The sequence below is a fragment of the Parapedobacter composti genome, from assembly GCF_900112315.1.
Classification (GTDB): domain Bacteria; phylum Bacteroidota; class Bacteroidia; order Sphingobacteriales; family Sphingobacteriaceae; genus Parapedobacter; species Parapedobacter composti.
On sequence record NZ_FOLL01000023.1, the window covers coordinates 1 to 56,126 of the forward strand.

Sequence of the window (56,126 nt, forward strand, 5' to 3'; positions counted from 1 at the left end):
ATCCCCACGCAGGAGGAGGCAGTCAATTACTTCAAGGACATCCCGGGCGGCCGGACCGCCCAGCAGCAGGCACAGGCGTTCAACGCCTTCATCGAGGGCAACGGGTATCTGTCATCCCGTAGGGGCGGCTTTACCGAGCGCAACGCGGGACGTACGCCCTGGAACGTACAGGCCGACCTTCGTCTGGCGCACGACCTGCCGGTCACCGGAAGCGGGCAGTTCCTGACGCTATCGGCCGACATCGTGAACCTGACCAACCTGCTGCACCGGAAGTGGGGCGTTCAGTATTTCTCGCCGAACACGTTCAATTCGACCAGCTCGGTCGGGCTGACCCCGACACTGTTCCCGCCGCAGCAGAATGCGGGCAACTGGCCGGTGTTCACCTTCAGTGACCCGGGCAGGCCCTACAGCATCGATTACTTCAACTCCCGCGCACAGGTGCAGCTGGGGGTGAGGTATACGTTTTAAGACATATCACAAATAAAGTTCGCCGAATTCAGCAGCATCCGGCGATAGGTGGATTCCGGGCTCCGACAATCGCGGGGCCCGGATATTCATTGGTGTTACCCCAGAAAGACGACCGAAAAAGCCGTACAGGTATTACAAGTATAAACGGAAGTATGATTCTGAGCTAAGGGCTTTCATTCCGCTCGGGTGCTTTAATCGCAGCCCGTTGCGCAGGCGTAAGCTCCTTGAACTTCGCATAAGTATCCATAATGTAAAGCCGCAATTCAGATTCATCTGCCGATGCAAGGAACTCGGCCGTAGGGCGGTATTTAGTCATGTAAAGCTCCAGATCTTCACCTTTCAGAGGTGTCAGGGCCATAATGGCTTCTTGGGTAAATCGGGTATCAATTTTCCGGCGTTCCTGCTCAGCCAGCAGCAGTTTATAACGCTGGCGTGCCTGCCGGGCTTCCCTTCCAAACAGGCGGGAAGGGGAGATGCGCAAGCCCCCCCGATGTTGGGATGCCTCGGTTGTTTGGCCCTCCTGCCGGGCGCGGGCGATTTCTGCCGCCAGGCGGCTATCCGTCATTGCCTGTATCTGCACCTCGTCTAACTGAATAGCCGTGCCATCTGGTGTCAGGTATACGCGCTTGACGCCAAATTCCGTCACCACCAAGGTGTCCGTCCGGTATCCGGGGTATTCAAATTGTAGGCGTTCATTCTTCCGTACCGATACGCTGAACCTGCCATCTCCCCGGCTTTCCGCAGTCGCACCGGTATTCAGGTTGGTAATGCCAACATAAGGCAGAGGCTCCCCGCTTCCCAACTCCAGTACATAACCATTCAGCACGGTTTCCTGCGCTGCTGCGGAATACGCCGAAACAATGAAAAGCAAAAATACATGCAGTGCCTTGACAAAACGCACGGGGTTGTATGGTATCGGTTTTTGGCACTGCATGTTAAGTTGTTTTTTTTTAGTTGTGTTACTGTGCTTCCCATCGGTTATTGTCCGGGTTATGATCCGGGTAAACCCTGTCCGGATCCAGCTGCACCGCCACCACTTCTTCCGTAGACGGGAAGCTGAATGTCCATGATGTATTGCGTTCCCAAATCTCCACGGGCAGTTTCACCCGATGAGTTTCGCCACTCTTCGTGGTAATATCAACAACCACGGGCATGGGAAGTTTTTCCAAATTGTCAATGGTAATCAATACCCCCTTCTTAGGGTCATTATCAGCATAAACCACGTTGCGTATCCCTTGGTCAAAACGCCAGTTGTATTTAAACCACCCACGCCAGAACCAATTGAGATTTTCACCTGCTACATTTTCAATGGTACGGAAGAAATCGTCCGGTGTGGGATGTTTGTAAGCCCAGCGTTCAAGATACGCTTTGAACGCCCGGTCAAAGCGTTCCGGGCCTAAGATTTCGTTACGCAAGAGTGTTAAGCCAAATCCGGGTTTAAAGTAAGCAAGTATGCCAATGTTGCGTTCCTGCATGTTTTGTGGTGTACTCATCACGGGCTCAAGGTCAGGGCGGGTAAGCGCTTGGGCCAATCGGTTGGCGTCCCCCATGGGGCGGTAATATTCACCGCCGTTGAAGGCTGCGGTAGACAGGTCGTTGATAAAGGTATTGAACCCTTCATCCATCCAGGCATGCAGTCGTTCATTGCTGCCTACAATCATCGGAAACCAGATATGACCAAATTCATGGTCGGTTACCCCCCATAGTCCAGCAGCTTTGGATTTGTAGCTACAGAAAACTATGGCAGGATATTCCATGCCACCGATATCAGCGGCTACATTCACCGCTACCGGATAGGGGTATTCCATCAGCAGGTTGGAATAAAACTCAACAGATGCCTTAACGTATTCCGTAGAGCGCTCCCACGCATTGCCACCGTGGCTCTCAACCGGATATGCTGATAGTGCTAAGGCCGACTTCCCGCTGGGCAGGTCTATCTTGGCGCCGTCCAGTACAAATGCCGGCGAAGACGCCCAGGCCACATCATGGGCCTTTTCCAGGCGGAACTTCCAAGTTAACTCCTTTTTACCCTGCGGACGAGAATCCGGCAGCGTCACTTCCTGCGGAGAACGGATCATCACCGTTTCATCACTCTTCCGTGCCTGCTCAAGGCGTTTTACCTGTTCAGCGGTATAAACTTCATTCGGGTTGAGAAGCTCGCCACCCAGCACCACAATATGGTTGGCGGGAGCGGTGATGTCTACCTCGTAGTCGCCAAACTCCAGGTAAAACTCGCCGGGGCCGGTATAAGGCTGTACGTTCCATCCCAAGATGTCATCGTATACGGCTACGCGAGGAAACCACTGGGCAATGGCAAAGATTTTGCCATTCTGGGTTTCCAGTACACCAGTGCGGTCGGCACCATGGGTGGGTACAATGTACGAATAGTCGATGGTGATGGTGGTTTTGCCACCGTTGGGAGCCAGGGGCTCAGGTAAAAACACCTGCATGCGTGTATCGGTGATGAGGTGTTCGGCCTCTTTTCCCGTACCGAACTTCACAGACTTGATATCGTATCCACCATCAAAATCAGAACGTGCATCGCCGTACCGGCTTTTGGTGAGCGGCACAATCAGGCGGCCGCGCCCCTCCTTTGAAAACATGTTTTGGTCCAGTTGCAACCAAATAAAATCCAGTTGGTCCGGACTGTTATTCGTATACTCAAGGGTAACTGTGGCCGTGATTTCATTGGTTTGGTCGTTGAGCCGCGCAGAAATTTTGTAATCAACGGCGTTTTGCCAGTATTTCGGCCCCGGCATGCCGCTTGCCGTCCGGTATTCATTGCCATTTGTGGTATAGAAAAACGGATCAAAAGCCTCCTTATAATCGTATTTGCTCTCCTGCGCTTGCAGGAGCATTACGGATGGAGCTGCCAGGAGGAACAGTGCCATGCCGATGCAAGATAGTGTTTTATTCATGCTGCGTATGTTAGTTGGTTAACGAAGTCCTGTGCTGATTGTTTTTATTTCAGTTTCGCCTGATATTCCGCTTCGTCAAACCCCAGGATAATCCCTCTTGGACTTTCAATCACTGGCCGTTTGATGACACTCGTTTTGGCTTGCATCAGCCGGTTTGCGGAGGCCGCGTCCACAACGGCGGTCTGTTCTTCGGGCGACAGTTGGCGCCAGGTCGTGCCGCGTTTATTCACCAGCGGTTCCCACCCGGTATGCCGTTCCCATTCATTGAGCTTCGATTCAGAAACGCCCTCTTTTTTAAAATCGTGGAACGTGTAAGGAATATTGTTTTCCTCCAGCCAGTTGAGGGCTTTTTTTACCGTATTGCAATTTTTAATTCCGTATACGTGCATAATGGAGTTTTATGCAAGCAAACTTAAAATTTATATCCAGAATTACCGAAAAAAAACGCCTAATTTAATTTCTGTTTTCAGGCTGCAGGTAGCTTTTTGGGCATGCAGCAGCCAGAAGGAACGCCGAAAGGCGGATGAGCTAAGCACGGAAACTGATTTCGTATCGTGCGTTTTGGCAATAAATGTATGACGTTTGTTTCTGAAATCCCTATCTTCGTAGCGATGGACAATTTTATCGTTTCGGCCCGTAAATACCGTCCAGCCACATTTGATACCGTGGTTGGCCAACAGCATATTACCGTTACCCTCAAAAATGCCATTAAGAACAAGCAGCTTGCACAAGCGTTTCTGTTCTGCGGTCCGCGGGGAGTAGGTAAAACCACCTGTGCCCGTATCTTGGCAAAGACGATCAACTGTGAACAGCTACGGGAAGACATCGAGGCCTGCGGCCAGTGCGATAGCTGCAAATCATTCCTGAATGGCAATTCATTCAGCATACACGAGTTGGATGCTGCATCCAACAATTCCGTTGATGACATCCGTAACCTGATTGATCAAGTACGGATACCACCGCAGGCGGGCAAATATAAGATATACATCATCGATGAGGTGCACATGCTGTCACAGCAAGCATTCAATGCATTCCTCAAAACACTTGAAGAACCGCCATCCTATGCGATATTCATTTTAGCTACCACAGAAAAGCATAAAATTCTGCCCACTATCTTGTCGCGGTGCCAGATTTTTGATTTCAACCGCATCAAGGTAGCCGATATGGCCGCTCATCTGGCCTCCATTGCCGAAAGGGAAGGGGTGGGTTATGAAGCAGATGCCCTGCATATCATTGCCCTGAAAGCCGATGGTGGACTCCGCGATGCATTGTCGATGTTTGACCAGATCGTCAGCTTTTCAAATAAGCAGGTGACCTATCAAGCGGTTATCGACAACCTTAACATCCTAGATTACGATTATTATTTCCGGCTTACCGAAGCCATTATCAACGAAGATTCCCCTACGGCATTGCTTATTCTGGATGAAATTCTTGCGCATGGATTCGACGGCAGCCATTTCATCAACGGCCTATGTTCACATTTCCGAGATCTCCTTGTTGCGAAGGAGCCGACCACGCTGAAACTGTTGGATACCAGTGATACCATTCGCCAACGTTACCTGCAGCAATCCCAGCAGGCGTCATCTGGCCTGTTGCTTTCCGCGCTGAACATTGCAACCCAATGTGAAATCAACTACCGGACCAGCAAAAACCAGCGGTTGCAGGTAGAGCTGGCCCTGCTGAAGATGTGTCATATCGCAGCAGCCATCCAGCTGGCAAAAAACGGAGCAGCCCAGGAAGTAACCGGGGCAGCAGAAAAAAAAAAGTCTAATGATACCATAGCACCTTCGGCAACACCGCAGGTAACCCCTGCGCAACCCGAACGCGCAATCAACGGAAATCACCCATCCCCGATCCCCGATCCCCAATCCCCGATCACTGACCACCGATCCCCGATCACCGACCACCGATCCCCGATCACCGACCACCGACCACCGATCACCGATCACCGATCCCCAATCCCCGATCACCGATCACCGACCACCGACCACCGATCACCGATCACCGATCCCCAATCCCCCAAGAAAGCCGCCTGGGGCAACGTCAAGCTTAGCGCCCCCATCCCGGATTTAAATAAAATTTTTGACAACCAACAAGCCGATGAGGAGACAGAAGAACCCCAACTACTTACCGGCGATGAACGTGAGCCCTTCAGCCACGATGATTTATTGAAGCATTGGCATGCGTTTGCCGATCAGATTAAAGCCGCCAACAGGATCAATTTATTTACGTTAATGACAGCCAACCCGCCGCAACTGAAAGACAACTTCCAGATAGGCGTGGTGGTAGAGAATCCCATTCAGCAAGACCTGCTGAACGATTCCAAGATTGACATCCTCAATGATCTCCGGATGAAGCTCCGGAATTTTGCTATCGATCTGATACCCATAGCCGTTGCCAATGATGTGGTGCGAAAACCCTACACTTCCCAGGAAAAGTATCAAGCCATGGCAGCGAAGAATCCCGCGCTAGACATGTTGAGGAAGACCTTTAATCTGGGTTTGGAATAAGCGATCAGTGCCGTTCGGCCGACTTGCTGGTGCCGCATGGCATAATCCCGATCTTGTTTCCAATACGAGCACCCTCATGCCCGTTTAAGCTTGCGCTCGCCCAGCATCCATGTCGCTTTCCGGGGCGGTTCCAGCTTAATGCTCGGCGACCCCTCGGCGTGTTTCCGGATATGCGCCACCACCTCTTCCACTGAGTCGGTAAACAGCAGCAGATCCATGTCTTCCGGACTGATGGTTTCCTCTTCCATCATGCGCTGCACATGCGCAATAATTTCTTTATGGTAGCCCACTCCCATCACCACTATGGGGAACCGTTGGATTTTACCCGTTTGAATAAGCGTGAGCGTCTCAAAAAATTCATCCAACGTGCCGAAACCGCCCGGCAAAACCACAAAAGCGAAAGAATATTTGCGGAGCAGTTCCTTGCGGACAAAGAAATATTCCATTGTCACGAATCTGTCCAGGTAAGGGTTGTGCTGTTGTTCATGAGGCAGCACGATGTTGCACCCCACGGAAAGCGCCCCTGCTTCCTTGGCGCCCCGGTTCGCCGCTTCCATGATGCCGGGGCCGCCGCCGGTCATGATGGCGAAACCCAATTTGCCGATTTCCGCTGACACCGTACGGGCCAGTTCATAGTAGGGGTGGTCTTCCTTGAAACGGGCTGAGCCGAATACCGTGACGCAAGGACCGATGAAATGCAGTCCGCGGAATCCTTTGAGAAATTGCATCACCACACCGCCTACATATTTAAGTTCCTTCCAGCGGGCGCGGGCACCCTCCATAAATTTTTTTTCTTCCTTGACAAAAGCGTTACTCATGGTGTTATGTATTTTTATGGTTTACTAATTCTGTAGCTTCTTCGATGATTTTCCTTCTTTTTCGCGGACCGCATTTCAGCGTGTCAAGTTGCGCAGGGTCAGTTACGATGTCCTTTACCAATAAGCACCCCTGCCGCAGCAACACTTCCTTTTCGGCTTTTGCGATGGTTGTGAGGCACGTTACCGGATATAACCCTGCATTGTCTACACGACGCTTGATACTGCTATCTTCAGGATAATTCCAAGCTAGCAAGTTAATGCCGTAGTATTGTCCAAAGCGGATGGAATCCGTGGTGAGGTATGCGTTGGTTATCAGCCAGCCCGCGGTAAAGCCCATCGGCTTTCCGAAAAAATTAAATTTCCGGCCTTCCATGTCTTTAAACCGCGACAAAAAATACATAGGCGTGGTCACGGAAATCTTCGCATCCACCGTATTCCGGAACTTACACTCCACCAACAGCATGTCGCCGCCCTTCCGGGCCACCACGTCCACCTCGTGGGTCACGGCATTCCCCTCCAGCAGTTGGCCCGTCGCGGTCTGGTATTCCGCGTGCTGGAAAAGCCGGGCTACCCACTGCTCAAAGTAATAGCCCGCCGGCCCCAGTTCCTTGAGCGCACGCTTTAGGCTGTAACGAGCTGCAAAAGCGTGGGCCTTCCTTTTCAACAACCGGAAGGCCCTCCGGTAGAGGTCGCCGGTACTGATACCGTCGTAAACCATGGGTTCCATCGCTTCCCAGACCGCATCAACTACATCTGCTGAAGCACCTGATTTAAATAGCGATGCCTTTAGCCTGTTGAGGTCAAATTCCACCAATTCGCCGGAGTATTTCCTCACTTGCATAAGCCAGATATATTTTTTTGAAGCGGCAATATGCATATTTTTTTTTATCCGTTCAGTCCGTTTTGCGGTAATTCCATCCTCCGGTTTGAAAACTAAAAGCTTATCTTTACACCAAAGCGACAACCATGATTACAGACGCAGTCAATCGGCTCCGCCATCTATGCCACGTCCTTCCTGCGGCGTTACACCGTATCAGCGCACACGAGTACACGGCTAAGCCCGTGCCGGGCAAATGGAGCAAAAAAGAAATCCTGGGGCACCTCATTGATAGCGCAGCCAACAACCACCAGCGGTTTGTGCGTGTGCAATTTGAGGAAATGCCGGCTATCTGGTATGATCAAGACCAATGGGTGGTCTACAGCGCCCATCAGCATACCCCTGTTGAACAACTAATTGGCTTCTGGGAAAGTTACAACAGGTATCTGGCGTTCCTGCTGGAACAAATACCCGAAGAGCGGCTCGGACGCCTGTGCAGGATGAAAGACGGGCGTACGGTGACCCTCGGTTTTCTGATTGATGACTATGTAGCCCACCTTGAGCATCACCTACGGCAACTGACAGATTACTGAACGGAGCCTCAAAACGGCAGTCTATTTCGCTGGTTAAATTTCCGTACCTTTAAGGCAAAAAAATGAGTGTATTAGAACCTTTTGATATCGAAATTTTCAATCTCACCTATTCCGTTTTTCCCGAAGAGGAAGGTGTGTATACCATTTACAAAGAAGGGAAAGAATACCTGCAGATACAAAAAGACACCGAAAGCCAGTGGCTGAAACTCGACCCTGAGTCAGGCATCCCGCTTTTCGGGCTGGATGAAGAGGTCAACGCTATAGGACAAGCCATTGCTGCCCGCGAGAAGAACACATTGTGAAGTACCTGCGTTAAAATCTCGGAAGCCCCAGAAATTCTCCGTATTTTTGCAGGCGAATAACGTGTGAGGAAATAGCATGCCAGTAAAGATACCAAACAATCTCCCAGCAATAGCACTGCTTGAGAACGAGAATATATTCGTGATGAACGATTTGCGGGCCAATACACAGGATATCCGCCCCATGCGTATCATCATTCTGAACCTGATGCCGTTGAAAATCTCTACCGAGACCGACTTCATCCGGCTGCTGTCCAACACTCCGTTGCAGGTTGAGGTCGAATTTCTCCGTCTGGATACCCATACGCCGAAAAATACACCTGTGGAACACCTGGAAATGTTCTACAAAGGGTTCAAAGAAGTGGCAGAAAACTATTACGACGGCATGATCATAACCGGTGCCCCCGTGGAGATGCTGGATTTCGAGGAAGTTACCTACTGGGATGAAATCAAAACGATTTTTGATTGGGCCAAAACCCACGTTACATCGACGTTATATATCTGTTGGGCGTCGCAGGCAGCGCTGTACCATTTCTACGGAGTTGGTAAAGTACCATTGGATAAAAAGCTGTTCGGTGTTTTCAAGCACCATGCACTTGATAAAAGGCATCCTTTGTTCCGCGGCTTCGATGATGAGTTTTATATCCCGCATAGCCGGCATACCACCATTACCGAAACAGATTTAAAAGGAGTAGCCGGCCTTACCGTGCTGTCCAAATCGGAAGACGCCGGCGTGGCCATTCTGGCCTCACGGGGCGGGCGTGAGTTTTACCTGACAGGCCATTCCGAGTATGCGCCGTATACGCTTCACGAAGAGTATGTGCGAGATTTGGAAAAAGGGCTTCCCATCACCATCCCCCAGCATTACTATGCTGGCGACGACCCGGCAAACGCACCGGTCGTCCGTTGGACCGGCCATGCCAACCTCTTGTTCAACAACTGGCTGAACTATTTCGTGTATCAGGAAACCCCGTTTGACTTGCAACAAATAGCACAAATGGAAGAAATCAAGCAGCATAGTTAGATATTTTCATCGCCGCAGGTACAGGGTAGTGCATTGGGCCATGAGCTATTTTACTGGCTGTACATAAGCGGCCCCCATATAGAACAGCAAACATGATACACAACAAGCAGTTACTGATATTCCTGTTTTTGTCGGTTTCGGTACAGGCATACCCCCAGTCCTTGCAATCAATACGCCAGCATATTGCGCAGATCATCCATTCGAAAAATGCGGTGGTCGGCGTGGCCATCACCAGTGCAGACGGTCAGGATACGCTCAGCATAAATGGTGCGAAGCGTTTCCCCATGCAAAGCGTATTCAAATTTCCGATAGCTTTAGCCATGCTTTCTGAAATAGATAAAGGCAACTTTTCCCTAGATCAGAAAGTCGAGATAAAGAAAAGCGAGTTACTGCCCGGCATCTACAGTCCGATACGGGAAGCCTATCCCGAAGGCACTACGCTAACCATAGCCGAAATACTTCAGTATACCGTTTCGCTTAGCGACAATGTGGGGTGCGACGTGTTGTTGCGTCTTCTGGGCGAACCTGAGGCGGTTGAGCGGTATCTTAAAGCGCACAACATCAAGGATATTTCCATCAAGATTAACGAAGAAATTATGCAGAGCGATTGGGAGTCGCAGTTCCGTAACTGGACCACGCCGGTAGAGGCTAATCGTATCCTGCAGACCTACTATGAAAACCGCGGCAACCTGCTTTCGCCGGCAAGCCATCGTTTTATATGGGATTTAATGAAAGGCACTGAAACCGGAAGAAACCGGCTGAAGGGCCGATTGCCCGAGGGAACGGTAGTCGCCCACAAAACCGGCTGGTCCGGCCGTAACGAAGCCACCGGAATAACCGCCGCGGTAAACGATGTAGGGGTTGTATTTATGCCAGACGGTAACCATTTTTACATCAGTGTGTTTGTAACCGCCTCCAGCGAAGACATGGAGACCAATGAGCGCATCATAGCAGACATTACCAAAGCCGCGTGGGATTATTTTATGAGTAAACAGCGTTGATGGCGCAAAATTCAAGGCGCGTAAAGCACCTGGCAGTTGCTACAGAAGAAGCTCCGTCTGTCGGTTTTGCCAGTACGGGCCTTCGTAAACGGGATGGCGCACCGCGGGCATATTTTTTTGGTGTGCGCCAACCAATGCTTCTTTAGGGTAAACTCCTTTTTCCAGTGAAGAAACTCAAACGCGTAGTTTCTGACCTCCCGTACCATCTCATTTAATTTAGCATTTGGTAACGCCCCCAACGGAGACAGCGGATGCACCCTGATGCGGAACAGCACTTCATTCTTGATGATGTTGCCGCTTCCGGCAAATACATCTTGGTCCAGCAGCGCATCGCAGGAAAGCACCTGGGGCAGTGCTTTTAACTTTTTCAAGGCTTTTGCCGCACTCCATTCATCCGCCATGATATCGCCGGACCAATCGTAGATTTCATCTGCGGGTTTGTCCAGAAGTTTAATTGAGCAAGCATAGAAGTTCAGCTCGTCTGCCGCGAACTGCAAGCTCAATCTCACCGATGGCTTCCGTTCGTTGATGCGATAGGTGCCGAACAGCAGAAAGTGGATTCGGAGGGTAAAGGTTTCGAAACAAATCAGAAAATGCTTGCCCCAGGAGCGGAAGCTCAGTACGGTTTGCCCCAACAGCGCCTGTTGGTCAATTTTGCTGTTACCGGTTACGGCATGGATCTTTTGCCCCTCCAAGCGCAGGGCTGCCACGGCTTCTCTCAATATAACGATTGACGGTCCCTCTGGCATCAAATCTCAATTAAGGTGACGTTTGCCCGTATAACAATGCGTAGCAGCGAATGTTCGAAGAAGGATGCGCCGTGGAACAAAAAAACCTTCCGCAAAAAATTGAGGAAGGTCATGTTCAGTTATCCTGTGCCCGAAAGGGCTGTTATTAGCGGGCTGCGCTTGTGATCTGCGCCAGTTCCTTTTTAGTTTTGTTAAATTCCCTTTCTTCTTTTTTCAGCGCCGTCTCCAAGAGCTTTTGCAATTTAGCGATTTCCTTGGCTTCATAAGCATCACGCTCGGCATGCAGTTTAGCATAGCGTGAATTAATTTCAGCAATAGCCTTTTTGCTTTGCTCCACGCGGATACCATTGTCGATATCCTGCTGGTATAGGCTCACAAAGTATTTACGTTCGCGATCTAGCTCAGCATGATTACCCCGGCTCGTCTTAATCCGCTGTTCAGCAAGGTCGTATTGGCTGTACAGCACGCCGATGTTGTACTGGTGAAAGGCCAGTGCTTCTTTCAATGCCGTAACACTGCTTTTTTCTTTAGCGGGGTCGTTAGAGGAGCCTGCAAGGCTGCTTCCGAGGGTCGCTACGCTAATCAGGGCGCTTAATACAATTGTTTTCATGATGATGTCGTTTTTCTGGTTATTAAATTTCGTTACTGTTTACTGTTTTCTGTTAATAGGACGACAGCTATCGGAAAACGTTGCATCACTGCATACGGATTTAGACGAACAGGCGTTTTGGGTCGACCAACGTAATGTAATTTATGCCAAAAATCCGTATACTTGCATGACAACTGCAGTGCAATGTCATGAACATCCAGGCCCACAAAATAAACGGTAAAGAAATCGCAGAAGTAATTTCGGACCAAATCGTCATCCAGCATGCGGGTGATGCGTTGGATTTGATGGGTACCATCTACTATCAAGGCTACGACAGCGTCATTATCCACGAAAAGAATATTACCACGGATTTCTTTGAGCTAAAAAATAAGATGGCGGGCGAGGTGCTGCAAAAATTTTCGAATTACCGTATCCGTCTTGCAATAGTGGGCGATTTCTCCAAATTCACCAGCAACAGTCTAAAACATTTCATCTACGAGAGCAACCGCGGAAAACAGATTTATTTTGCTGCCACCCTTGATGAGGCATTGGCTGCGTTGACCGGGTAAACCAATTGCAGAGCATCATTAAAATGAAAAGCCCGGCATTTTGGGATAGCCGGACTTCTCTAATCAACCTAAACCTGACCGGTTATATTCAAAAGCTGTGCCAAAAAATCTGTATGCGTCAAACATTTTGAATGCCGGGCAACAGCGCCACCGAGTGTCTTGTTTAGTCGCTTACAGTTGTTTCGCTTTTCCCTTTTTCCGCTCGATCAACTTCTCTCGCTCGTCAAGCGCATCCATGTCCTGTGTGCACCGGTGACTGCAAACAGTTGAGATACCTCAATCTGGTTAACACAAAGGTAAGCGACGAGGGACTTAACGCTTTGACACGGCTACCATCCTTGCAGGTGCTGTATCTTTACCAAACGAAGGTAACCGCACAGGGTATCGCCTCCCTCGTCCAAGCCGTACCCCAACTGGAAATTGATACCGGCAATTACATGTTGCCCTCTTTGGCTACGGATACGGTGGTATACCGATAAGCCTAAAATACCCAGAGAGGAATTAACTAATAGCTGTTAGCCCTAACACAGGAATAGTTGGCCGAGTCCGCTTGATAATCATTTAGTTTCGGTATTTTTTCATGGCATACGACAAGTTTACGGCCAACGACTTTGCGTAGAACATGCTCATCTGCAGATAAGGTTCTTTCAGTTTGGTCGTATAGTTGGCGTGATGACGATACGCCCGTGGGGTAGGAAAGCTGTAGAACGTGTGCCTAAAGTATTTGCGTATGGTATCCCCATGCTGGTCTGGTACGAGCATGGGGGGATGCTATCTAGGTGCATTTCATTTAGCAAGTGTCTTATCGATTTCATTGTTCCCCAGCTTTGCCGCCAATCGGCTCGGGCGTTCCGGATTGTTATTGGCAATGGTGCCATCGCGGTTAATGAGCTTGTAATTCGGTATTGCCTGTACGTTGTAAGCCTGGCAGACGGGATGCCGGCTCCAGCCCTCGGCAATAAGGTTTATACCATGCAGATTGTACTTTTTTAGCGCGGCTTTCCACTCCGTTTCACCCACGTCCACACAAATGTTGATGAACACGACATCTTTATCCTTATAGAATTCATGTATCTTCGGCACATAATGTTGGATATCGTAGATGCAGGGACCGCAATATACCCCCCAGAAATCAATGTATACCACCTTGCCTTTGAAGTCGGCCAAGGATACCGCCCTTCCCTGCTCGTCTTTCAGTGTGAAATCAGGAGCGTCGTTACCGGCAGAAATACGCTGTGTACGAATTTGAAAAGCCTCTGTTGATGATTTAAAGAAAGGCGTTGTGCATTCTTCGATAAAGCGGTTATAAGCATCGCGTACGAATGAAAAATCGGTATGATTCAGGTCAGTTAGCAGCTGATTGGCCAGGAGCCAGTCCTGCATGAGGGTTGAGCCCTGCGATCCGCGCACGTGGTTGTAGAATGCCATTGGAAAATTGGTCTGTTCACGACCTCCATATACATCGATGGTACCGAAGTAAGGTTGGCTTTTTCGCGCCAATGCCTCATAAAAGTCCCGGTAGTCGGGCACGTGGATGAAATAGTTTTCAGTGTACCACGGAAAAGGATCATCCAGTTTGAAAACGGCATAGTTGGGGGTCGTATCAAGCACAGCCTTTAGCCGGTAGGTGGGGTAGAGCCCATGGTCGATCAACAAATTGGTCAGGTTGTAATACTGCGCCAGCAGTATCCGATCCACGTCGGCTTTCCCGCCGTCGGCATAAGCAAGTACGGTCTCCAGCACGGCGTTATACAGGCCGTTTATCCGTTCATATTTTTCCACGGGTGTGTAGGTGCTTTCGTTATTGTTAAGCTCCCTCCGCAGGTCGATCAAGGAGATGCGGTGCTTTTGGTGAATCGCCCATTGCACCTGGAGCTGTAGGTCGCGGGCGGTATCTGCGCTATGTATGCTTAGCGACTCCAACAGGGCATTCTGGTCCCAGTTCAACGCCAGCGTGTCGTTTTCCACAACAGATAGAATAATCGTTCGGCTACCGGGCAGGTATAAATAAATATCCTGCGTATTGCTCACCTCAAACCGCTCGTTGAACGTGCCATCGTACTTTACCGGCACCGCTTTCGTAACATTGCCGAGGTAGGTGGTCATACCGAACTCAAAGAAGTCCTCGTTCAAATTCTGCACTTTCCCGCTCAGCACGAAATGACCTGGTTGGCCAAAATGCGTGATAAATGAATCCCGTCGTGATTGCTTCGATTCAATTTGGTCTTGTGCTGAGCCAACGAGTGGGATAAGGACGGCCCATGACAACAGGCATGTTCCGAAAATTTGATTTACTAATGGTTTCATCATGCTGTTAGTTAACGTGCTTTATAAGACGGTGTATTACGCTTTCCTTTTTATTTCTGGAAATAGGTATTCTTGAATCATCCTCCAGCAACAAATAGCCGCCATCTTCCTTGAGTAGACTTTTGACGTACGCCCGATTAACCAAATGCGATTGATGGCACCGGATAAACCCGTAATCCGCCAATAATTCGGAATATTCAAAAATGGGGCGTGACACTACGATTGTTTCACCGGTTGCAAGGAAGAAGCTGGTATAAGCGTTGGACGATTCGCAGCGAATGATGTCCGCAGGTCGGACAAACCGGGTTTCTTTTACGCTGGATAAAGCGAGGCGATGCTCTTCCTGCACACCTTGGTGTTTGAGCATGTCCAGTAAATTTACTATCTGCGAATTGGGGCGGTTGCCGATTTTGGCTTCCACCTTAGCGACGGCTGTTTTCAATTCGTCGATATCTACTGGCTTCAACAGGTAGTCGATGGCAGAGAATTTGATTGCCTGTATCGCATATTGGTCAAAGGCCGTTACGAAGATGACCTCAAACGTAGGGTAGGGAAGTTCCTTCAGCACCTCAAAGCCATTCTTCCCCGGCATATGGATATCAAGCAGCAATAAGTCGGGCCTGAGCTCCCGTATCTTTTTGACCGCCTCATCTACCGCCATCGCTGTGGCTATTACTTGCACCGCGGGGCAATATTGCAGAAGCAAGCCCTCAAGGTTTTCGATGTTGTGTTGTTCGTCGTCTATAATCAGGGCGCGTATCATAATAACCAGTTTTCAAATCGGATGCTTACTGTGGTCAATCCGTCATTACGGCCGATTTCCAGCTCCATCCGCTGCCCGTCAAGCATCGAGTTGAGCAAGCGGATGCGTTCGCGGGTGAGTCTTAATCCAAATCCGGTCGCACCTTTCTGTCCTTCAAAGCCGCTGCCGTTATCTTGGATATCGATGAGGAAGTCATCGGCCTCGGTCCGTACGCGTATCCGCAATGCACCCGCTTTGTATAAAGGCGCCACGCCATGCTTGATGGCATTTTCGATTAAAGGCTGCAACAACAAGCCCGGCACTTCTATTGCATTGGTATCGATACCCGGATCGATGTCGATGCGGTAATCAAATCCAAAACGCAGTTGCTCTAGTTTGAGGTAATTATCCATCAACTTGATTTCCGTGGCGAGGTTAGCAAACTCCTCTTTCCCCCGAAGCAGGGATTCCCTCATTAATGTGCTAAAGGTACTTAAATACTGGTTGGCAGTTTTCGTGTCTCCTTTGGTCACCAACCCTTGGATGGAACTTAGTGCATTGAATACGAAATGAGGGTTGAATTGCGAGCGGATCGATTTCAATTCGGTTTGTGCCAGTTGCCGTTGCACCTGTTGTGCGGCAAGCAGCTTGCGCTGCCTGGCCGATCTCCAAAGCAGCGCGAACATACCCAGCGCCGAAAGTGACGCTAAAACCATTATCAGTTTAAACCACGCGGTCTGATACCATGCTGCCGCTATGGTAAACGGATAGGAGCAGATATTGTGTCGTTGTACACTGTATCGAATGTTAAGGGTGTAATTGCCCGGTGCCAAATCTTTAATCCAGATGAAGTTCAGGTCGAAGTCGTTGGCCCGCCATCCGCTGCTGTCTTTTCCATTGGTCACGTTGTATTCGATGATTTCCTTCGTCTCAACGATATCATCAAGGTAGAAGATCAGACTATTCTCACTTGGTCCGAAAGCATGTCTAGGCCGGAGTAAAACAGAATCGCTGGACCAGTCTTCCATGCGCACCATTAGTTCGTTGGGCTTCCATTGCTTCTTAAACATTTCCAGAAAATCGGAGAGTTCGGCAAATGTGAATGTGCCCAATACCGCGGGTGTACGCTGTATCCACAATGCCGACATCTTGACCTGGACTAGATCGGGTAGATCCACTCGTCTAACTTCAAATGTCAGGCTTTTCCCAAATGCCTGTTTGAAATGTCCCAGATAGGCGACCTCTTCATCTTCCTGGCCGGGGATTTCGATTCGCGTAAACATATAAGCCTTCGTAAACACCGAGGGCTTCGTCCAGGGGAGCACTTCGCGGGTCTGGTCTTCGAGCACGCGAAACTCATATTGATCCGCGTTTCGGCTGCTGATTCCATTTACCGTGATGATTATACCGGTTGAATCAAAAATCGGTATGGCGTATTTACCCGGATAGCTGTCAGCCCCAACAATGGAATAGTTGGCCGAGTCCGCTTGATAATCGTTTAGCTCCGGTATTTTTTTCATGGCATACGACAAGTTTACGGCCAACGACTTTGCGTAGAACATGCTCATCTGCAGATAAGGTTCTTTCAGTTTGGTCGTATAGTTGACGTGATGACGATACGCCCGTGGGGTAGGAAAGCTGTAGAACGTGTGCCTAAAGTATTTGCGTATGGTATCCCCATGCTGGTCTGGTACGAGCAGGGGGTGTATGCTATCCAGGTGCATTTCCAACTGTTGGCCCTGTGCGGAAGCGGCCATAGTAAGAAGAAAACAAATAATGGCGATTCGTTTCATTGTGTTGTAATCATCCACAAAGCAACGGTATTTGTGCCTAAAATAAAACGTTGGATTTGAATCAGGTCGTACTACTTTTGAATCCGTTCATAAGAAACCGCAACAGCCCCGAGGTATCGGAGAAGAATAGGTAGCTCGGTGTGACCTTGTTGTCGTTGTCGTTATAGCTGCAACCTTCGTAAGTGGTATAGATGTTATCTCAAGGATTAGTTTTGTTAGCTATGAAAAAATAAGGAAGTAGGACTAGATCATCAGGAATACGGATCAATGTTTGTGGAATCGCTCGGCGGCCATTTTCATGGTATGGCCTGCCAGCGGTAAGGCGCGTTGCACTGCGCAAATTTCTGCCTGGCCATGTCGATGGCCACGCTGTCTATTTAAATTAAGCGATATCTTGCCCCTATCTGAGCACGGAGAAAACCGCCGCATTACGGGAAACCATAAGGTCGGTGGTTCTGCGCCGACTACCGTTGTTTTGTGTAATTAGGATTTGCAAGTTTCAATGTCATCGCCTATCTTAGTTGGCACAATACTGTTGTAAGCGCCTGGCCTGAATATACCATTAACGAATTCAATGCAAAACTGATAATCAATCCCAACCGCCAATCATCACTAACCCTATTCGTATGAAAAAAACTTTCATCATCTGTTTATTTGCCATGCTATTGGCGCAAGCCTATTCGCAAGATCACCCCGAAGACTACAGGCTGCAGATCGATTCCATTGAGCGTTTGTTTACCTACCAGCGCGATACCATCCAACTTCGAAATGGTATCGGCAAGATAGTCATCCCGCCGGGATTCAAGTACCTCAATGCCGAACAGTCAGAAAGGGTGCTTGTAGACCTGTGGGGCAATCCGCAGGGCCCGGATATGACACTGGGTATGATTCTTCCAGAAAAGCAGGGTGTAATGAGCGACAGCGGCTATGTATTTAATATCCAGTATGATGAAATCGGCTATGTAAAAGATGGCGATGCAGATGAAATAAATTATGACGAGTTGTTGGCCGAGATGCAGCGCGATGCCGAAGAAGCGAACAAAGAGCGATCAAAGGCAGGTTATGAACCCATATCCATTGTGGGCTGGGCGGCACCGCCGTATTATGACAAGGAACGTAAAATCCTTCACTGGGCCAAAGAAATCCAGTTTGGGAACAGCCCGGAGCATACGCTTAATTACAACATCCGCGTACTGGGCCGCAAGGGCGTGTTAGTGCTCAATGCCATCAGCACAATGCCTCACTTTACCGCCGTACGGCAAGACCTTCCCGAAGTGCTGAACATTGTCCAGTTTAACGATGGCTACCGGTACAATGACTTCAATCCGTCCGTCGATGAGGTAGCCGGTTGGACGATAGGGGGCTTGGTAGCTGGCAAGGTGTTAGCCAAAGCTGGCTTCTTCGCGTTTCTCTTAAAGTTCTGGAAATTTATTGCCATTGGCGTGGTGGTTCTGGTGCGCGCGTTTTGGTCCAAAATTCGCGGCAAAAAAGCTGAGAGTGCCACGGGTGATGCGGCAATGCCTGACCAGGCGAGTTAGTGGTAAACCATGTGAAATTTATGCGTAGACTGGTGGGGCGGGATGCACGATCGGGATATTTAAGTCCGTACCACCCGAGCGTCTCACCGGCCAGAAGAATCCGGTCCATGTCGGTTTTTCCGCCCTCGGCATAAGCAAGGCCGGTTCCAAGCATGGCGTTATACAGACGTTTATCCAGTCGTATTTTTCTGTATTCGGACGATACGTTTCTGTAGTCAAAAACCGTGAAGTGGTCAAGGCCGACCATGTGGTTACCTTTGACTGCTGCCACGTCGTGCTGGTTTCCGGTGAACGGGAGCTGGTAGTGAGGCGTAGCTTTAGCCATTGGATAGCAGCCCGCTTAGGTAGCTATGGAGTGAAGTTGGAAGCGTTATCGTATCGTCCGGTCGTTCAGGAACCGTCAGTTTATCGACTACGGCTTGTGTCATATCCGCCAGATTGGTTGCCGTATTTTCGGAAAAACCGGCAGCAATTAACGTTTCGTGCCATTTTTCCCGCGGTATGGATTGCGGGACTACCGGCTTGTTCAGCAACGTAGCAAATGCATTGGCAACATCACGCGACGTGTAGGGCTGTGGCCCCGTCAGTTCAACGGTAGTCTTGCTTTTGGGAGCCTGCTTGTCTGTCATTACTTTGGCTATGTATTTGGCCACGTCAAGCGGCGAGTTCATTTCAATCGGTAGATCTTCCGAAAAAAACGTTGGCAGGATGCCATGCTGCGCTGTGGTTTCCAGATAACTTAGCCAATTGCTGAAGTAATAGGAAGGCCGGACGAATACCGTCGTCGCCTCTAAGTCGCCAAGCCCCTGTTCCAGTATCCGGGACATGAGCAAATTCCCCGTGTTGCCGTCTACATGCGCGCCCATACTGGAAAGTGCAATGACTCTTTTTATGCCTGCATGCTCAATGGCGCTGCGGTAATTCGCAATAATCTGTTTGGTATCTTCGATGATGTCGTTTGACGTTTGATTCTCAGGAGTCAAAATAAAAACCGTTGTGCCGCCCTCAAAAGCTTTGGCAAGCTGCGGGCCGTCAAATAAATCTGCTTTTCGAGCTTCGAGGTTCTTGTCTGCCAGTTTCTCGGGATTCCGTACAACTGCACGGACGGGAAAGCCGCTTTTTTGGAGTTCGGTGACCAGGTGTGAGCCGATTTGTCCGGTTGCGCCTACAATGATGTTCATACCTTAAGCTATTTTGTTTTCGATTTTACAAAGATCGGTGACATACTGACAACAGTATGTCAGTGGTATGGTTTTTTTCATAAATCCGAATTGGGGGTGTTGGCTTTCTTTACCGGATGCCGGACGATGTATGAATTACCTGCGTGTGCTGGTCTTGATGATATTCCGCTATTCCGGCTGGCCGGGTTGCGGGATAATCCGGTATTCCTGCCGGAGGCGATAAATCAAGCTGTCCGGTAGTATAGGTGACCTGGCGACGAAATCGATGTCCACCAGCGCGTTATCTGCGTAGTAGGCGCCCGGCGTTCCGATCGAGTCGAGTACGGTTTGTAAATCCGTTTGCCGTACAATGACCGTATCAATACCGTCATCTTTCCGATTGATCCGTATGCGGCTGGGCCGCTCTAAATAAGCATACTCCTTGACAAGCATGGTATAATCGGACGATGCATAGTTGATGACGGTTTTCCCGTGCAACAACAATACCGATGGAATAGTAATCAGTGTATTGAATGCGGCATGTGCCAGAATGGACCACGGCAAGCCATGTTTTAAGCGGAGGTAAGCCAACAAGAACCCGCCAAGGAGCTGCGAGCCGACAATAATCGGCGAGAATGCAAAGAACAATACTTCCCGGTTTGTATAATTAACCAAATGGAACAGCCCGAAAGCCACACTGGAAATGTAGACAGCCAGCTTCAACATTCGGTTCCGGGCGAATTTCAGCGGATAGCGGAAAATTAGTTCTTCTGCCACGGGCGCAATACCGGCGACGATCAATACCATGAGCCCTAAGGTCATCGGTTTGCTGATTTCCGGAATCGGCCGTAAATGCAGCACGTACTCGTCAATGAGATAAATGATTGGGATAAAATTTTCTTTCATCCGCTCCGGTGATCGGGAGCTGATGTTCACCTGTTAAGTGCGACTCTGAGTTGATCCGTCCACTGTGCAATCGTTGCTGTTGTCGCCCAATCAGCTTTGTCAAAGAAAAAATGGTGTTTGATATCAAAACCGCAATACGTAAAAATGCCCCCATCGGAAGTGAGCGAAAGTGCCCGGTCCATACCGATGGCGCGGTATTCTTCATGTGATTTGCCATGAGTGTTGATGATGATGGCTTGCTTCCCCGAGAGCATGCCTTTTTGTATGCCGTGCTCATAACGATATGCAAAGCCGTAACTGAATACGCGATCAATATAGCCCTTCATCATAGCCGGTAATCCCGTCCACCAGATGGGGTATATGAAAGTGATGCAATCAGCCCAGGAAATATATCCCTGTTCGGTGCGCACGTCTTCGGAAACCTGACCGTTGCGTTGGCCGGCCATGTCTGCTGACGAAAGCACGGGATTGAACCGGAGTTCATACAGGTCTCTGACGATCACTTCGCTTTCGCCTTGCCGAAGAAGGGCCGTAACGGCTTGCTTGAGTTGTCCATTCAGGCTTTTTGGATTGGGGTGTGCATAGATAATTAAATGTTTCATTGCGTTGTTATATTGATTTTTACAACGCAAACATACTGCGTGGTCATTCGCTGAAATTGTAAGAAAACGAAATCAGCCAGCTGGATTGCAGATGTCTGCCTGAAACTTCAGGTACATGGTAGGCGAAAGGTTAAGGTAGTGCTGAAAATCATGAATAAGCTGACTTTGATCATAATAGCCGCACGCATTGATAATCTCGAACCAGTTTACCTTGGTGTTATGGGAGGCAATTTGCTGGATGAGCGCGACGGCTTTTATAAACCGCTGGTAGCGATGTATTTCTTTGGCAGAATATCCCAAGTGCTTCTTATGGTTGAGTTGGACGTTCCGCTCGGACTGGTTGTGCTTATTGGCGAGGGCCTTGATGGGGCTCAAGGTCCGGTCACCGAAATTTACCAGCGCTTCTGCAAGATGGCTGCGCGGCGAAAGATGGGGCTTACAAAATTCAAGCAGGTAATCTACCCGTGTGGTTGGGTCGTCTGTTTTGTTCAATACGCTCCATAGCGTTGTAAAGCAGTTGTCGGCCAAAAGTCCATCGGGATTTATGGGTACATTTGCGGGAACAGATGTATGGCCGAAGAAGCGGTAAAACGCGTCAGCGATAAGATTTACAACCAATATCTGGGATAGCGGCGGAAGCGAATAGTCGATGGCCTTCTTTATCGGCCCCAGAACAATGCACCGGTCAATTTCTATCGTCGTATTTTGATGGGTGTGCAGCGCTGCTTTTGCTCCAAAATTGAACACCAGAATCGTTTGATAAGACGGCAACAGCGTTTTGCGTACGGTCACATCCGACCTATTCCGTGCAAAATAAAAATGAGAGAACACTTCCGCGAATTCCTGAGGAACCGCGATTCGCTGACTCACGTATCGGTGTGTTCTTTGGGGTGCTGTTTTCTTCATGAGGTTACTACTTAGAAGCGTGACCACGCTTGAAGTTACGGGAATTATTGCAATTATCCGGCACCGGTTTTCAACTCACCGTAGTTACCGGCAAAGAAGTCCCGGTAGGCGGCGGCCATTTCATCGCGGGTGTTCATCACGAAAGGCCCTTCGGCAACGATGGGTTCTGTATACGGCGACCCTCCGAAAAGGAATACATCGGCAACAGTGATGCCGGGGTTATACAGATCGATGTTAGACTGGTCGATGGCAAAGCCAAGTAGATGGCTGTTGCCGATGGACTTGCCGTTGACCCGGATTTCATCGTCGGGTGCGAAAACAGCATATTCAAGCTCCCGGCGGGTTGGACAGGTAAATGCAGATTTCGGATTGAGCTTGATGTGGAATATGAACTCGTTGAAGAAGGTGCGGAATGGTGCGTGCACTTCGCCGCAGCTTCCCAATAAGGCGCGGATCACCCCCGCGTGATGGGGCAGGGGAGATTCCGGAATATCGGGGCTCTGCAAAGCCCTGTGCGCCGGTGTTTCTTGTTTTGCTGCATAGGGAAGCATGATCCAAAACTGCAGGCCATGGAACAGGCCGCCCTCGTGTTGCGGCCCCGGCGCAGGGCGCTGTTCACGCAGGATACCACTGCCGGCATTCATCCAGTGCAGTCCACCGGCAGCAACCGTGCAGCGGTGGCCGCGGCTGTCTGCATGCCGCAGCGCGCCACTAAGCACATAACTTACGGTGACCACACCGCGGTGGGGAACGGCGTACGTACCGGAGGCTGCCGGGGCGTGTTGGTGCGGGGGCACGGGATATACGTGCTCCAGGAATACGACCGGCCCGATGTTAGGCAGCTGCTGCCCGGGAATCAGTTGGTTGACCAGCCATTCTGCCATCCGTTTGTTCTGGCCGCCGGTGCTTGTGGTGATTAGTTTGTTCATAGCATTAACGTCTTTGAACAAAGGTGCACGGATCATACTGGCTCGGAAATGACAAAGGCTAACAAATGGTCTTGACTTATGTCAAGGCAATGTAATGGTGCGGACACAGCAGGGGGCTACCGGCGCTTGGCATGGTTGCGGATTCGGCTAAGCGTTTCAGGCGAAATGCCGAGGTAAGATGCGATCATGTTTTGCGGAAAGCGCTGGATGAATTGCGGATAGGTTTTGACCAGGTCATGGTAGCGTTCTTCCGCCGTCATGCTGATGGCGGCATGGATGCGCTTTTGTGTAGCGGCAGAAGTATATTTGTTCTGCATTTTGACGGTCAGGTCAAAGGCCGGACTTTTATCCAGCAGTTCTTGCATATCTTGGTTGGTGATGAGCAGCAAATCGGTGTCTTCCATCATTTCAATGTGGTACCGTGTTGGCGTGAGGTGATAGAAACTCTCCAGGTCGCTTATCCACCAATTCTCCAAGGCAAAGCGGACAACGTGTTCGTTGCCCTTTTCGTCTACGGAAAACATCCGCGCGGCACCTTTGACGATAAACCCGGTATAACGGGCCACGTCGCCTTCCTGTAGCATATATTGCCGCCTGCGGAAGTGCTTGTGCTTGAACTTGGAAGCAATAAGTGCTTTTTCTTCGGCATCAAGGCTTAAGCCGGACTTTTCTTCCAAGTAGTTGAAAAGCGCTTCGTACATCATGGATTATTGACAATAACAGATGCAAATTACCAAATCTCTGTTAAAATAAAAAGGGGTGTATCAAATGTTGGATACACCCGCTGCTGGATCGGGTCCTCAATTATGGAAAGTTCCTCAACTTACGGATGCCGGTTGCAGCGCTATGCTGTCAATCGCCTTCTCAAGGGCGTTTTGCTGCAGGTGCGGAATAGCAAACCCTTCGCCGCGGACCACGGTTATGTCGGTCATGCCCATGAACGACAGGACGTGTTTCAGGTATGGCGTAAGAAAGTCGTAGGCCAATCCGGGTGCTTCGCTGTAAATCCCGCCGGTGGTAATCGCCAGGTAGATTTTCTTGCCTGTAACCAGGCCTTCGGGGCCGTCTGCCGTATACCGGAAGGTAACGCCCGCGCGGCTGATCTGATCGAGCCAGGCCTTCAGCGTGCTGGTTGGGGCGAAATTATACATGGGAGCGGCGATAACGATGACGTCTGCCGCCATCAACTCGGCGATGGCTTCATCGGAGTACCGGATGCTCGCCTTCAGGGTATCGGTGTGCTGCTCAACCGGGGTGAAGAAAGCGCCGAGGTGCGTACTGCTTAAGTGCGGAAGGTGATCCCGCGCCAGGTCACGCTGTTTTACCGATGCGCCCGGATAAATGTTGCACAACTGTGCGACAATAGCGTTCGCTAACTTGGTGCTGTTTGAGTCGCCGCCCCGAGGGCTCGAAATGACATTCAGGATTCGTGTCATGATAATTACTGTTTAATGTGAACCATACAATAGCGAGGTAAAATTAGATCCGTTCTGTAACCTACGGATTGACATGGAGCAAGAAAAAGGCTTGACATAAATCAAGTGTATGGCAAAACGGACCTAATTGTACCGGGGTAGTTTTGTGTTTACCGGCTTAAAGACTAAACGCGTAAGCGATGCGTAGACCCAGGAAATGGTTGGCCGTGCCGTTTTCGCTGAATTTGGTGTTGCCTTCCCATTTGATGCCGGCATCCAGAACGTTGTTGCCGCCGAGGTTAAACCGGTAGCCTACCTGGGGGGAATATGTGAAAGTAGCTTCCTTGTCATATCCGCCGTCTGACTTATTCAATAAAAAGGAAGTGCCCGCTTCGCCCTGAATGAATAATCCGCCCACAGGGAAATACTTCAGTCCAAGCTTTACGGGCAGCACCTGAAGGTCTTCGCGGTAACGGCTGCCGCCGAGTGTGTAGCCATGGTTTGGCGCGAACAGGTTGTAGAAGCCGCCGCTTAGCGTGAGCGCCAGCTGATTGCGGTACAGCGGGAATTCGGCCTGGATGGATCCGCCCAGACTCCAGTCATACCGGTCACTTAGGTCGCCCATGGGTACACTTGTTTCCGGACCTACCGAAAGCTTCACGCGCGGTTTGTCTGCGGTTTGTGCCTGAACAGGAACGAGCGCAATAGCTGCAAAAAGGAAGGTTGTGATGCTGATTTTTATTAGCGTTTTCATGATGTTAAACTTTTGATGTTGTTAATGAATAAATGTAATGTGATCACATAGCAAAGGTATTTCAGTGTATCGGTGTGGCATTTGACCTAAGGCAAGAAATGATGTTGATATAAGTCAAACCCAGCATGGCGGCGGTATCGTTGCGGAACTGTGGCACGAAAGTGCCGAATCATGGGAATGTCATACTTCCTTGGTGTATTGGCATATCGGAAAAAACCGATATATCTTTGTGTTATGAACGAACTGGAAGTTTTCAAAGCCTTATCAAACCAAACACGTTTGCAGATACTGCGCTGGCTGCGGGACCCAGACAAGCACTTCACGCCGCAGGGGCATTCGTTTACCGAAGTGGGGGGTTGCGTGGGGCAAATCCAGCAAAAATGCGGGCTGACGCAGTCTACGGTATCCGAATACCTGGCATTGCTGCAGCGGGCGGGGTTGGTAACGGCTACCCGCAGGGGGCAATGGACGTATTACAAACGCAATGACGAAGCATTTGAACAATTGGGAAAGTTCGTGCAATCAACACTGTAAGTCTCATTCAACGTATTAACGCTATGGACACGGCAACGCTTTTTAAGCCTTTTCAACTGAAGTCCCTGAACCTGAGAAACCGTGTGGTAATGGCGCCGATGACGCGTTCATTTTCGCCCAATGGGATACCTACTGCTGATGTAGCGCGTTACTATGCTAAGCGTGCTGCCGGAGAAGTGGGCCTGATTTTGTCAGAAGGAACGGTCATTGGCCGGGCTTCTTCCTCGGCCGACCCGAACATTCCGCATTTTTATGGCCAGCGAGCGCTTGCTGGCTGGCAGCGCGTCATCGAGGAGGTGCACGCCGCCGGTGGAAGCATGGCGCCGCAGATATGGCATCAGGGTATTATGGAAAACCACCATTCAGGCTGGCTGCCGCCCGTGCCATTTGAAGGGCCTTCTGAATTTGCTAGGCCGGGATTTGCCAATGGCGTGGCCATGAGTGAGCTGGATATCGAAGCAACTATTCTTGCGTTTGGCCGTGCTGCCGCCGATGCTAAACGGCTGGGCTTTGATGGTGTGGAAATCCATGGCGCACATGGGTACCTCATTGACCAGTTTTTCTGGGAAGCCACTAATACGCGGACCGATGGCTACGGCGGTAAGACCTTGGCCGATCGAAGCCGATTTGCCGTAGAAGTGGTAAAAGAGGTGCGTAGGCAGGTGGGCAGCGATTTTGCCGTCATCCTGCGTTTATCGCAATGGAAACCCGCGGATTACGCGAACAAACTGGCCAAGACCCCGCAGGAGATGGAGACGTGGCTGCAGCCACTGGCCGATGCGGGTGTGGATATTTTCCATTGCTCGCAGCGCCGTTTCTGGGAAGCTGAATTCGAAGGTGCGGATCTTAACTTTGCCGGATGGGCCAAGAAACTGACGGGAAAAGCAACGATTACGGTTGGGTCGGTGGGCCTTTCGGGGGAGTTCCTCGCTGCCTTCCGCGGAGAAAGTTCCGTACCAAGTGGATTGGATGAACTGCTGCGCCGGTTTGACCGGGGCGATTTTGACCTGGTGGGTGTGGGCCGGGCCTTGCTGGCCGATCCAGACTGGTTGCTTAAAATCAAATTGGGCCGTGCGGATGAGCTAAGAGGCTTTACGAAAGAAGCGCTCACCGAATTGGTGTAATCATAACGTTATTTTCCGCGTTGCGCGTTTGATGATCCATTGCGTATGAGGATTGGTAGATGCTGCCCATTGCCTTATCAAAGCGGTGGCTGCACCGTTATTGACTTTCAGCCAGTCGGTCAGGTGATTCGCTACGGATTTCTTTACAAACGTGACGTTGTCTTCTTTTAACATTTCAAGCACTTCAAACACCGGCTGGGGATGGTGGTTGAACGTGTCGAGCTTCGGGGCCCAGGGCAGTTTCGGCCGCAGACCTTCACTTGCGAGCCGTCTCAGGTGAAAGTCGCCTGATGATGCCCACCGCCGGATGATGGCCAGTGACGCTTCGGGGTACTTCCTGATGTAGGGGCGCACCGCGTACTCGCCCGTGTTGCGCCTGGTAATTTCCGCAATGGCATCCATCGATAGTTGGAAGTGGTCCAAGCCGTATTTTTCAACGAATTTGCCTATGGGAAGTATCCAGTAGTAATGTGTGAACATGCCGGTTTCATTGGGATTGGGCGGCCCCAGAATTTTCATGAACACCGTCAATGCCGTTTGGTACGTGCCGGGAAAATGCTCGTGGAGCTTATCTGCGATGAGGGCTACGCGTTGTGTATAGGTTTTTTCTATAATCGACCCTGCAACGTCGCGGACGAACCGCTCGCTGGGAAATTGCGGTGCTATAGTTGCTATTTTATCGGCCAGCAATATGGCCAGCGCTTTCCCGAACTGTGCTGTAATACTGTAGTTGGTTCCCATGGGGTGTAAAGCTGGTTTATGGACAAAATTGGCAAAGATCGTCCACTTGCTATTGTATAAAACGGACAAATTTGCTTGGTTCGCAGCGCTGAAGCTTGGTCCGCCTTGGGGGATAACCGAAGAAGCAAACCCGGGAATCATCGCCGGGTTTGCTTATTGGTTCATCAGTGGGTCTGTCCGTAATCGATGTACCGCTTGCCCTGCACGCTTGAACGGTATATGGTGCTGGGTGCATTTTCAACGACCTCTTGCCGGACCTCGGGTGTCTGGCTTTGATCTGTTGCAAAGACTTCAGAGAGTATCCGCCCATCCATGGTGGTGGGTACAGCGATGCCGTAGCTTGCCAGGATGGTGGGCGCAAGGTCTACAAAGGAAGATGGCAGATTGCTTACGGTGCGCGGCTTGTATGAAGGGCCGGCAAAAAACAATGGGGTTTTGATTTCAAAGGGACTGATGCCTCCATGGCCGGCAACGCCCGGGTTTTCCGCGACACCGCGGTAGCCGCGCGGCCCCGGCTGGTCGTACCACTTGTAGGTAACCAGGATGTCGGCAGCACGTGTGGGGTGGTTCCAGTGGATGGCGTCAAAGGATACTGTGCCGGGTACCCAGCCCTCGTCGCTGCCGCTATGCTTGGCTCGGGTAAAAATAGGCCCCACCCAGCTTTCTTGCTGCAACTGTTGCACAATCTGCCGGATGCGGGTTTGATTATGCCCTTTTACGAAGATAGCGCCTTCGGCTGATACGACGTCGTCGGCTTTGACGTATTCCTGCAGCTTCTGCTGGCCTTGGTAGGCGATAAATCCGTGATCGGCCGTGACAATGATGTTGAACCGGTTTTTTAGGTCTGGAGACCATAGTGTGTCCAACAGGCGGCCGAAAAGGCTGTCAACCATGGTTAATGCCGCTAGGGCACGGGATGAGCCAATGCCGGAACGGTGCTGGGCGCCATCGGGCTCGGCGTACCAGATGGAGCTGACCAGCGGTGCGTCGGCGGCAAGGCCATACGTAAGAAAGGCATCGGTTACCCAGTGATGCCCGGTGTATGCATCGGATAGCACCTGCTGCGGGTTGCCGATAGCTGAATAAACTTCCTCCCGGAACGTGTGGGGCAAGATGAGCCCCGGATTGACAATCCGCCCGGCGCCTCTGGGGTTTTGCAGCAACGCCTGCCCTGTGGAACCGGAACTAAACACCATGAATTCATGGCCCGCCGCTTGGAGGGCCTCGCCGAACGTGGGCACGGTAATGAGGCCGCCCTGTGTAAGGGAGTCTAAGGTGGACAGTTCGCGGGCATCGCCGGTTTGGAATACGCGATCGCCTGTGGTACCCGGCACGTGCAGCTCGTTGCCCATGATGCCGTGCTTCTGCGGATAGGCACCGGTGCCGAACGAAGCCGAATTGACACGGGTGTATGTGGGAAATACACTGTGGTTTTTCGCTCCATAGGTGGCCTGCTGCGTAAACCGGTGCAGGTGGGGCATCTGGCTTTCGTTGATGTAATCTTCACGCAGACCGTCAAAAATGACAATCAGGGTGCGCGGTTGTTCTGCACGGGCCGCGCTCGGCGATGCAGCGCACGCCATCATGCCGAGGGCCCATATCATTTTTTTCCAATTCATTGCTTTCATTTACTTCTATATGGAAATGTCCGGTTATTTATCCCACCAAACGCGCACGTAACAGTCGTCGCCGCCCATTGACGCAACGGCATCGGCCAGGTTGGCCGGATTCATTGACTGGAGGTATAAAGGGTAGGGCATGCGCCGGGGAAACTCGCGCGATGCAGGAATACTGGGCCCTTTGGGCAGCACGGGAAAGCCGGTGCGGCGTTTTTCAAACCAGCTCTGGTAGTCAGTAAAGAACAAGGCGTAGTATTTTTGCCGCATAATCTTCTCCAGCTTCGTTTCAAACGGGGCACCTTCGTCAAACACAACGCCGGGTTGGGCCAGGTAACCTGCGGGAACAGACACACCCCACTGGTTCATCGCTGCGGCGATGCCTTTCTCGTAATGCGTGCGGGTGGATGCACCGGTATTGAAACCGCGCAGCGATAGCTCTGCCAACATGAATTCCACTTCGGCGTATCCCATCAGCACCCCCAGGAGCGGTGAGGTTTTCAGGCCGTCTGTATAATTGGAATTGGCATCTACGTCGTATTCGGTATTGATGGGATATCCCGTTTCTATCCCTCGGTAAACGGCGGTGCCGCCCACGGTTACGGTGCGGGCCCAGACGGCACGGCGAGGGTCGTTCCAATCGTTGAGGGGATCGATGAAATACTTGGTGAAGTAATGGTTATCTCGCCAGTCAAACGTGCGCGCGTTATAAAACGGATTGAAATAGGGAGTAGTGCCTGGATAATGCAGTATGGCTTCATCCGCATTGCTTTCGAATATCGGATAAGTTTGCCGATCGGCAAGCAGCGCGGTAATCTGTTGGCTCACCTGGAGTTCGCTATCCCGATTGATGGCGCGCAGCAGTGTGCGCAGCCGCAAAGAGTTGGCGAATTTTTTCCATTTCTGGATATTGGCCGCCGAGGCGTCGCCTTCATAGATAAGGTCGCCGCCGAACGACAGGGGCTTCGTGGCGTCAAACAGGTTATTGGCGGTTTCCAGATCGGCCAAAATGCCGGTATACACGTCCCGCTGCTTGTCAAATTTGGGCTGGAACAGTCCGTTCAATCCCTTGGATGCTTCGCTGTACGGAATATCGCCATACAGGTCTGTCAATATCGAAAAGACATATGACTTGAGCACCAGTGAAATGGCCTGGTAGTTGGGTTCGCCGCGTTGTTCGGCAATCAGGTACAGATCGTTGATGTCGAGCAGCCGGCCATAATATTGCTCCCAGATGGGACTGTTGGGGCTGATAAACCAGCGCATCGTGCTGTTGAGGTTGGCATCCGCACGTGGTGCGGTTACCTGCATCAGCGTATGGGTCAGTCCTTTTGCATCGTCAAGCCGGTTGTTAACCAACTGGTATTGCAACTGGCCGAGGAGTACGCCGGGCGTAGCGGATGACGGCCGGTTGGGATCGATGTTCATGGCGTCAAACTTTTTCTCGCAGCTGCTGAAGCCAATGAGGGCCATGAATATAGGAAGAAAAAGATAATGCGTTTTCATTGGATTGTAGTTAAAATTTGAAAGAAAGGTTTGCTCCTAAGGTTCGCGACGAGGGGAACTGTGCGATTTCTACACCGGGGGTGAGTGTGCCGTTGTTGAGGTTGCCGGTTTCCGGATCAAATGCCGGAAAGTCGGTAAAGTTGAACAGATCGCGGCCCCAGATTGCAAAATTGGCCGACTTGACTCGGATACGCGACAACCATGCCGTGGGCAGTTGATAAGCGAGGCGGACCTCTCGCACTTTCAAGAACGATGCATCGAATATGTTGGTTTCTACGTTGGCAAGTTGGTAATAATTGTCGTAGAAAGTACTCGCCCTGACGGCAACCGTATTCTTCTGGTAAGTACCGTCGGGCTGCAGCACAACGCCATCGCCAATGACACCTTCGAACTGGTTTTGCCAGCCCCCTTTCCAGTCTGGAAAAGCGTTGCCCCATTTTCTGAGCTCACGATCCAGCGATTCGGGCAGTCCTTGGCTGTTGTAGAGGATTTGCCCGTCGGGCGACCGGCGGAAGCCGAGGCCATACATATCGCCCATGCGACCGCCTACGCGCGCTTCTATGGTCAGCAGATTAGCGTTGTTGTAGATGATCTGGCTGGGGATGCCGTCTGCCAGCTCGCGAACATAGCTTCGGTTCAGTGACCAGTTGATGGTGGAAGTCCACTGGAACTGTGCATTGGAAATAGGTTTGGCGGTCAGCACGGCTTCCGCACCGCGGCTATTGATCAGCCCGGCGTTGATGAGGGCACTGGTGAACCCGGTTACCGGATCGACCGGTGTGGCAAGGATCTGATTGCGGCTATTGTTGGTGTAATAGGTCAGGTCCAGCCCTAGGCGGTTGTTTAGCATACGGACGTCCATGCCTACTTCGAAGCTGGAGGTGATCTCGGGTTTCAGGTTGCCGTTGAACAATACCCTGGAATTGGTAAGTCCGTTGCCGTAAATCTGGTTGTAGTAGCGTGCGGTTTGATAGGGCCCTGTGTCATTACCCACCTGCGCCCAGGAAAGCCGAAGTTTCGCAAATGAAAAAGATTGCGGAAGCGCAAAGGTTTCGCTCAGCAGCCATGCCAAGTTGGCCGAAGGGTAGAAGAATGAGCGGGCGCCCTGGGGGAGCGTGCTGGACCAGTCGTTGCGGCCGGTGATATCGAGAAAAAGCTGTTCGCGGTATGAACCGCGCCAGAAGGTGTACAGGCTGGCGATGGCTTTGTTGTAACTGTCCGCGTCGGACACCACGGGGTCCATACTGTTGGCCAGCTGATAGATTCCCGGCTGTGCCAACCGATCGGCGTTCATGCCCTTGAACCGGTACGATTGAAACATGTAATTGCCTCCTGCCGATAATGAGAACTGGAAGTCGCCCCCGGTGGGTTGGGTATAGGTGAAGAGAAAGTCGGTATTGCTTTCGTAATTTACCACCTGCTGCTCGCGGTACATCCCATTGGGGTATTTGGTCATGCTGTAGGGCCGTTGCTGTGATCGGTTTTCGGCAGCAAAATCCAATCCTGACCGCACCATAAGCTCCAAGCGGTCGCTGAATGCATAAGTAGCACTAAGGTTGCCGATCATGTTGTGCTTATCCATGGGGTTGAGCATCTCGTACATAATGGCATAAGGGTTGTCCGGACCGGAATTGAAGGGTTTGCGCTGTGCAATATGCTCCTGGCCGGCTTGCCAGTAGGGCTTGAACCACGATGGGCTGATGTTTGGTGCGGTGCCCAGAATGAGGAAATACATCAGCGTCTGGTTGTTGTAACCCACGGCGGGCAGGTTGTCACTCTGTTTATAAGCGTAGTTGACCCGAGCGTTTATCTTAAGCGGATCGGATACCTGTTGCTGCGTGGAAAACGCAGCGTTGATGCGCTCAAAGCCGGTATTGGGCACAATCCATTTGTTGGTGAGGTGGGTAACCGAGAGCCGGGTTCCGCCGGTTTCGCTGCCCCCTTCTATGGATATGCTGTTGGAGGCGGTGAGCCCGGTTTGGAAAAAGCCGGATATGTAGTCTTTTTGGGCAACCCAGGGCGTACGGACGGTGGGCAGGCCGTCTGGCGTGTTGGGATCGTACTGGTAATACAGTTGACCATCGAATTTCGGCCCCCATGCCCGACCTGCGGCGACCGTGGTGCTGGTATTGGGCCCGTCTTCGCTGGCACCGTATGAATAGTACTCACTGGTGCGGCCTTCGCCGTATTCAAACTGATAGTCGGGCCAGCGGTTCACCTGGTCAAAACTGATGTTCGAATTGACGCTGATGCCCAGCCCCTTTTTGCCGGCGGCCGACTTGGTGGTGATGATGAGTGCGCCGCTCGCTGCTCGGCTACCATAAAGGGCCGTGGCGGCTGGGCCTTTCAGCACCGTGACGCTCTCGATATCATCGGGGTTGATATCCGTTACGTTGGTGCCGAAGTCTACCGGACTGTCTTGCGACAGGTAGGAATTGAAGCCCGTGCCGGTGATGCGGTTGCTTACCGGAACGCCGTCTACGACGATAAGGGCCTGGTTGTTATCCAGGTTCAGGGACGATTCGCCCCGCAGGGTGATGCGCGTGGATCCCATCGGGCCGGTACCTGCACCCTGCACGGTAAGTCCGGCCACTTTGCCCGAAAGCGAACTGGTCCAGTTGTTGGACCTTGCATCGGTTACCGACTCTTCTCCAACGGTTTGGGCGGCATAACCCAGCGACTTTTCGGCGCGTTTGATACCTAATGCGGTTACAACCACTTCACTGAGTTCGTCTGTGGCAGGAGCGAGGACGATGTCGAGAGCGGTGGTGGCACCTGCTGATACCCGGATATTTTCCTTGCGTTGAGGAATGTAGGAGATGAACGTGATTTGCAATGAATAGGTGCCGGGGGGGACCGTGATGTTGATATTGCCCTGATCGTCGGTCATGACCTCACGGCTGAGCTCCAGGATCCGGATATTGGCACCGGCCAGCGGCGTACCGTCGGTATCGGTGATTTTACCGGTTATCTTGCCGGGTTCCTGTGGAGGGGTGTAAGTAACCACAATGTTGTTGCCCACCTGTTCGTAGCGCGTGTGTGTCTTGCTTCCGATTTCGCGGAGAATGGTTTCCAGATCGGACGAAAGGTTGATGCTCAATACGGTGTTGGGGATAGTTCCGGTATTGTAAACGAAATGGAACTTGCTTTTTTTTTCAATTTGTTCGAGTACCGTGGCCAGTGGTTTGTTTTTCGCGTCTAATTCAATTTTGATGTCTGCCAGGTGCTGTGCATCAGCGCGGGTATAGCTGAAGGTAGCGAGGCTGAATGCGAGGCCTAAAAATAGCAGGGATGAGTACCGCATAACTACATAAATGAAATAGGTATGGCACAAAAGATTTCTGTTCATTACTTTTGAATGATTTTAAAAAGTTGAAAATACTTGTTGAAATCAGGTGCTGCCTGCAAGTTGTCCAGACGAGGGCAGCATCATTGTTCTGAGCTTCCAGCACTGTGCTGGAAGTTTTTTTTGGCTTGCTAATTCATCGTATTAATCGTTTCATTGTTTGTTATCTGATTATTAGTTAGACAGACGCTGCCGACTGCTCCCGATGGTTACCGTGTCGTTAGCGATATGGTAGTGAAATGGGGTGCTCTTTTTCAGGATATTCAGCACTTCGTTTAGCGGCAGGTTTTCGAATTTTCCCTTGAACCGGCTGTTCTTTAGCCGGTTGTCGTTAAACTGAACGTGCACGCCATACCAGCGCTCCAGCCGTTCGGCCGCCTGCCCAAGTGTTTCGTTGGCATGCAGTACGAGGATCTCGTCTTTCCAGCCGGCCCAGTGTTCCATGTCTTCCGGACGGGAGAGGTTGCTCGTGAACGTTGCGAGGTCATACGTTAGCAGTTCTCCGGCTGACACTTGGCTGCCAACGCTTTGCGTGGCATCCGAATCGGATTGGCGGCCGACCTGTACGCGTCCCGAAGTGACGGCAACCTGGACTTTGCGTGTGTTGCCATAGGCCGACACGACGAATTCTGTACCCAAGACCATGGTGGTAACATCGCCCACGTGTACTTCAAAGGGCTTCTCCTTTGAATGGGAGACTGAGAAAAACGCCTCGCCGGAAAGCCACACCGTGCGCCGCGCGGTATTGTAGTCGTCCCGGTAGGAAAGTGTGCTGCCGGAATTGAGGATGATCAGGCTGCTGTCTGGCAGACGTATTTTCTTCTTCTGGCCGTTTAGCGTGGTGATGGTATGGGTTTCAATACCGGCAACGGGCGTGCGGTCTGCCGAAGGCTTGAGCAGCAGCACGAGGAAGACCGCTGCCACGGAGGCTGCAGCAAGCCAATAACTGTAAATGGGCCGCCTGGCTCGTTTGGCGTCTATCTGCTCCATTACGTTGGTGATGCGGCGTGGGCTCCCCGACAAGGCTGCCTGGCTTGGTGGCTTGGTGGTTTGCCATCGCGCGTTCAGGCCGGCTTCCAGTAGCTGGCGGTAGGCTGGATCGTTAACCATTCGGAAAAATTGCCCTTTTTCCGCTTCGGTCAGCCTGTCGGCTAAATAGCTTTCCAGCAATCGTTCAAATAGCTGCTCGTTCATACAAAAGCATGACCGTACGGCCCCTGTTTGCAGACTATCCGTTTGCGTTATCGTTACGTTAATAAATGGTTAAAAAAAGACCAGCAGTAAAAAGGAGACGATATGATGCTTCATCCAGAACCGAAGGGAGTCATACGATTTCTGGAGTTGATTTTTTACGGTAAAGGGCGAGAGATCCAACAAGGTGCCTATTTCATCGACGGTTAGCCCCTTGCGGAAGCGGAGCATGAAGATTTCCTTCCGTTTTGGCGGCAGCCGTTCGGCAAAGGAATCGACCAGCTCGTAAAGGTCTTTTTGGTGCAACTGGCCTTCCAGGTCCACTACCTGCGCGTTGCCAAGTGCATAGGTTTCTTCCCTTATCCAGCGGGAGGCAGTTTCCTGGAGGGCATTGATGGCACGGTTACGGCTCAACGTAAACAGCCATGCGGGCAACGACTGTATGGACGTACTATGTTGCCTGGTTTCCCAAAGTTTGATGAACACATCCTGGGTGATTTCTTCGGCGACTGCCGCTCGCTTCACGATGCTGGATACGAAATCGAATACCCGGGGTTCATGCCGTTGCATCAGCAACGCCAAGGCCTCCGTATTGCCGGTAGAAAGTTTCTTTAATAATACATGGTCGGGAATATGCCGTGCCGTTTTTCTCATCGACTCACTTTGAGGCAAAAATAGAAAGGCCCTGTTACCTTAGTATTAAGGTTTTGTTTAAGCAATGTGTTACATGGGCGGCTGGAAGATGGAAATTGCAGCGGATGGAGGAGAAATCAGCAGGCTTTGCTAACTTTGGGCCCATGAAGAAAACTATCCCCGCAGTCTTTATCAGCATTTTGTGGCTTATCCACCCGGCGTTTGCACAATCGCTGGATTCCATCGCCGTAGTGACGAAAAACTGGAAGACCACATCCATCGGAAAAGGTATCGTATGGAAACATGGACATTTTGAGCAGTTGTTCGGTAGTCACCAAGACATAAACCTGGTGGAAATCGACCTGAAGAAATACCGCAAAAAAATACGCATCGCCGCCGACTCTGTCCGGTTGGACAGTGCCTCGCAAATGGCAACGGCACACGGGGCGGTGGTGGCCATCAACGGGGGGTTCTTTGATATGAAAAACGGTGGGTCGGTTGATTTTGTGAAGGTGGATCATCAGGTGATCAACCGCACGAAGAAACCAACCGACAGGGCGGATGCGGTGTTGCTGATTTCCGGGAAAAAGACGGAAATCAGGTCGGCCGCTTCGGTGGATTACGAGCGCAATAAGGTGCCCAATGTGCTGCTGTCGGGCCCGCTGTTGATGCAAAATGGGTATGCGGTGGCGCTGGCGGCCAATCCGTTCAATGATAACCGGCATCCACGTAGTGCCGTTGCCGTTACGGCAGACCGAAAGTTGATTTTTATGGTCGTAGACGGCCGCAACAAGCATGCCGCGGGCATGAACCTCACCGAGCTCACTAAACTGCTGGACTGGCTGGGTGCTGATGATGCGATGAATCTGGACGGTGGGGGAAGCAGCACCTTATTCGTGAAAGGGGCAACGGAAACCGGCGTTGTTAACCACCCTTCCGATAATAAGCAATTTGATCATTTCGGCCAGCGCCCCGTGGCCAGTATCATTTACGTGGCCGACTGATCCAATGGGATCCAGTGGGCTTATAAATCGAGGTCGCCTTGCCGGCCGATATCCAGTTGCGCGCCGGAAACGGCGGTGGCAGCCATTTTGAGGAACGTGACCAGTTTGTTGGTTTTATTGTCCCAGTAATGCGCTTCTTGGGGAACGACTTCCAGCACGCGGATGCGGGGGTCTTCACGGCCTTGCTCAAACCAAGATTCCAGCATCTTGCTCCAGTAGCTGTCGATACGTGACTGGTCTTGCGAGATATTGCCATATCCGTTTATGCTGAGAAAATTATATCCCTTAATGTCGGAATACAGCAAACTCAGCTTATTATGCTGCTGTAGATGCGCATGGGTGTCGCTTTCTGAAGAGAACAGGAACCAAATATGCCCGTTTTCATCCACTTCCTGCCGACTCATCGGTACGGCGTGCGGATAATCGCTTTCCGGAACGAAGGTGCACAACATGCCGATTTCGGTTTTATCCACCATATCCTTCAATTTCCCGATGGCTTCTTCGCGTTGCAAATTTTCCGTGCTCATAGCTGTCAATGTAATGGTCCTATCGAACTAACCGACCACGGGGGTGTTTTGTTTGTTATATTCCACGGCTTACCCACATGCCGGCCCAAACGAGTGCGACACCGAGCACCACACTCAGCAGGGTGTAGGCAATGGCCAAGGAAGCCTGCTGGTTTTGAAGCAATACCAGGTTTTCATGGGCAAATGTGGAAAAGGTGGTATAGCCGCCGCAGAAACCGGTAATGAGCAGAAACCGCAGGTTGCCGCCGGCATAGGGCGATTGGTTAAATATGCCTAGCAATAGGCCGATGAGAAAGCAGCCAGATAGGTTTACAAGCAGGGTGGGCAGGGGGAACGAGCCGCACAGGTGCCGTGCGGTAAGCACCGACACCAGAAAGCGGAGCATGCTGCCCACGGCACCGCCAACACCTACTGCAATGATTTGTTTGAGCATGGCATAAGCGTTATAACTGATCAATGGGCCTGCGCAGGTTGATGCCTAATTTTTTGAAGGCAGAAGGAGTGAGGCCGGTTACTTTTTTGAACTGCGCCGAGAGGTAGGCCACGCTGCTATACCCCAGCCGGTAGGCGATTTCGCTCAGCGTGAGTTCGTTGTAAGACAGCAATTCTTTTACTTTTTCGATTCGTTGCAGGATGACATACTGTTCAATGGTGATACCTTCTTTCTCTGAAAATAGCTTGCTTAGCTGGGAGTATTCTTTGTTGAGCTCCCCCGGCAGCACGTCGGTGAAGGGAAAATGATGGTTTTCCTGCTCGTGGATGTGATGGATAACGATGGACTTGATTTTTTCGACAAGCTGCTGCTGCTGGTCGTCCAATACTTCAAAGCCCAGGGCGGTCAGCCGTCGGTGCAGATCGGCATCCTGCTCGGGGGTTAAGGGCTGTGCAACCACCACCTCACCAAGCCGGACATCCAGCGGACGGATGCCCATGGCGGAAAAAACCTGCGAAACGGCTTGGATGCAGCGGGGGCATACCATATTTTTGATGGCGATTTTCATCCAGTCATTATTATTATCTTGTTTGTTGCATAGGCAGGGCTACGCCCTCCTGCATGGCCATACAAAGGTAATCAAAACCAAATGCAAAACCGGTTGTTTGTATAGTGTTTCAACGATATAAGTGTAACAATAAGCTTAAAATACATGAATACAAAAACGAAAGAAATCTTAGACGACGTAAAAGATCGGCTGATGGATGCCGCGGAACATCGTAACATTGCCAACTCGGAACGATTGCTTTCCGTAGGTGCAGGTGCTTTTATTCTCTATACCGGCATCACCTGCCTGTTTAAATCGCCGCTTTCGGCGTTGGCGGAAATAACTGCAGGCGGCTTCCTGCTGTTGCGCGGTGCCACCGGCTATTGCCCGGTTAAGGACTCGGTATGCCCGAACGATGGTGTAACGCTTGCGGACCGGCACATGGAGGGATAGGGATGTTTGGCCGGTAGGCATTTTTGCCCGATATTAGCTGGCTATATGCATCATCCCAACACGGCTAAACGCGTCTTTTCCGGCTCGCTGTGGGGCATCCTGGCCAAAATTCTGGATGCGCTGGCGAAGTTTGTGACCATACCGCTGCTGGTAGGGTTTTACGGCAAGGGCGACTACGGGCTTATCGCCTTGGCGTTTTCGCTGAATGCTTACCTTCGGTTGATGGATTTGGGGTTCAACGTCGGGGCGGTGCGGTATTTTTCGATGTGGACGGCCGAGGGAGCGTGGGATAAAATCGGCGCGGTCTCCCGTTCGAGCATGGTGTTTTACGGGATTGTCGGCCTGGCCAACGCGGCTATTTTCCTGGTCATGGCTGCCCATGGGCAGCAGCTGTTCAGCCTAACGGATGCGCAGGTGCCATTGTACCGGCAGATCATGTATATCCTGTCGGTTTCTACGGTGCTTACCTGGCTTTCCAGCGTGGTCATCCAGTTGCTGAGCGCACGCGACGAACTCGGATTTGTAAACCGGATAACCGTAGTAAGCAGCATCCTGAATTTTGCCGTGGCGCTGCTGGCCGTCCACCTGAACTGGTCGCTCATTACCTACTTTGCCGTTTACACGCTTACCACACTGCTGCCAATCCCGTTTTACGTGAGGCGGCTGTGGGTGTTTCCCATACCCCGGCGGTCGTTGCTGGCATTCCGGTGGCATGGCAGTGCCTTCCGCGAGATACTGGCGTATAGCCTGGCCATTTTTGCGATGGGCATATTCCAACTGACGGCCAACAACCTACGTCCGCTGCTGTTGGGCAGGTTTGCAGACGGTGTAGCGGTGCTTACCGATTACCGGGTTATCCAAACCATTGCCATGCTCATCGTGGCTTTCGGTGGTGTGTTTATGCAGGTGTTGCTGCCCTCGGCATCGAAGGCCTACGCCGAAGGCAACCAAGCGCGTATTGAGCGCATGGTGTTTGAAGCCACGAAGTATATTTCTCTGTTTTTGGGTTTTATGGTGTTTGTGCTCATCCTGAATGCCCAGGATATTCTGCAGTTGTACATGGGCGAAGCATACGGCGGCCTGTGGCTATGGTTGTCCCTGTGGTTACTCACGGTGTTGCTGCACATGCACAACACGCCGGTGGCAAGCCTGGTGCTCTCTACCGGAAAAACACGGTTTCTGGTGTATTCATCGGCCATTGCCTGTACCGTTTCCTTACCCGTTACTGTGGTCTTTGCAGAAAGCCTGGGGGTGGGGGCGGCCGTGGTAGGGTATTTGGCTTATATGGTACTGCAGATTGGTTTTTATTACGTTTACTATATCCCCAGGGTACTGCGGTTAAATGGTGGCCGGTTGTTTTTCGGGGCATTCTTGCCCGCGGTGGTGGGAGGGGCGCTGGCGCTGCTTATCAGCCACTATGTGATCGGCTGGCTGGCCCTGCCGGGCGGATATGGCACGGTTATCGCCCGCTCGGTTATATTTGCGCTGTTGTATATTGCATACCTCCGGGCCTTTGTGGTTACAATGGCAGATATTCAATACCTGACACAAACGCTTATGCGGAAAGGAAAAGGAAATGCCTAAATTCTCGGTCTGCATTCCGGCTTATAAGGGCCGGTTTCTGGGGGAGTGCATCCAAAGCATCCTTGGCCAGACGTATGCGGATTTTGAGCTGATTGTGCTCAACGATTGCTCACCGGAACCGATTGCACAGCTTGTGGCTTCGTTTGCAGACAGCCGCATCCGCTACCAAGAGAACGCGGCCAACGTAGGCGGCGTGCGGCTTACAGACAACTGGAATACATGCCTGAGCCTGGCGCAGGGCGAATATATCGTGGTGATGGGGGATGACGACCGTATGGAACGCGATTTCCTGGAAGCGTTTGTCGAGCTCATGGACCGTTACCCCGGGTTGGATGTATACCATTGCCGCAGTCTGGTAATTGACGAAGCGGGGAACCCGCAGCTGCTGACACCGGCCTGCCCAGCGTTTGAACGGGTGTGCGACAGCATCTGGCACCGCCTGAACCAGTGGCGGTCGCAGTACATATCGGATTTCGTGTACCGCACGGAGGCGCTGCGCAGCAAGGGCGGCTTCTATCCGCTGCCGCTGGCCTGGGGATCTGATGATATCACCGCGTACACTGCGGCAGTGCAGAAGGGGGTAGCCCATACCAACAGGCCGGTGTTTAACTACCGGAGCAACGGCCTGTCCATCACCTCGTCGGGCAATGAACTGGAAAAGATGCAGGCCAACTTGGGATACGAACGGTGGCTGCGTGCCTTCCTGGAGCAGCATGTGCCGCACCCGTCTGAAGCGGTGGTGTACCGCACGCTGGTAAGTCAGCAGGCGGCGCTTATGCGCCAACGCAAGCGGTATACGATGGCCCTGTCTATGCGGAGCGGCTTGCCGGCCAAGTGCTGGATGTGGCTTAAGCACCGGCGTCGGTTCGGCCTTACGTTGACCGACATTGCCGTAGCGGCAGCGAAATCACGTGGATTGCGGAAAAAATTAGCGTATTAGATGGACATTGTTTTCAATCCTCCGGTCAATGCAGAAAACCAGTACGTCCGGATACTGGTGGACGGGCTGCGTGCCAAAGGCTACCGCATACATCCGTTGGATACGATTTTTTCCGGCGTCAGCCATTTCCGGTCGATCCGGCTGGTGCACCTCAATTGGTTTGAGGTGGTCGAAGGCCGCACCTTTTTCGCGGCGTTACGGAGTTTTCTACGCAAGCTGACGGTACTGGTAGCTATAAAGCTCAGCGGCAAGCCGCTGGTCTGGACCATGCATAACCGTGCGTCGCACGGCGGCCGGTGGGGGTTCTTCAGCCGCATCATTACCCGACTACTGGTACGCTGGGCCGACCGCATCGTTATCCATGTACGGCAGTCGGCCAGTTTGCTCGCGGCATATGGCGCGCGAGTGCCAAAGAAAGCGGTATATGTGCCCCACCCGCACTTCATCGGGGTGTACGGCGATGCATGGCCCCCGGCATGGCGTGCCGATGGCCGGCTGCATTTGCTTTTTGTGGGCATGGTGAAGCCTTACAAGAACCTGGAGCTACTGATGGATGTGGTGGAAACTTTCGGTTCCCGTGTGCAACTGACCGTTGCCGGGAAAGCAGCGGATAAACGTTATGAGCGGCAGGTGGCGGAGCGGGCCAGCCGGGCGGGAAATGTACAGTTGTTGCCCGGGTTTATCCCTGACAGCGAGATGGCAGCGCGGCTGGCCGGAGCCGACGCCCTGGCCCTGCCGTATGATATGGACAGTAGCCTTAACTCGGGAACGGTACTCCTGGCATTTTCGTATAAACGCACGGTGATTTGCCCCGACATCGGAACCATCGGTGATCTGGGGCGTTGCCGCGGCGAAGTGTTTCATTATACGTATACCAATGCGGAGGAACACCGCGTGGCATTGCAACAGCAGATCGAACGGGCGGCGATGGCCAAGGAGATGGATCCCACCGCCCTGCAACGGATGGGGGAGCACCTGTTTGATTACGTAGCTGAAACCTGCGACCCGCGGGCCGTGGGTGAGGAGCTGGACAAGGTATACCGGATGTTAATACGGAGGGCTACATGAAAATCTTATATATCAACGCGCTTTACAGTCCTCATGTGGCCGGAGGTGCCGAAATATCGCTTAAGTTGATTGTGGAGGGAATGCAGGCCAAGGGGCACGATGTAGTGGTGCTGAGCCTGGTGCCTGAAGGGGGCTTAAGCAGTGATTGGGTGGATGGCGTGAAGGTATACCGCGTGGGACTGGAAAACCGGTATTGGCCGTTTACGGAACAACGTCCGGACAAGATGAGCCGGCTGGCCTGGCACCTTACCGACAGGTACAATGCGGCCATGGGATCGGTTGTGGGCGAGGTGATCCGGCTGGAGCGGCCCACGGCAGTGTCTTGCCATAACCTGGTGGGGTGGTCCATCGCAGTATGGGATGAGGTAGCCCGCGCGGGATTGCCTATGGTGCAGGTGCTGCACGACATGTACCTGCTATGTGCAAACAGCAACATGTACAAAGGCGGGATGCCGTGTACACGCCGCTGCTTCAGCTGCCGAATGCTGCGCTACCGCCACCGGCCGTCGTCTGCCCGGGTACAGGCTGTGGTAGGCATCAGCCGCAGTATACTGGACCGGTTTGAGGCGTACGGCTATTTCCCCGGGGTGCCCCGGCATGTCATCCATAACGCCCGCGCAGTGCCGGAAGGCAGGCCCGCGCGTGCACGGAACGATGGCGACCCGCTGACCGTGGGGTATATCGGTACGTTGGCGCCCATCAAGGGGGTGGCGTGGCTGATAGATGCATTCAAAAAGACCGGTGTTGAGGGCCGGTTGCGTATCGCCGGACGGGGAAAGGCAGGCGATGTGGAACATTTCAAGGCGCTGGCAGCGGGCGACCCCCGCATCGACTTCGTGGGCTACGTGGCCCCCCAGGAGTTTTACCGGGATATCGATGTGCTGGTGGTCCCCTCGCTGTGGGAGGAGCCGCTCGGGATGGTAGCCGTGGAAGGACTGGCAAACCATTTGCCCGTGGTGGCCAGCCACCGGGGCGGACTCAAGGAATCCGTTAAGGATGGCCATAACGGTATCCTTTGCGATCCGGACAACCCGGATTCCCTTGGCCATGCACTGGCGGCGCTGTGGAAGGATGCCGCGTTGTATAACCGGCTGGCCACTGCGGCGCGGCCCTCAGTGGCCGAATACCTTAGCGTGGAGCGCATGGTAAACGCATATGAAAATGTATTACATACCTTAACGGCGGGAGATGCAGTTACCTAAGATCATCATAAATCACCGCGCCACCTTTTGCGAGGCACTGTTCTGCGTGAGCTTGCTGGCGATTTTTTTGCCGCTGAAGGTTTATCCTGCATTGTTCTTGCTGGCGGCGCTGTGTTTCTTCTGGGATACGCCCCGGCTACTGCGGCACTACTGGGTGTTTTTCTTGTCGGTCTTCATGGCTTATGCCGCCATAGTGTTTCTCGTGGACCTACCGGAGGGACCGCGGGAGAGGACCAACTTCCTCAAGTTGCCCGTTAACTTTCTGTTCTTGTACAGCGCGGCGGGGTGGCTCACGCAGCGCGACAATGTCCGCCTGTTGCGATGGGTAGACGGGACGCTGCATGTAGCACTGGCGCTTACCCTGCTCCAGTTGCTGGTATATCACCACGCAGCGGGGTTTCAGTGGGTAGGGGGGGTGCCCAGCTCGGCAAAGGGCAGTGCGCTGTACCGCCCGGAGCTCTACTTCTGGGGGTTGGACGACAAAAATATGTTCGGTGCTCGCATTGCGCTGCTGGGCTTCGCCTACATCCTGCTGCCCGTGGTGCGGCGGCAGGCTATCGTGGGATGGCGTATTGCGCTGGTGCTGTTGCTGGCGTGGCTTTCGTTGTCGCGCACGCCCATGGTGGCGCTGTTTATCGGTGTTTTTTGCCTGTTGTGGGCAGCGGCCACGTCGCGCTGGCGCATTGCCTTGGGGGCTGCGGCGCTGGCGGTATTGCCATTGCTGGCCCATAAGGTGGTCAGAATCGGGCAGATTACGGCTTCTAACGACGGTATGGGGGTACGGCTGGTATACTGGAAAGCGTTCTTTGAGCACTTTACGGCCATTTCGCCGCTGGGCAATGGCTTCATGGCAGGAGGCGACTTCCTTGCCCGGCATGCGGCATTTTACCACGGCGAACCGCACATCCATAATACGTTCTTGAGCTGTTACCTCGACTTTGGTATCATCGGCATTCTTTCTTATGTGCTGTTTTTGGTTTATTTTTACCGATTCTGCTGCCAGCATCAACCCAACCGCGTATTTTGGTGGGTAGCGGGAATCCCCTTGCTGGCCATTATGATGATTTTATACTCGGGGTATGACAATGATATTATCGTTTACCTTACACTCGCGCTGCTGCTGGGCAGCGGCCGCCCGATGGCAATGAAACCTTTAAAATGGAGGATCGCCTGATGGGGATACGGGTATTGATAGATGGGCGCTGGGATGGCGATACGGGTATCGGCAGGTTGTACCGGGAGGTAATGGCGCGCAGGCCGCAGGAAGTTATGCCGACGTTCGTAAAGAGCCGGATGGGGCTGGGTAACCTGTTGACGCCGTGGATGCTGGCGCGGGAGATTCGCCGTACGCCGGCCGATGTGTTCTATAGCCCCTCGTTCATGCCGCCGCTGGATAGCCGTATGCCGTTTGTGTTTACCATACACGACCTCATGCACCTGTTTTATTACACCCCGATGCACCGACTGTATTACAAAACGGTGATTGCACGGCTGGCGGCGAAGGCCCGGAACGTAATCACCGTGTCGCATTACAGCAAGGGGCAACTGGTGGAATTGCTCGGTATTGATGAACGAAGGATTACGGTAATCTACAACGGGGTGGATGATGCCTACCATAGGAATACGAGGCGCCACGAGGCCGGACGACCTTATTTTTTCTATGTGGGCAACCGGCGGAAGAACAAAAACCTGCCGGCCATGCTTACGGCTTTTGCGCGGGCAGCCATCCCCTTGGATTTTATGTTTTTTCTCTCCGGCCATCCGGACGAAGTACTGGTTAAACTTATCCGGCAACTGGGTATCGGAGAGCGTGTGCGGTTTTTGGGACGGATACCGGAAGGCGACCTCCCTGCATATTACAAAGGGGCGTTTGCCACTTGCTTCGTTTCGCTGATGGAAGGGTTCGGATTGCCGGTAATTGAGTCAATGGCATCGGGCACGCCGGTGCTTACCGCTACGGCGGGCTCTTTACCTGAAATCGCCGGGGGTGCGGCGTTATGTGTAGACCCGCTGGACAGTGCCGCTATCGCGGGCGGAATGGAACGCCTGGTAAACGATAGCCGATATTATCGGCAATTGCAGGAGCAAGGCCCCGAACGGGCGGCGCGGTTTTCGTGGGGCGAGACCGCTGCCCAAACTTGGAAGGTGATATTGGATAAACATCCACACGATGAAGGTACTTGATTTACGTAATGCACTGATAATAGGTGGAACCGCACTCGCTTGGGCCTGCGGAACGGCCACAATGCCGCACCAGGCGGAAACCGGCACCGCGGAAGCGGGACGCCGTATTGACGTGCGCCGATACGGTGCGAAAGGGGATGGCAAGACCGACGACAGCAAGGCCATCCAGGCGGCGCTGGATAGTGCTTCGACGGGCGATACCGTGTATGTGCCGAAGGGGACCTACAGGGTGCGCACCATCCGGTTGGTGGCTAATGTACATCTGGTGGCGGACGGGCTGCTGAAACAGCCCCAGGACTTGGCGGGGCAGTTTACAGTTGAAAAACAGCACTCTGATGCACCGCTTTTCCGCGCGCACCGCATATCCAATGTCTACCTTTCATTCCGTGCGGAAACAGTGAACGAAGCCGTATATGCATCGCAGTGCAGGAACCTGACGATAGCAGACAGCCACCTTGTGGGCGACAGCACCAACAGCCGCTCTTTCGCGGGGATATTGTGGTACGATTGTTCGGCATGTAAAGTCACCGGCACGGCCGTTACCCGGTATGGCAGCGCTCGCACATCGCCTAAGACATACCTTCGCGGTACTGCCATCCGCGTGCTGTCCAGCAATGGAGTAACCATTGCCGGTAACGAGTTGAGTTACAACGGCGAAAACGGTATCTTTATCCACGACAGCGGCGACGTGGAAATTGATGGCAACCGCATCCACCACAATGGCATGAGCGGCATACAGATAGCCTTTAATGCAGCGGAGCGCGTGAACAACTACCGGGTAACGAACAACCGCCTGGAATATAACGCAGCCGATGCCGTGGACATCAACAACCGTGCGCACGGCGAGGTGATGGCCATCAATGCGCTGATTGCCGGAAACTATAGCCGGCAGAATGGTTTCGTGAACGGAGAATCTACCCCCGATGGCTCGGGCATCGCTACACTGATAGGTATTTCGGATGTGATACTCAGCGGAAACCGGGCCTTCGGCAACAACCGCCCAGCGGTATACATGGAAGGATGCGGTACGCTGATAGCCAACCGAAACGTAACTGACGGTGAGTTTGAACTGGTAGGGCAGTGGGATGATGTACAATTGCAGCACAACGTATTCCGGGCGCTGCGCCTGTTGGCCAATGCCCGCGGAAAGGTGCTGGACATGCGTGCGAATGAAGTGGGGCAGCTGATGCTGCCGAACGGCATCCGTATCGATTCGCTGCGCATGCTGGAGAACCAGATAAAAAGCGGCCCGGTGAACATCAATATGGAGGGCTACCTCAAATTTGAAGGAAACCGGTTGACCAGCAACCACGATGCGGGGGCATTGCTGCTGGTAAACGTGCAGGGTGCTTCGCTATTGGGCAATCATGTCACAAACAGGAAAAATGCAGCCATCACGGTGCGGAACACCGCAAGCCGTGTCACCATTGATAGTAATGTTGTGACGTCTGGCGGCGCCTGGCTCCATGATTTGGGGGCACCGGGCATAACGATAAAACGAAACCGCGTGCATGAACATGCGGAAGTAAAGGAACAGTGATGACGGTAAACCTGTACATCCCGACGTTGAACGGCGGAACGCGGTTCATTGACCTCCTGGACGCGTTGGCGTCGCAGTCGCTGCAGCCCCAGCGATGTGTGGCGATCGATTCAGGATCTACTGACGGTACGCCGGAGCGCGCACAAGCGGCGGGCTTTGAAGTTATCCGCATAGCCAAGGGGGCTTTTGACCATGGGGGGACGCGACAGCAGGCGATAGACGCCTGGCCCGACGCCGATATCTATGTGTTGCTCACGCAGGACGCCGTTCCTGCCGATGCAGAGGCGCTGGCGCGTATAACAGCCGCGTTTGCCGATCCGGAAATCGGTGTTGCCTATGGACGGCAGCTGCCGCACCGCGGCGCTGCATTGCAGGAAACCCACGCCCGCCTGTTCAATTATCCCGCCCGGTCCGCGATACGCGGTATGGAGGATGCCGGCCGGTATGGCATCAGAACGATCTCCTGCTCCAATTCTTTTGCTGCCTATCGGCGCAAGGCTCTGCAAAGTGTGGGGGGCTTTCCCCTCGGCACCATTATGGGCGAGGATGTGATCACGGCCGGAAAGCTGTTGCTCAACGGTTGGAAACTTGCCTATGTGAGCGAAGCTTGCGTAAACCACTCGCACAACTACCGCATCCGGGAGGAGTTTGAACGCTATTTTGATATCGGTGTGTTCCACAGCGATAACCGCTGGATATTCGAGTCGTTCGGCAGGGCCGACGGCGAAGGAGCCCGTTACGCCTGGTCCGAACTGCGCTACGTGGGGCGCCGAAACCCCTTGCTGCTGCCCCGTGTGTGTTGTTCGTTTGCCGCTAAATGGTTGGGGTACAAGCTCGGACTGGCCTACCGTAAACTACCCGGTAACCTCCGGAAATCATTCTCCATGTACAAGGGATATTGGGGTAAGCGGCAAATAGCCAGCCCCTAATTGTGGAATTTTTCCCCACTTCTGCCTGCAAGCCATTCGACACAAAGACGCTTAAGGACGGTATAATGGGCATATTTGCCGTTTTTCACGAATATGGCACTTGTTTGGCATTCTTGCCTGTGTATTTAGGTGCTAATTTTTAAGTGCTAAGAGCTATGGTAAGAGAGAATCAAATTCAGCAGATAGCGTATAAAGTTGATAACAGCCTATACGACTTCATCACCTACCAACCGATGTTGCGGGTGGATCTCCAGTTCGTGAAAAAGCGGTTGCTGGTTTATCAGGAGACAGTGTTTATCAAGCGGATGTTTGACATCTTGTTTTCGGCTACCGTCATCCTTACGGGGCTGCCGGTATACCTGTTGCTCATGCTGATTACGAAAGTCACGTCGAAAGGCCCGGTATTTTACAAGCAGGAACGTATCGGCAAAGATCAGAAGCCGTTTTACATCTACAAATTCAGGAGCATGCGCGTGGATGCCGAGAAGGATGGACCGCAGTTGGCATCTGACGACGACCCGCGGATTACCAAATGGGGAAAGTTCATGCGCAAAACCCACCTGGATGAACTGCCCCAGTTCTGGAACGTGCTAAAGGGCGATATGGCGATTGTAGGTCCGCGCCCTGAGCGGAGGCATTTTATCGAAGAAATAAAATCCCGGAAACCCGAATACATGCAGCTGTTCCGGCTGAAACCCGGCATCACCTCCATTGGGCAGGTATATTACGGCTACGCCGAAAACATCAATCAGCTCTGCGAACGGGTAAATTACGATCTGAATTACCTGGATACCATGAGCCTGAAAACCGACCTGGGTATCATTGCTCAAACGGTGAAGGTAATGGCGCAGGGCAAGGGCAAATGACCAAGGTGTAATCAGTGAACGGTTAACCTTAACCAAAAAAAGGATGATGGCAAAAGAATCGTTATGTTTGCATCGGTTCGGATTTGTTCGTGATGACAGACAAGGATTACTTTGCCAATTTATATGAAATAGCCCGCCATTTGAACCGGGAGTTTTCCCTGCATGCAGCGTTGCGTAAATCACTGGAGAAAACGGTGGAACTGCTGGGTTTGGAAACCGGATGGATTTGGCTGGTACAGCCGGATGTGAAGTCGGTTTACCTCGCGGCGTCCTACAACCTGCCTCCCGCTTTGCATAACCATCCCGAGCGGCTGTCAGGGTGGTGCTATTGTATACAGCAATATTTGTTAGACGACATTACTGAAGCCCGGAATATCAGCGAAATCCGTTGCACCCGCCTAAAAGATGTGAAAATAGGCACGCGCGACCTGAAGTTCCACGCCACCATTCCTATCCGGGCGGATGGCCATAAGATCGGGCTGCTAAACCTGGTGAGTGCAGAAAGTCAGCAGTTGGACGATAAACAGCTGTTTACGTTGGATACGGTGGGCAATATCATCGGCTCAGCCGTCCAGCGGATGCGCCTGCATGAAGCCTATGGAACACGGCCCGGTTCGTCGAACACCAATGCCCTGCTTGATGTGCTGAATGATGTGTTTAAACCGAAATTGGAAGCGCTGCATGCGACGCTGCAAGATTCGCAAGAATACCACCTAAGCGGAGAGCAAGCCGCTATTGAACGGAATCTCCGCATTGCGGTGGATCAGGCAGACCAGCTGTTGCGGACGTTAGACACGGTCATCAGCGAATCCGGCCAACGGCAGGCCAACCCCGCCGGGGCGCATCAGCTGCATTATCCGGCTACCTTGTCTGGCCGGGAACTCGAAGTGCTGGCCTTGGTTAAGCAGGGGCACACGAACAAACAAATCGCCGATCGTTTGTTTATTTCAGAGCGCACGGTGAAATTTCACCTGACATCCATTCTTGCAAAGCTCCACGCCAGTACGCGCACAGAGGCCGTCAATACCGCGCTGCAACGCGGGCTTGTCGGAAATTAGCATCGCCAGATACACCCGGAATCTGGCCTGCCTGTACCATCGTACAGGACGATTTCTGTGCTTTAGTACGTTTTTTATCGACCTTTTTGCCAAGATATTTGTCCCAAAGAACAGAAAAATGAAGATAGCTATATTATTGGGTAGCGTGCGGCAAGGCCGCCGGTCTCACAGGATTGCACATTATTTAGAAACGGTGCTTGCCAAGCAAGCCGTCCGGACCGACTTGATTGATTTAGGCACCGATAGCTTGCCCATATACGGGCAGGACGAAGCGCGCCATAGGCAGGCGATATCGGATATAGGGAAACGCCTGGAAATGGCCGATGCGCTGCTGCTGGTTACACCCGAATACCACGGGAGTTTTTCAGGAGCGCTGAAGAATGCGCTGGATTACTTCTGGGCCGAGTTTCAGCGTAAGCCCATCGGTGTTGTGGCGGTTTCTTCCGGCAGGCTCGGCGGCATTAATGCCAGCAACCAATTGCAGCAGGTCGTCCTTAGCTTGGGAGGCGTAGCCTTGCCGGTTAAATGGGTTGTTCCCGAAATTCAAAACGCATTTGACGAGGATGGCCGTTTGCAGGACGGGACAATAGCTATACGTGCGGAAAAATTCGTGACCGAATACTTATGGTATGCCGATGCCATTTATCAGAAAAAATCGGCTGCGCAACATGTAACAAAGGGCAACGGGGAAACGTCCTTAATTGACGAATAAAGCCATGGATTCAAAAACAGTAACTCCCTTTACCGGCTACCAGAAAATGGTGGTCATCATCTTAGCGCTCACGCAGTTTACCGTTGTTCTGGATTTTATGATTATGTCACCGCTGGGCGATATCCTGATGAAATCGTTGCACCTGGCGCCCTCGCAGTTTGGGCTGGCGGTATCGGCATACGCCTTCAGTGCGGGGTTTTCGGGTTTCTTAACGGCCGGCTTTTCCGACAGGTTTGACCGTAAAAAGCTGCTGCTTTTTTTCTACGTTGGGTTCATTGGCGGTACGGTGCTGTGCGGCATTGCACATACCTATTGGTTTTTGATGGTAGCGCGCATCGTCACCGGGCTATTCGGCGGGGTCATTGGCTCAATATCCATGGCTATCGTGGCCGACTTGTTTGCCTTGCAACAGCGGGGCCGGGTGATGGCGTTTGTGCAGATGGCTTTCGGCGCCAGCCAGGTGTTGGGCATCCCGATTGGTCTGTACATCGCTAATGGCTGGGGATGGGAAGCACCTTTCCTGATGGTGGCCGCGCTGGGCTTGGCAATAACCCTGGCTATTGTGTTTTACCTGCGGCCCATCAATGCGCATCTGGGCGTAAAGAATGAAAAATCAGCTTTCCGGCACCTGTTGCATACGCTGGCAAAGCGCGACTACCGAATCGGGTTTACGGCTACGGCACTGCTCTCCGTCGGGGGCTTTATGATGATGCCGTTCGGCAGCGCGTTTGCCATCAATAATTTAGGTATCACTGAACAGCAACTGCCGCTTTTGTTTATGGTGTCTGGCGTAAGCACGTTGGTGATCATGCCGTTTTTGGGCCGATTGAGTGACAAAATAGATAAGTATAAACTCTTTACCGCGGCCTCCGTCTGGATGATGGCCATGTGTATCTGGTATACGCACCTGTCTGTCACGCCGCTATGGGCGGCGATGGTATTCAACATCCTGCTGATGGCGGGGGTGACTGGTAGGATGGTGCCCTCTTCGGCGCTTGTGAGTGCAGTGCCTGCATTGAAAGACCGGGGAGCGTTCATGAGCATCAACGCGTCATTGCAACAGTTGGCGGGCGGCGTGGCGGCGGCGCTGGCCGGTAAGATAGTGGTGCAGGAAACCAACTTCAGTCCGCTGCAGCATTACGATACCGTGGGATATGCGGTAGTAGCCATTTCCGTATTGGGATTGTTGTTGATGTATCGCGTAGACCGCGTGGTAAAACGCGTAGCCAGCCAGCCTGCTGTGCCCGAACAACAGTCGGCAGGCTGAGGCCGGCAGGCTAAGGCCACGACGTCTCGCGCATGGGCAGGACCATGATTTCCGGAATGACCGTTTCATCGGGCTGTGAGAGTACATAACGGACGGTATCGGCTACGTTGGCCGGATCCTGCAGTAAATTCGTATCAATGTCAGGAAAGCGTTCCAACAGGAATGGGGTTTTCATGCCACCAGCAATAACAGCGGTTACCTTGATGTTTTCCTTCCGCCCTTCTACATGCAAGGCGTGGCTGAAGCCCAGCAGCCCCCATTTGCTGGCATGGTAAGGGGAGGCGTTGGCCCATGCGCGTTTGCTGGCCGTAGATACGATATTGACGATATGCCCGCGACCGTTTTTCTTCAGGTAAGGAAACGCTGTTTTTGATACCAGAAACGGTCCCCGGAGGTTAACGCTCATCACGCGGTCCCACTCTTCCACGCTGAGTTCTTCAATGGATTTCGTGTAGTCTACCCCTGCGTTGTTGATGACCACGTCAAGCCGTCCGAATTCCGATACGGCTTGGTCCATGACGTCCCGTATGTGCGCATCGTCGCTGACGTCCATGACATAGCCCTTGGCGTTGCAGCCCGCCTCGCGCAGGGCTTCAGCTGTTTCGTCCAGATCCGCCTCGTTGATGTCGGTTAAAATAATCGCTGCACCATCGTCAGACAGCTTTTTGCAGATGGCAGCGCCAAGGCCCCGGCCGGCGCCGGTAACCAGTACCACTTTATCAGTTAATGCACTCATCATGTATACGTTATGTTGCTTACTAATTAATTAATGTCTTAGAACGGTTAGCCGTGACCTGGCGGAAAGCCTCCAGCCAATCCTGCGCGAAGCGTGAAATATTGAATTTTTGCAGGGCCGCCGTTCGCGCGCCCTCCCCGAGCCGTGCGGCCAATGCAGGATCGGCCAGCAGCTGCTGCATATGGGCGATGAGCGGGCGCGTATCCGTATGGATGAACCCCGAAACACCGTTTTCTATGGTCACTGCCATTTCTGTGGTGGCCAGGCCGACTACCGGGAGCCCCACTTGCATGGCCTCGCATACCGCCAATCCGAGGCTGGTATACCGGATGGGATTGAAGAAAAATCGGTATTCAGCGATAAATTCCGGAAGCTTATCGGGCGGGATCTCGCCCAGCCCGCCAACCTCTTCGGCACCCATGCCCACCAAATCAAGCGGTACATGCTCCCGCATTTCCTGGAAAATATCCAATCCCAACCGCCGTCCCCGTGTTGCAATATTATTGATAACCACCACGCCCTTCCGCTTGTGCCCGGTATACCGCACATTAGGCGGGATAACCACCCCGTGTTCGATGACCGTTGTCGGCGTGCGGTTGTTATCCCACATCAACCTGTTGAAATGGGTTACATGCACCAGCAGCATATCCGGGTCGTCCACCGGATGCCGCGTATCCGTGGGCACTTCCCGTGGCGGATCGTGCTCCAGGTAGATGCGAGGCAACTCCCGCTGCGCGGGGCTGAGCAGCTCATATTGGTCTTCCAGGTAATTCGTTCTGGACTGGAACAGGATCACGTCGAATGCCATATGCTTCACGTCGTCGGCATCCACTTCATGGACATTCGGGCCCCAGTTGAAGGCACCCGATCGTCCGCCATAACCCGATGGCCTGCCGGGCTTGACGGGTATGTAAAACTGGCAGGGAACCTGTGTGAGGTAGTACAGGTAATTGCCGTGGACATGCCAGGTTAATACGTTAAGTGATGTATCAGGGTGTACTTGCATGATCGGTGGTGTTACTGCTATAATGATTGTTGCTGCTTACCGTAGATGTTGGCGGCAATAGCTCTTCGGCCCGTACGGTTACCTCCGTTACGGTGATGTCGTTTATGAATGAAAAACGATGATCACAATCCGGCATTTTCGGTTCAAAAGGGTGCGGCGAGTTGGGTACCGTTCCGCATTGGGGGCACTCCATGGTCCATGAGATTACCGGCCGGTGATTGCGCAGCATCACCGGCCCCCAATTGATAAGGTTGGGCGCCCAAAAGAGACCCACCGTTTTGGCACCTACCGCCCGCGCCAGGTGCAGCGGCCCGGTATCGTTGGAAATCACCAGCACGCTGCCCGCCAGTACGGCACCGAGGCCACCGAGGGATAGCTGGGTACAGGCGTGTGCTTCTTGACGCATCTGCATGCCAGACAAGATATCGGCGATTGCGGTATTTTCTTCTTCGTTGCCGGTGAAAAGTACAGTATATCCCTTGCGGGCCATTACGTCGCCCAGAGCGGTGAACTTTTCCGCCGGCCAGCGCCGCCGGATGTCCTGCGCTCCGGAATGAAGTACTACATAGGGCTTTCTGACGGCAAAACTGGAGAGTACCTGCCGCGCTTCTTCCCAATCGGTTTCCAGCAGGCGGACTTCCGGTTCCAGCTTTACTGGAGGTGCCCCGACGGACGCAACTGCCTCCAAGTAGCGCAGCGTTTCGTTCTGGTAATAATAATACGGGATACCCTTATCAATAGGGGCGGCTTCCGGACAGGTATGCCCTACCGTGATCCGCGCGCCCAGTTGGTTAATGAACGCATTAGACGCGATGCCTCTGCCCTGAAAGTGGATGGCCAAGTCGAACCCTTCTTCGCGCATGGCTGCAAAGAACTGCTGCAACTCATCAGCATCGGGCCATATCCCTGGTTCTTCACGGATATTTTTACAAACGGGAACCACCACCACCCGGTCTACGGGGGTACGGCTTCCCCGGAGGAAATCGGCATGCCAGGGTTTGCCGAGCAGTACAAGTTCCGCTTTGGGATAAGCCGCCTTAACGGCGGTTATGGCCGGCAATGCAACGATGAAGTCGCCCAGTCCATTAGCGCGCAGGATGGCGATTTTCCGGATGTTTTTCATTAACGGTAGATCCATCAGTATCGGTCAACACTTGCCAGTTAACTTTGTTTGCATGTTCCTATCAAGGTGGCCGTTTCCAGCAGGTGCCCCTGCATGGCATTGAGTACCTCATCAGGTTCGGATTCCGGAGGGAGGTCCAGCATGGTGTCCAGCGCGTACAGCCGGAACCAGTAATGGTGCGTGCCGGAGAAGTATTTGGGGCAGGGGCCTTCATATCCGAAAGTATGGTTATTGCATAATCCTTCGGTGCCGCCCGCCGGAACGGTTCCTTCCGCGACGGAGGTGGTGGCAGGAGGGATGTTGAATACATGCCAATGCCGCCAAGGTGCAGGGGTGGCGTCAACGTCTTCCACTATCAGGACGAGGCTTTTGGCCGCTGAGGGGACATAATGGAAGGTAAAAGGGGGGCTGATGTTTAATCCCATGCAGGTATAGCGCACGGGGATTTCCTGGTCGTTTTCAAATGTGCTGGTTATTTCCATATTCGTGCTAACAACGCGATGCACAAATGGTTGGCAGCAACGCATGTAAAATTTGATCGGCCTTGGCCTTCAAACCACGAATATGCCCAGTGTGGAACGGAGGCAGCTAGATAACACGCGGCGTCTGCAAATCAGTCGTAAAACGACTTTTCGAATGACGCAAATTCCCCACGTTTCAGTACCAAACGCGTAAATCCGGCATAGAGGAAGCCTACACCATAGCCGATAAGTTGCACATAGCTTGTTAGGATGGCGAGTAAGCCCACCCATGGGTTTCCTGTTTTTAGGCACGCATCGAAGAAGATAAAGGCGGCGTGGGTAAATATGGGCAGTAAAAAGTATGGCGATACCAGCAGCGCCAGCACCA

Annotated in this window: 57 protein-coding genes and 1 pseudogene (1 of these 58 running past the window's edge); 25 read left to right on the top strand and 33 right to left on the bottom strand. The window is 52.3% G+C overall.

Features of this window, described 5'->3' with window-relative positions:
- Positions 1–468 (top strand): annotated as a pseudogene (locus BM030_RS19915) (TonB-dependent receptor); the annotation flags it as partial.
- A gap of 163 nt (positions 469–631) precedes the next feature.
- Here BM030_RS19915 and BM030_RS17605 read toward each other — a convergent pair.
- Genes BM030_RS17605 through BM030_RS17615 form a run of 3 tightly spaced genes read right to left on the bottom strand, consistent with a single transcriptional unit; the run spans position 632 to position 3,775 of the window.
- Positions 632–1,402 carry a peptidase associated/transthyretin-like domain-containing protein gene (locus BM030_RS17605; protein WP_090974928.1) on the bottom strand — a complete coding sequence of 257 codons (771 nt, stop codon included), beginning with the start codon at positions 1,400–1,402 and terminating at the stop codon, positions 632–634.
- 25 nt (positions 1,403–1,427) lie between these two features.
- The gene (locus BM030_RS17610; protein WP_090974929.1) at positions 1,428–3,386 is read right to left on the bottom strand and encodes a M1 family metallopeptidase; all 1,959 of its coding nucleotides are present in this window, start codon (positions 3,384–3,386) and stop codon (positions 1,428–1,430) included.
- 44 nt (positions 3,387–3,430) lie between these two features.
- Complete coding sequence (locus BM030_RS17615; RefSeq protein WP_090974930.1) at positions 3,431–3,775, bottom strand: ArsC family reductase; 345 nt, start codon at positions 3,773–3,775, stop codon at positions 3,431–3,433.
- Positions 3,776–3,997: 222 nt separating this feature from the next.
- On the opposite strand from BM030_RS17615, the gene BM030_RS17625 reads away from it, so the two are divergent.
- Positions 3,998–5,896 carry a DNA polymerase III subunit gamma/tau gene (locus BM030_RS17625; protein ID WP_090974988.1) on the top strand — a complete coding sequence of 633 codons (1,899 nt, stop codon included), beginning with the start codon at positions 3,998–4,000 and terminating at the stop codon, positions 5,894–5,896.
- 74 nt (positions 5,897–5,970) lie between these two features.
- Here the strand turns inward: BM030_RS17625 and BM030_RS17630 are convergent, their stop codons facing one another.
- A complete protein-coding gene (locus tag BM030_RS17630) occupies positions 5,971–6,714 on the bottom strand; it encodes an LOG family protein (RefSeq protein WP_090974932.1) in 744 nt (247 codons plus the stop codon).
- Between the two features lie 4 nt (positions 6,715–6,718).
- Positions 6,719–7,555, bottom strand: a complete 837-nt coding sequence (locus BM030_RS17635; RefSeq protein ID WP_090974989.1) for a restriction endonuclease — start codon at positions 7,553–7,555, stop codon at positions 6,719–6,721.
- Between the two features lie 125 nt (positions 7,556–7,680).
- Between BM030_RS17635 and BM030_RS17640 the strand changes: the two genes are divergently transcribed.
- The 4 genes from BM030_RS17640 (at position 7,681) to bla (ending at position 10,448) form a co-directional block, all read left to right on the top strand.
- Positions 7,681–8,124: a DinB family protein gene (locus BM030_RS17640; RefSeq protein ID WP_090974933.1), complete on the top strand. Its 444-nt coding sequence runs from the start codon at positions 7,681–7,683 to the stop codon at positions 8,122–8,124.
- 62 nt (positions 8,125–8,186) lie between these two features.
- Positions 8,187–8,426: a hypothetical protein gene (locus BM030_RS17645; protein ID WP_090974934.1), complete on the top strand. Its 240-nt coding sequence runs from the start codon at positions 8,187–8,189 to the stop codon at positions 8,424–8,426.
- Positions 8,427–8,502: 76 nt separating this feature from the next.
- A complete protein-coding gene (metA, locus tag BM030_RS17650; RefSeq protein WP_090974935.1) occupies positions 8,503–9,447 on the top strand; it encodes a homoserine O-acetyltransferase MetA in 945 nt (314 codons plus the stop codon).
- A 92-nt stretch (positions 9,448–9,539) separates the two neighbouring features.
- Entirely contained in the window at positions 9,540–10,448 is a 909-nt protein-coding gene (bla, locus tag BM030_RS17655) for a class A beta-lactamase, subclass A2 (protein ID WP_090974936.1), read from the top strand.
- Between the two features lie 11 nt (positions 10,449–10,459).
- Here bla and BM030_RS17660 read toward each other — a convergent pair whose 3' ends face one another.
- Positions 10,460–11,197 carry a DNA-formamidopyrimidine glycosylase family protein gene (locus BM030_RS17660; protein WP_090974937.1) on the bottom strand — a complete coding sequence of 246 codons (738 nt, stop codon included), beginning with the start codon at positions 11,195–11,197 and terminating at the stop codon, positions 10,460–10,462.
- A gap of 145 nt (positions 11,198–11,342) precedes the next feature.
- A complete protein-coding gene (locus tag BM030_RS17665; protein WP_090974938.1) occupies positions 11,343–11,807 on the bottom strand; it encodes a hypothetical protein in 465 nt (154 codons plus the stop codon).
- 188 nt (positions 11,808–11,995) lie between these two features.
- On the opposite strand from BM030_RS17665, the gene BM030_RS17670 reads away from it, so the two are divergent.
- Both BM030_RS17670 and BM030_RS19725 read left to right on the top strand, forming a co-directional pair.
- Entirely contained in the window at positions 11,996–12,355 is a 360-nt protein-coding gene (locus tag BM030_RS17670) for a DUF4180 domain-containing protein (protein ID WP_090974939.1), read from the top strand.
- Between the two features lie 266 nt (positions 12,356–12,621).
- Entirely contained in the window at positions 12,622–12,834 is a 213-nt protein-coding gene (locus tag BM030_RS19725; protein ID WP_139215940.1) for a leucine-rich repeat domain-containing protein, read from the top strand.
- An 82-nt stretch (positions 12,835–12,916) separates the two neighbouring features.
- On the opposite strand, the gene BM030_RS17675 is transcribed toward BM030_RS19725, so the two are convergent.
- The 4 genes from BM030_RS17675 to BM030_RS17690 are packed head-to-tail and all read right to left on the bottom strand — an operon-like array spanning position 12,917 to position 17,197.
- Complete coding sequence (locus tag BM030_RS17675; RefSeq protein WP_090974940.1) at positions 12,917–13,117, bottom strand: hypothetical protein; 201 nt, start codon at positions 13,115–13,117, stop codon at positions 12,917–12,919.
- 24 nt (positions 13,118–13,141) lie between these two features.
- A complete protein-coding gene (locus BM030_RS17680) occupies positions 13,142–14,665 on the bottom strand; it encodes a TlpA family protein disulfide reductase (RefSeq protein WP_090974941.1) in 1,524 nt (507 codons plus the stop codon).
- 4 nt (positions 14,666–14,669) lie between these two features.
- On the bottom strand, positions 14,670–15,425 hold the full coding sequence (locus BM030_RS17685; protein ID WP_090974942.1) for a LytR/AlgR family response regulator transcription factor: 756 nt from the start codon (positions 15,423–15,425) through the stop codon (positions 14,670–14,672).
- Complete coding sequence (locus BM030_RS17690; protein WP_090974943.1) at positions 15,422–17,197, bottom strand: sensor histidine kinase; 1,776 nt, start codon at positions 17,195–17,197, stop codon at positions 15,422–15,424. The genes BM030_RS17685 and BM030_RS17690 overlap by 4 nt, the downstream gene beginning before the upstream one ends.
- Positions 17,198–17,823: 626 nt before the next feature.
- Between BM030_RS17690 and BM030_RS17695 the strand changes: the two genes are divergently transcribed.
- Positions 17,824–18,735 carry a DUF2167 domain-containing protein gene (locus BM030_RS17695; RefSeq protein WP_090974944.1) on the top strand — a complete coding sequence of 304 codons (912 nt, stop codon included), beginning with the start codon at positions 17,824–17,826 and terminating at the stop codon, positions 18,733–18,735.
- 317 nt (positions 18,736–19,052) lie between these two features.
- Here the strand turns inward: BM030_RS17695 and BM030_RS17700 are convergent, their stop codons facing one another.
- From BM030_RS17700 to BM030_RS17735, 8 genes are all read right to left on the bottom strand, one after another.
- Positions 19,053–19,916 carry an NmrA family NAD(P)-binding protein gene (locus BM030_RS17700; protein ID WP_090974945.1) on the bottom strand — a complete coding sequence of 288 codons (864 nt, stop codon included), beginning with the start codon at positions 19,914–19,916 and terminating at the stop codon, positions 19,053–19,055.
- A gap of 168 nt (positions 19,917–20,084) precedes the next feature.
- Positions 20,085–20,831, bottom strand: a complete 747-nt coding sequence (locus tag BM030_RS17705) for a CPBP family intramembrane glutamic endopeptidase (protein WP_170845810.1) — start codon at positions 20,829–20,831, stop codon at positions 20,085–20,087.
- Positions 20,828–21,403, bottom strand: coding sequence for an NAD(P)H-dependent oxidoreductase (locus BM030_RS17710; RefSeq protein ID WP_090974947.1), 576 nt, complete (start codon positions 21,401–21,403; stop codon positions 20,828–20,830). The genes BM030_RS17705 and BM030_RS17710 overlap by 4 nt, the downstream gene beginning before the upstream one ends.
- A gap of 72 nt (positions 21,404–21,475) precedes the next feature.
- A complete protein-coding gene (locus BM030_RS17715) occupies positions 21,476–22,309 on the bottom strand; it encodes a helix-turn-helix domain-containing protein (protein WP_090974948.1) in 834 nt (277 codons plus the stop codon).
- A gap of 53 nt (positions 22,310–22,362) precedes the next feature.
- On the bottom strand, positions 22,363–23,238 hold the full coding sequence (locus BM030_RS17720) for a pirin family protein (RefSeq protein ID WP_090974990.1): 876 nt from the start codon (positions 23,236–23,238) through the stop codon (positions 22,363–22,365).
- Between the two features lie 116 nt (positions 23,239–23,354).
- A complete protein-coding gene (locus BM030_RS17725) occupies positions 23,355–23,942 on the bottom strand; it encodes a Crp/Fnr family transcriptional regulator (RefSeq protein ID WP_090974949.1) in 588 nt (195 codons plus the stop codon).
- A gap of 114 nt (positions 23,943–24,056) precedes the next feature.
- Complete coding sequence (locus BM030_RS17730) at positions 24,057–24,674, bottom strand: FMN-dependent NADH-azoreductase (RefSeq protein WP_090974950.1); 618 nt, start codon at positions 24,672–24,674, stop codon at positions 24,057–24,059.
- Positions 24,675–24,831: 157 nt separating this feature from the next.
- Positions 24,832–25,407, bottom strand: coding sequence for an outer membrane beta-barrel protein (locus BM030_RS17735; protein ID WP_090974951.1), 576 nt, complete (start codon positions 25,405–25,407; stop codon positions 24,832–24,834).
- Positions 25,408–25,641: 234 nt separating this feature from the next.
- Here BM030_RS17735 and BM030_RS17740 point away from each other — a divergent pair, with 234 nt between their 5' ends.
- Together BM030_RS17740 and BM030_RS17745 are read left to right on the top strand one after the other, a co-directional pair.
- Entirely contained in the window at positions 25,642–25,941 is a 300-nt protein-coding gene (locus tag BM030_RS17740) for an ArsR/SmtB family transcription factor (protein ID WP_090974952.1), read from the top strand.
- Positions 25,942–25,964: 23 nt separating this feature from the next.
- Positions 25,965–27,065: an NADH:flavin oxidoreductase gene (locus BM030_RS17745; protein ID WP_090974953.1), complete on the top strand. Its 1,101-nt coding sequence runs from the start codon at positions 25,965–25,967 to the stop codon at positions 27,063–27,065.
- Here BM030_RS17745 and BM030_RS17750 read toward each other — a convergent pair whose 3' ends face one another.
- The 6 genes from BM030_RS17750 to BM030_RS17775 all read right to left on the bottom strand — a co-directional run bounded on the left by BM030_RS17750 (position 27,066) and on the right by BM030_RS17775 (position 36,119).
- Positions 27,066–27,806, bottom strand: a complete 741-nt coding sequence (locus BM030_RS17750) for a 3-methyladenine DNA glycosylase (protein WP_090974954.1) — start codon at positions 27,804–27,806, stop codon at positions 27,066–27,068.
- A 164-nt stretch (positions 27,807–27,970) separates the two neighbouring features.
- Entirely contained in the window at positions 27,971–29,425 is a 1,455-nt protein-coding gene (locus tag BM030_RS17755) for an alkaline phosphatase family protein (RefSeq protein ID WP_170845811.1), read from the bottom strand.
- 33 nt (positions 29,426–29,458) lie between these two features.
- On the bottom strand, positions 29,459–30,928 hold the full coding sequence (locus BM030_RS17760; protein ID WP_170845812.1) for a SusD/RagB family nutrient-binding outer membrane lipoprotein: 1,470 nt from the start codon (positions 30,926–30,928) through the stop codon (positions 29,459–29,461).
- 10 nt (positions 30,929–30,938) lie between these two features.
- The gene (locus BM030_RS17765; protein WP_090974957.1) at positions 30,939–34,277 is read right to left on the bottom strand and encodes a SusC/RagA family TonB-linked outer membrane protein; all 3,339 of its coding nucleotides are present in this window, start codon (positions 34,275–34,277) and stop codon (positions 30,939–30,941) included.
- Between the two features lie 171 nt (positions 34,278–34,448).
- On the bottom strand, positions 34,449–35,468 hold the full coding sequence (locus BM030_RS17770; RefSeq protein WP_090974958.1) for a FecR family protein: 1,020 nt from the start codon (positions 35,466–35,468) through the stop codon (positions 34,449–34,451).
- A 69-nt stretch (positions 35,469–35,537) separates the two neighbouring features.
- Complete coding sequence (locus tag BM030_RS17775; protein WP_090974959.1) at positions 35,538–36,119, bottom strand: RNA polymerase sigma factor; 582 nt, start codon at positions 36,117–36,119, stop codon at positions 35,538–35,540.
- Positions 36,120–36,262: 143 nt separating this feature from the next.
- Between BM030_RS17775 and BM030_RS17780 the strand changes: the two genes are divergently transcribed.
- Positions 36,263–37,102 (top strand): phosphodiester glycosidase family protein, encoded by an 840-nt coding sequence (locus BM030_RS17780; protein WP_170845813.1) that lies wholly within the window; start codon positions 36,263–36,265, stop codon positions 37,100–37,102.
- Between the two features lie 20 nt (positions 37,103–37,122).
- Here the strand turns inward: BM030_RS17780 and BM030_RS17785 are convergent, their stop codons facing one another.
- The 3 genes from BM030_RS17785 to BM030_RS17795 are packed head-to-tail and all read right to left on the bottom strand — an operon-like array spanning position 37,123 to position 38,630.
- On the bottom strand, positions 37,123–37,629 hold the full coding sequence (locus BM030_RS17785; protein ID WP_090974961.1) for a pyridoxamine 5'-phosphate oxidase family protein: 507 nt from the start codon (positions 37,627–37,629) through the stop codon (positions 37,123–37,125).
- A 55-nt stretch (positions 37,630–37,684) separates the two neighbouring features.
- Positions 37,685–38,062: a fluoride efflux transporter CrcB gene (crcB, locus tag BM030_RS17790; RefSeq protein WP_090974991.1), complete on the bottom strand. Its 378-nt coding sequence runs from the start codon at positions 38,060–38,062 to the stop codon at positions 37,685–37,687.
- Positions 38,063–38,072: 10 nt separating this feature from the next.
- Positions 38,073–38,630, bottom strand: coding sequence for a helix-turn-helix domain-containing protein (locus BM030_RS17795; RefSeq protein ID WP_090974962.1), 558 nt, complete (start codon positions 38,628–38,630; stop codon positions 38,073–38,075).
- Positions 38,631–38,774: 144 nt separating this feature from the next.
- Here BM030_RS17795 and BM030_RS17800 point away from each other — a divergent pair, with 144 nt between their 5' ends.
- From BM030_RS17800 to BM030_RS17860, 13 genes are all read left to right on the top strand, one after another.
- Entirely contained in the window at positions 38,775–39,062 is a 288-nt protein-coding gene (locus tag BM030_RS17800; protein WP_090974963.1) for a YgaP family membrane protein, read from the top strand.
- 45 nt (positions 39,063–39,107) lie between these two features.
- A complete protein-coding gene (locus BM030_RS17805) occupies positions 39,108–40,646 on the top strand; it encodes a lipopolysaccharide biosynthesis protein (RefSeq protein WP_090974964.1) in 1,539 nt (512 codons plus the stop codon).
- Entirely contained in the window at positions 40,639–41,586 is a 948-nt protein-coding gene (locus BM030_RS17810; protein ID WP_090974965.1) for a glycosyltransferase family 2 protein, read from the top strand. The genes BM030_RS17805 and BM030_RS17810 overlap by 8 nt, the downstream gene beginning before the upstream one ends.
- Positions 41,587–42,654, top strand: a complete 1,068-nt coding sequence (locus BM030_RS17815; protein ID WP_090974966.1) for a glycosyltransferase family 4 protein — start codon at positions 41,587–41,589, stop codon at positions 42,652–42,654.
- Positions 42,651–43,856, top strand: coding sequence for a glycosyltransferase family 4 protein (locus tag BM030_RS17820; protein WP_090974967.1), 1,206 nt, complete (start codon positions 42,651–42,653; stop codon positions 43,854–43,856). The genes BM030_RS17815 and BM030_RS17820 overlap by 4 nt, the downstream gene beginning before the upstream one ends.
- Entirely contained in the window at positions 43,843–45,030 is a 1,188-nt protein-coding gene (locus tag BM030_RS17825; RefSeq protein ID WP_090974968.1) for an O-antigen ligase family protein, read from the top strand. The genes BM030_RS17820 and BM030_RS17825 overlap by 14 nt, the downstream gene beginning before the upstream one ends.
- Positions 45,015–46,040 (top strand): glycosyltransferase family 4 protein, encoded by a 1,026-nt coding sequence (locus BM030_RS17830; protein ID WP_090974969.1) that lies wholly within the window; start codon positions 45,015–45,017, stop codon positions 46,038–46,040. Before BM030_RS17825 ends, BM030_RS17830 begins: the two co-directional genes overlap by 16 nt.
- The gene (locus BM030_RS17835) at positions 46,027–47,580 is read left to right on the top strand and encodes a right-handed parallel beta-helix repeat-containing protein (RefSeq protein WP_090974970.1); all 1,554 of its coding nucleotides are present in this window, start codon (positions 46,027–46,029) and stop codon (positions 47,578–47,580) included. The genes BM030_RS17830 and BM030_RS17835 overlap by 14 nt, the downstream gene beginning before the upstream one ends.
- The gene (locus tag BM030_RS17840; protein WP_090974971.1) at positions 47,580–48,509 is read left to right on the top strand and encodes a glycosyltransferase family 2 protein; all 930 of its coding nucleotides are present in this window, start codon (positions 47,580–47,582) and stop codon (positions 48,507–48,509) included. The genes BM030_RS17835 and BM030_RS17840 overlap by 1 nt, the downstream gene beginning before the upstream one ends.
- 155 nt (positions 48,510–48,664) lie before the next feature.
- Positions 48,665–49,375, top strand: a complete 711-nt coding sequence (locus BM030_RS17845) for a sugar transferase (protein WP_090974972.1) — start codon at positions 48,665–48,667, stop codon at positions 49,373–49,375.
- Positions 49,376–49,467: 92 nt separating this feature from the next.
- On the top strand, positions 49,468–50,433 hold the full coding sequence (locus BM030_RS17850; protein WP_090974973.1) for a LuxR C-terminal-related transcriptional regulator: 966 nt from the start codon (positions 49,468–49,470) through the stop codon (positions 50,431–50,433).
- Between the two features lie 118 nt (positions 50,434–50,551).
- On the top strand, positions 50,552–51,145 hold the full coding sequence (locus tag BM030_RS17855; RefSeq protein WP_090974974.1) for an NADPH-dependent FMN reductase: 594 nt from the start codon (positions 50,552–50,554) through the stop codon (positions 51,143–51,145).
- A 4-nt stretch (positions 51,146–51,149) separates the two neighbouring features.
- Complete coding sequence (locus tag BM030_RS17860) at positions 51,150–52,412, top strand: MFS transporter (protein WP_090974975.1); 1,263 nt, start codon at positions 51,150–51,152, stop codon at positions 52,410–52,412.
- A 10-nt stretch (positions 52,413–52,422) separates the two neighbouring features.
- On the opposite strand, the gene BM030_RS17865 is transcribed toward BM030_RS17860, so the two are convergent.
- The 5 genes from BM030_RS17865 to BM030_RS17885 form a co-directional block, all read right to left on the bottom strand.
- Positions 52,423–53,151 (bottom strand): SDR family oxidoreductase, encoded by a 729-nt coding sequence (locus BM030_RS17865; RefSeq protein WP_211657654.1) that lies wholly within the window; start codon positions 53,149–53,151, stop codon positions 52,423–52,425.
- Between the two features lie 19 nt (positions 53,152–53,170).
- The gene (locus BM030_RS17870; RefSeq protein WP_090974976.1) at positions 53,171–54,154 is read right to left on the bottom strand and encodes a glycosyltransferase family 4 protein; all 984 of its coding nucleotides are present in this window, start codon (positions 54,152–54,154) and stop codon (positions 53,171–53,173) included.
- Positions 54,138–55,292, bottom strand: a complete 1,155-nt coding sequence (locus BM030_RS17875; protein ID WP_090974977.1) for a glycosyltransferase family 9 protein — start codon at positions 55,290–55,292, stop codon at positions 54,138–54,140. The genes BM030_RS17870 and BM030_RS17875 overlap by 17 nt, the downstream gene beginning before the upstream one ends.
- Positions 55,293–55,315: 23 nt before the next feature.
- Positions 55,316–55,759 (bottom strand): YbhB/YbcL family Raf kinase inhibitor-like protein, encoded by a 444-nt coding sequence (locus tag BM030_RS17880; RefSeq protein WP_090974978.1) that lies wholly within the window; start codon positions 55,757–55,759, stop codon positions 55,316–55,318.
- 131 nt (positions 55,760–55,890) lie between these two features.
- Positions 55,891–56,126, bottom strand: the end of a protein-coding gene (locus BM030_RS17885) for a glycosyltransferase (protein ID WP_090974979.1). It continues 757 nt past the right edge of the window; 236 of the gene's 993 nt are visible here — the last part of the coding sequence; the start codon falls outside the window, past its right edge — the gene reads right to left on this strand; it ends in the stop codon at positions 55,891–55,893.

What these genes read in the sequence shown, in the direction of transcription:
- BM030_RS17605 (WP_090974928.1), bottom strand. Translation starts at nt 1,402, where the DNA reads ATGCAGTGCCAAAAACCGATACCATACAACCCCGTGCGTTTTGTCAAG.
- BM030_RS17610 (WP_090974929.1), bottom strand. Translation starts at nt 3,386, where the DNA reads ATGAATAAAACACTATCTTGCATCGGCATGGCACTGTTCCTCCTGGCA.
- BM030_RS17615 (WP_090974930.1), bottom strand. Translation starts at nt 3,775, where the DNA reads ATGCACGTATACGGAATTAAAAATTGCAATACGGTAAAAAAAGCCCTC.
- BM030_RS17625 (WP_090974988.1), top strand. Translation starts at nt 3,998, where the DNA reads ATGGACAATTTTATCGTTTCGGCCCGTAAATACCGTCCAGCCACATTT.
- BM030_RS17630 (WP_090974932.1), bottom strand. Translation starts at nt 6,714, where the DNA reads ATGAGTAACGCTTTTGTCAAGGAAGAAAAAAAATTTATGGAGGGTGCC.
- BM030_RS17635 (WP_090974989.1), bottom strand. Translation starts at nt 7,555, where the DNA reads ATGCAAGTGAGGAAATACTCCGGCGAATTGGTGGAATTTGACCTCAAC.
- BM030_RS17640 (WP_090974933.1), top strand. Translation starts at nt 7,681, where the DNA reads ATGATTACAGACGCAGTCAATCGGCTCCGCCATCTATGCCACGTCCTT.
- BM030_RS17645 (WP_090974934.1), top strand. Translation starts at nt 8,187, where the DNA reads ATGAGTGTATTAGAACCTTTTGATATCGAAATTTTCAATCTCACCTAT.
- metA (WP_090974935.1), top strand. Translation starts at nt 8,503, where the DNA reads ATGCCAGTAAAGATACCAAACAATCTCCCAGCAATAGCACTGCTTGAG.
- bla (WP_090974936.1), top strand. Translation starts at nt 9,540, where the DNA reads ATGATACACAACAAGCAGTTACTGATATTCCTGTTTTTGTCGGTTTCG.
- BM030_RS17660 (WP_090974937.1), bottom strand. Translation starts at nt 11,197, where the DNA reads ATGCCAGAGGGACCGTCAATCGTTATATTGAGAGAAGCCGTGGCAGCC.
- BM030_RS17665 (WP_090974938.1), bottom strand. Translation starts at nt 11,807, where the DNA reads ATGAAAACAATTGTATTAAGCGCCCTGATTAGCGTAGCGACCCTCGGA.
- BM030_RS17670 (WP_090974939.1), top strand. Translation starts at nt 11,996, where the DNA reads ATGAACATCCAGGCCCACAAAATAAACGGTAAAGAAATCGCAGAAGTA.
- BM030_RS17675 (WP_090974940.1), bottom strand. Translation starts at nt 13,117, where the DNA reads ATGCTCGTACCAGACCAGCATGGGGATACCATACGCAAATACTTTAGG.
- BM030_RS17680 (WP_090974941.1), bottom strand. Translation starts at nt 14,665, where the DNA reads ATGATGAAACCATTAGTAAATCAAATTTTCGGAACATGCCTGTTGTCA.
- BM030_RS17685 (WP_090974942.1), bottom strand. Translation starts at nt 15,425, where the DNA reads ATGATACGCGCCCTGATTATAGACGACGAACAACACAACATCGAAAAC.
- BM030_RS17690 (WP_090974943.1), bottom strand. Translation starts at nt 17,197, where the DNA reads ATGAAACGAATCGCCATTATTTGTTTTCTTCTTACTATGGCCGCTTCC.
- BM030_RS17695 (WP_090974944.1), top strand. Translation starts at nt 17,824, where the DNA reads ATGAAAAAAACTTTCATCATCTGTTTATTTGCCATGCTATTGGCGCAA.
- BM030_RS17700 (WP_090974945.1), bottom strand. Translation starts at nt 19,916, where the DNA reads ATGAACATCATTGTAGGCGCAACCGGACAAATCGGCTCACACCTGGTC.
- BM030_RS17710 (WP_090974947.1), bottom strand. Translation starts at nt 21,403, where the DNA reads ATGAAACATTTAATTATCTATGCACACCCCAATCCAAAAAGCCTGAAT.
- BM030_RS17715 (WP_090974948.1), bottom strand. Translation starts at nt 22,309, where the DNA reads ATGAAGAAAACAGCACCCCAAAGAACACACCGATACGTGAGTCAGCGA.
- BM030_RS17720 (WP_090974990.1), bottom strand. Translation starts at nt 23,238, where the DNA reads ATGAACAAACTAATCACCACAAGCACCGGCGGCCAGAACAAACGGATG.
- BM030_RS17725 (WP_090974949.1), bottom strand. Translation starts at nt 23,942, where the DNA reads ATGATGTACGAAGCGCTTTTCAACTACTTGGAAGAAAAGTCCGGCTTA.
- BM030_RS17730 (WP_090974950.1), bottom strand. Translation starts at nt 24,674, where the DNA reads ATGACACGAATCCTGAATGTCATTTCGAGCCCTCGGGGCGGCGACTCA.
- BM030_RS17735 (WP_090974951.1), bottom strand. Translation starts at nt 25,407, where the DNA reads ATGAAAACGCTAATAAAAATCAGCATCACAACCTTCCTTTTTGCAGCT.
- BM030_RS17740 (WP_090974952.1), top strand. Translation starts at nt 25,642, where the DNA reads ATGAACGAACTGGAAGTTTTCAAAGCCTTATCAAACCAAACACGTTTG.
- BM030_RS17745 (WP_090974953.1), top strand. Translation starts at nt 25,965, where the DNA reads ATGGACACGGCAACGCTTTTTAAGCCTTTTCAACTGAAGTCCCTGAAC.
- BM030_RS17750 (WP_090974954.1), bottom strand. Translation starts at nt 27,806, where the DNA reads ATGGGAACCAACTACAGTATTACAGCACAGTTCGGGAAAGCGCTGGCC.
- BM030_RS17755 (WP_170845811.1), bottom strand. Translation starts at nt 29,425, where the DNA reads ATGAATTGGAAAAAAATGATATGGGCCCTCGGCATGATGGCGTGCGCT.
- BM030_RS17760 (WP_170845812.1), bottom strand. Translation starts at nt 30,928, where the DNA reads ATGAAAACGCATTATCTTTTTCTTCCTATATTCATGGCCCTCATTGGC.
- BM030_RS17765 (WP_090974957.1), bottom strand. Translation starts at nt 34,277, where the DNA reads ATGAACAGAAATCTTTTGTGCCATACCTATTTCATTTATGTAGTTATG.
- BM030_RS17770 (WP_090974958.1), bottom strand. Translation starts at nt 35,468, where the DNA reads ATGAACGAGCAGCTATTTGAACGATTGCTGGAAAGCTATTTAGCCGAC.
- BM030_RS17775 (WP_090974959.1), bottom strand. Translation starts at nt 36,119, where the DNA reads ATGAGAAAAACGGCACGGCATATTCCCGACCATGTATTATTAAAGAAA.
- BM030_RS17780 (WP_170845813.1), top strand. Translation starts at nt 36,263, where the DNA reads ATGAAGAAAACTATCCCCGCAGTCTTTATCAGCATTTTGTGGCTTATC.
- BM030_RS17785 (WP_090974961.1), bottom strand. Translation starts at nt 37,629, where the DNA reads ATGAGCACGGAAAATTTGCAACGCGAAGAAGCCATCGGGAAATTGAAG.
- crcB (WP_090974991.1), bottom strand. Translation starts at nt 38,062, where the DNA reads ATGCTCAAACAAATCATTGCAGTAGGTGTTGGCGGTGCCGTGGGCAGC.
- BM030_RS17795 (WP_090974962.1), bottom strand. Translation starts at nt 38,630, where the DNA reads ATGAAAATCGCCATCAAAAATATGGTATGCCCCCGCTGCATCCAAGCC.
- BM030_RS17800 (WP_090974963.1), top strand. Translation starts at nt 38,775, where the DNA reads ATGAATACAAAAACGAAAGAAATCTTAGACGACGTAAAAGATCGGCTG.
- BM030_RS17805 (WP_090974964.1), top strand. Translation starts at nt 39,108, where the DNA reads ATGCATCATCCCAACACGGCTAAACGCGTCTTTTCCGGCTCGCTGTGG.
- BM030_RS17810 (WP_090974965.1), top strand. Translation starts at nt 40,639, where the DNA reads ATGCCTAAATTCTCGGTCTGCATTCCGGCTTATAAGGGCCGGTTTCTG.
- BM030_RS17815 (WP_090974966.1), top strand. Translation starts at nt 41,587, where the DNA reads ATGGACATTGTTTTCAATCCTCCGGTCAATGCAGAAAACCAGTACGTC.
- BM030_RS17820 (WP_090974967.1), top strand. Translation starts at nt 42,651, where the DNA reads ATGAAAATCTTATATATCAACGCGCTTTACAGTCCTCATGTGGCCGGA.
- BM030_RS17825 (WP_090974968.1), top strand. Translation starts at nt 43,843, where the DNA reads ATGCAGTTACCTAAGATCATCATAAATCACCGCGCCACCTTTTGCGAG.
- BM030_RS17830 (WP_090974969.1), top strand. Translation starts at nt 45,015, where the DNA reads ATGGAGGATCGCCTGATGGGGATACGGGTATTGATAGATGGGCGCTGG.
- BM030_RS17835 (WP_090974970.1), top strand. Translation starts at nt 46,027, where the DNA reads ATGAAGGTACTTGATTTACGTAATGCACTGATAATAGGTGGAACCGCA.
- BM030_RS17840 (WP_090974971.1), top strand. Translation starts at nt 47,580, where the DNA reads ATGACGGTAAACCTGTACATCCCGACGTTGAACGGCGGAACGCGGTTC.
- BM030_RS17845 (WP_090974972.1), top strand. Translation starts at nt 48,665, where the DNA reads ATGGTAAGAGAGAATCAAATTCAGCAGATAGCGTATAAAGTTGATAAC.
- BM030_RS17850 (WP_090974973.1), top strand. Translation starts at nt 49,468, where the DNA reads ATGACAGACAAGGATTACTTTGCCAATTTATATGAAATAGCCCGCCAT.
- BM030_RS17855 (WP_090974974.1), top strand. Translation starts at nt 50,552, where the DNA reads ATGAAGATAGCTATATTATTGGGTAGCGTGCGGCAAGGCCGCCGGTCT.
- BM030_RS17860 (WP_090974975.1), top strand. Translation starts at nt 51,150, where the DNA reads ATGGATTCAAAAACAGTAACTCCCTTTACCGGCTACCAGAAAATGGTG.
- BM030_RS17865 (WP_211657654.1), bottom strand. Translation starts at nt 53,151, where the DNA reads ATGATGAGTGCATTAACTGATAAAGTGGTACTGGTTACCGGCGCCGGC.
- BM030_RS17870 (WP_090974976.1), bottom strand. Translation starts at nt 54,154, where the DNA reads ATGCAAGTACACCCTGATACATCACTTAACGTATTAACCTGGCATGTC.
- BM030_RS17875 (WP_090974977.1), bottom strand. Translation starts at nt 55,292, where the DNA reads ATGGATCTACCGTTAATGAAAAACATCCGGAAAATCGCCATCCTGCGC.
- BM030_RS17880 (WP_090974978.1), bottom strand. Translation starts at nt 55,759, where the DNA reads ATGGAAATAACCAGCACATTTGAAAACGACCAGGAAATCCCCGTGCGC.